Source organism: Arsukibacterium sp. (assembly GCF_041616895.1).
In the GTDB taxonomy this organism is placed as follows: Bacteria; Pseudomonadota; Gammaproteobacteria; order Enterobacterales; family Alteromonadaceae; genus Alishewanella.
This window is the reverse complement of record NZ_JBFJPY010000007.1, coordinates 1-57671: the sequence shown is the minus strand read 5'-3', so window position 1 is coordinate 57671 and position 57671 is coordinate 1. Positions and strand designations below refer to the sequence as shown.

General features: G+C 50.3%; 47 protein-coding genes (1 of these 47 running past the window's edge). 22 read left to right on the top strand and 25 right to left on the bottom strand.

Features of this window, described 5'->3' with window-relative positions; genetic code table 11:
• From ABY802_RS02680 to ABY802_RS02665, 4 genes are all read right to left on the bottom strand, one after another.
• Positions 1–2032, bottom strand: the 5' portion of a protein-coding gene (locus tag ABY802_RS02680) for an amino acid permease (RefSeq protein WP_372625463.1). Its footprint begins 233 nt before the window's first position; 2032 of the gene's 2265 nt are visible here — the first part of the coding sequence; the start codon lies at positions 2030–2032; the stop codon falls past the left edge of the window.
• Positions 2033–2133: 101 nt separating this feature from the next.
• Positions 2134–3138, bottom strand: a complete 1005-nt coding sequence (locus ABY802_RS02675; protein ID WP_372625462.1) for a cytochrome d ubiquinol oxidase subunit II — start codon at positions 3136–3138, stop codon at positions 2134–2136.
• Positions 3135–4529 (bottom strand): cytochrome ubiquinol oxidase subunit I, encoded by a 1395-nt coding sequence (locus tag ABY802_RS02670; RefSeq protein WP_372625461.1) that lies wholly within the window; start codon positions 4527–4529, stop codon positions 3135–3137. Before ABY802_RS02670 ends, ABY802_RS02675 begins: the two co-directional genes overlap by 4 nt.
• Before the next feature lie 23 nt (positions 4530–4552).
• Complete coding sequence (locus tag ABY802_RS02665; RefSeq protein WP_372625460.1) at positions 4553–5104, bottom strand: GbsR/MarR family transcriptional regulator; 552 nt, start codon at positions 5102–5104, stop codon at positions 4553–4555.
• 177 nt (positions 5105–5281) lie between these two features.
• On the opposite strand from ABY802_RS02665, the gene umuD reads away from it, so the two are divergent.
• Genes umuD through ABY802_RS02650 form a run of 3 tightly spaced genes read left to right on the top strand, consistent with a single transcriptional unit; the run spans position 5282 to position 7273 of the window.
• Positions 5282–5713, top strand: coding sequence for a translesion error-prone DNA polymerase V autoproteolytic subunit (gene umuD / locus ABY802_RS02660; protein ID WP_372625459.1), 432 nt, complete (start codon positions 5282–5284; stop codon positions 5711–5713).
• On the top strand, positions 5710–7014 hold the full coding sequence (umuC, locus tag ABY802_RS02655; protein WP_372625458.1) for a translesion error-prone DNA polymerase V subunit UmuC: 1305 nt from the start codon (positions 5710–5712) through the stop codon (positions 7012–7014). The genes umuD and umuC overlap by 4 nt, the downstream gene beginning before the upstream one ends.
• Positions 7015–7054: 40 nt before the next feature.
• Positions 7055–7273 (top strand): hypothetical protein, encoded by a 219-nt coding sequence (locus ABY802_RS02650; protein WP_372625457.1) that lies wholly within the window; start codon positions 7055–7057, stop codon positions 7271–7273.
• Between the two features lie 128 nt (positions 7274–7401).
• Here ABY802_RS02650 and ABY802_RS02645 read toward each other — a convergent pair whose 3' ends face one another.
• From ABY802_RS02645 to ABY802_RS02630, 4 genes are all read right to left on the bottom strand, one after another.
• Positions 7402–8346, bottom strand: a complete 945-nt coding sequence (locus tag ABY802_RS02645) for a PA2778 family cysteine peptidase (protein WP_372625456.1) — start codon at positions 8344–8346, stop codon at positions 7402–7404.
• A gap of 39 nt (positions 8347–8385) precedes the next feature.
• Positions 8386–8775, bottom strand: coding sequence for a PA2779 family protein (locus tag ABY802_RS02640; RefSeq protein WP_372625455.1), 390 nt, complete (start codon positions 8773–8775; stop codon positions 8386–8388).
• Between the two features lie 161 nt (positions 8776–8936).
• Positions 8937–10298, bottom strand: a complete 1362-nt coding sequence (locus tag ABY802_RS02635) for a M24 family metallopeptidase (protein WP_372625454.1) — start codon at positions 10296–10298, stop codon at positions 8937–8939.
• Between the two features lie 93 nt (positions 10299–10391).
• On the bottom strand, positions 10392–11813 hold the full coding sequence (locus ABY802_RS02630; RefSeq protein ID WP_372625453.1) for a diguanylate cyclase domain-containing protein: 1422 nt from the start codon (positions 11811–11813) through the stop codon (positions 10392–10394).
• A gap of 187 nt (positions 11814–12000) precedes the next feature.
• Between ABY802_RS02630 and ABY802_RS02625 the strand changes: the two genes are divergently transcribed.
• From ABY802_RS02625 to ABY802_RS02595, 7 genes are all read left to right on the top strand, one after another.
• Positions 12001–13227, top strand: coding sequence for an adenosine deaminase (locus tag ABY802_RS02625; protein WP_372625452.1), 1227 nt, complete (start codon positions 12001–12003; stop codon positions 13225–13227).
• A 224-nt stretch (positions 13228–13451) separates the two neighbouring features.
• A complete protein-coding gene (locus tag ABY802_RS02620) occupies positions 13452–13640 on the top strand; it encodes a hypothetical protein (RefSeq protein WP_372625451.1) in 189 nt (62 codons plus the stop codon).
• Between the two features lie 139 nt (positions 13641–13779).
• On the top strand, positions 13780–15180 hold the full coding sequence (locus ABY802_RS02615) for a sensor histidine kinase (RefSeq protein ID WP_372625450.1): 1401 nt from the start codon (positions 13780–13782) through the stop codon (positions 15178–15180).
• Between the two features lies 1 nt (position 15181).
• Complete coding sequence (locus ABY802_RS02610; RefSeq protein WP_372625449.1) at positions 15182–15766, top strand: hypothetical protein; 585 nt, start codon at positions 15182–15184, stop codon at positions 15764–15766.
• Positions 15766–17115: a sigma 54-interacting transcriptional regulator gene (locus ABY802_RS02605; RefSeq protein WP_372625448.1), complete on the top strand. Its 1350-nt coding sequence runs from the start codon at positions 15766–15768 to the stop codon at positions 17113–17115. Before ABY802_RS02610 ends, ABY802_RS02605 begins: the two co-directional genes overlap by 1 nt.
• 48 nt (positions 17116–17163) lie before the next feature.
• The gene (locus ABY802_RS02600; protein ID WP_372625447.1) at positions 17164–17514 is read left to right on the top strand and encodes a DUF2288 domain-containing protein; all 351 of its coding nucleotides are present in this window, start codon (positions 17164–17166) and stop codon (positions 17512–17514) included.
• A gap of 22 nt (positions 17515–17536) precedes the next feature.
• Complete coding sequence (locus ABY802_RS02595; protein ID WP_372625446.1) at positions 17537–18091, top strand: acyl-CoA thioesterase; 555 nt, start codon at positions 17537–17539, stop codon at positions 18089–18091.
• Between the two features lie 15 nt (positions 18092–18106).
• On the opposite strand, the gene ABY802_RS02590 is transcribed toward ABY802_RS02595, so the two are convergent.
• The 3 genes from ABY802_RS02590 to ABY802_RS02580 form a co-directional block, all read right to left on the bottom strand.
• Positions 18107–19150 (bottom strand): cupin-like domain-containing protein, encoded by a 1044-nt coding sequence (locus ABY802_RS02590; RefSeq protein WP_372625445.1) that lies wholly within the window; start codon positions 19148–19150, stop codon positions 18107–18109.
• A gap of 12 nt (positions 19151–19162) precedes the next feature.
• Positions 19163–20893 carry a gamma-glutamyltransferase gene (gene ggt, locus ABY802_RS02585; protein ID WP_372625444.1) on the bottom strand — a complete coding sequence of 577 codons (1731 nt, stop codon included), beginning with the start codon at positions 20891–20893 and terminating at the stop codon, positions 19163–19165.
• Between the two features lie 79 nt (positions 20894–20972).
• Positions 20973–21377: an acyl-CoA thioesterase gene (locus ABY802_RS02580; protein WP_372625443.1), complete on the bottom strand. Its 405-nt coding sequence runs from the start codon at positions 21375–21377 to the stop codon at positions 20973–20975.
• A 14-nt stretch (positions 21378–21391) separates the two neighbouring features.
• On the opposite strand from ABY802_RS02580, the gene ABY802_RS02575 reads away from it, so the two are divergent.
• Positions 21392–22096 carry a 2OG-Fe(II) oxygenase gene (locus ABY802_RS02575; RefSeq protein ID WP_372625442.1) on the top strand — a complete coding sequence of 235 codons (705 nt, stop codon included), beginning with the start codon at positions 21392–21394 and terminating at the stop codon, positions 22094–22096.
• A gap of 38 nt (positions 22097–22134) precedes the next feature.
• Here ABY802_RS02575 and ABY802_RS02570 read toward each other — a convergent pair whose 3' ends face one another.
• The gene (locus ABY802_RS02570; RefSeq protein WP_372625441.1) at positions 22135–22593 is read right to left on the bottom strand and encodes a GNAT family N-acetyltransferase; all 459 of its coding nucleotides are present in this window, start codon (positions 22591–22593) and stop codon (positions 22135–22137) included.
• A gap of 219 nt (positions 22594–22812) precedes the next feature.
• Between ABY802_RS02570 and ABY802_RS02565 the strand changes: the two genes are divergently transcribed.
• Positions 22813–24843, top strand: a complete 2031-nt coding sequence (locus ABY802_RS02565) for a PhoX family phosphatase (protein WP_372625440.1) — start codon at positions 22813–22815, stop codon at positions 24841–24843.
• A gap of 71 nt (positions 24844–24914) precedes the next feature.
• On the opposite strand, the gene ABY802_RS02560 is transcribed toward ABY802_RS02565, so the two are convergent.
• From ABY802_RS02560 to ABY802_RS02530, 7 genes are all read right to left on the bottom strand, one after another.
• Complete coding sequence (locus ABY802_RS02560; protein ID WP_372625439.1) at positions 24915–25436, bottom strand: DUF4442 domain-containing protein; 522 nt, start codon at positions 25434–25436, stop codon at positions 24915–24917.
• A gap of 100 nt (positions 25437–25536) precedes the next feature.
• Positions 25537–26280, bottom strand: coding sequence for a 3'-5' exonuclease (locus ABY802_RS02555; protein WP_372625438.1), 744 nt, complete (start codon positions 26278–26280; stop codon positions 25537–25539).
• Positions 26281–26287: 7 nt separating this feature from the next.
• Positions 26288–28135, bottom strand: a complete 1848-nt coding sequence (locus tag ABY802_RS02550) for a putative nucleotidyltransferase substrate binding domain-containing protein (RefSeq protein ID WP_372625437.1) — start codon at positions 28133–28135, stop codon at positions 26288–26290.
• A 26-nt stretch (positions 28136–28161) separates the two neighbouring features.
• Complete coding sequence (locus tag ABY802_RS02545; protein ID WP_372625436.1) at positions 28162–29793, bottom strand: BCCT family transporter; 1632 nt, start codon at positions 29791–29793, stop codon at positions 28162–28164.
• 21 nt (positions 29794–29814) lie between these two features.
• On the bottom strand, positions 29815–31113 hold the full coding sequence (locus ABY802_RS02540) for a porin (protein WP_372625435.1): 1299 nt from the start codon (positions 31111–31113) through the stop codon (positions 29815–29817).
• Between the two features lie 145 nt (positions 31114–31258).
• Positions 31259–32143, bottom strand: a complete 885-nt coding sequence (cysM, locus tag ABY802_RS02535) for a cysteine synthase CysM (protein WP_372625434.1) — start codon at positions 32141–32143, stop codon at positions 31259–31261.
• 62 nt (positions 32144–32205) lie between these two features.
• On the bottom strand, positions 32206–32949 hold the full coding sequence (locus ABY802_RS02530; RefSeq protein WP_372625433.1) for a TrmH family RNA methyltransferase: 744 nt from the start codon (positions 32947–32949) through the stop codon (positions 32206–32208).
• Between the two features lie 204 nt (positions 32950–33153).
• Between ABY802_RS02530 and ABY802_RS02525 the strand changes: the two genes are divergently transcribed.
• Entirely contained in the window at positions 33154–33537 is a 384-nt protein-coding gene (locus ABY802_RS02525) for an HPF/RaiA family ribosome-associated protein (RefSeq protein WP_372625432.1), read from the top strand.
• A 105-nt stretch (positions 33538–33642) separates the two neighbouring features.
• On the opposite strand, the gene ABY802_RS02520 is transcribed toward ABY802_RS02525, so the two are convergent.
• Positions 33643–34758: an alkane 1-monooxygenase gene (locus tag ABY802_RS02520; RefSeq protein ID WP_372625431.1), complete on the bottom strand. Its 1116-nt coding sequence runs from the start codon at positions 34756–34758 to the stop codon at positions 33643–33645.
• Positions 34759–34944: 186 nt separating this feature from the next.
• Here ABY802_RS02520 and ABY802_RS02515 point away from each other — a divergent pair, with 186 nt between their 5' ends.
• Entirely contained in the window at positions 34945–36000 is a 1056-nt protein-coding gene (locus tag ABY802_RS02515) for an AraC family transcriptional regulator (protein WP_372625430.1), read from the top strand.
• On the opposite strand, the gene ABY802_RS02510 is transcribed toward ABY802_RS02515, so the two are convergent.
• From ABY802_RS02510 to ABY802_RS02500, 3 genes are all read right to left on the bottom strand, one after another.
• Positions 35982–37646, bottom strand: coding sequence for an amidohydrolase (locus ABY802_RS02510; RefSeq protein ID WP_372625429.1), 1665 nt, complete (start codon positions 37644–37646; stop codon positions 35982–35984). The two genes, ABY802_RS02515 and ABY802_RS02510, sit on opposite strands and share 19 nt — an antisense overlap.
• A gap of 149 nt (positions 37647–37795) precedes the next feature.
• A complete protein-coding gene (locus tag ABY802_RS02505) occupies positions 37796–39166 on the bottom strand; it encodes a class II fumarate hydratase (protein ID WP_372625428.1) in 1371 nt (456 codons plus the stop codon).
• Positions 39167–39279: 113 nt separating this feature from the next.
• A complete protein-coding gene (locus ABY802_RS02500) occupies positions 39280–40803 on the bottom strand; it encodes a S10 family peptidase (RefSeq protein ID WP_372625427.1) in 1524 nt (507 codons plus the stop codon).
• Between the two features lie 225 nt (positions 40804–41028).
• Here ABY802_RS02500 and bfr (ABY802_RS02495) point away from each other — a divergent pair, with 225 nt between their 5' ends.
• The 8 genes from bfr (ABY802_RS02495) to ABY802_RS02460 all read left to right on the top strand — a co-directional run bounded on the left by bfr (ABY802_RS02495) (position 41029) and on the right by ABY802_RS02460 (position 53477).
• Positions 41029–41502, top strand: a complete 474-nt coding sequence (gene bfr, locus ABY802_RS02495) for a bacterioferritin (RefSeq protein ID WP_372625426.1) — start codon at positions 41029–41031, stop codon at positions 41500–41502.
• 2 nt (positions 41503–41504) lie between these two features.
• The gene (bfr, locus tag ABY802_RS02490; protein ID WP_372625425.1) at positions 41505–41972 is read left to right on the top strand and encodes a bacterioferritin; all 468 of its coding nucleotides are present in this window, start codon (positions 41505–41507) and stop codon (positions 41970–41972) included.
• Positions 41973–42117: 145 nt separating this feature from the next.
• Positions 42118–44250 carry a S9 family peptidase gene (locus ABY802_RS02485; protein ID WP_372625424.1) on the top strand — a complete coding sequence of 711 codons (2133 nt, stop codon included), beginning with the start codon at positions 42118–42120 and terminating at the stop codon, positions 44248–44250.
• Positions 44251–44368: 118 nt separating this feature from the next.
• Positions 44369–45259, top strand: coding sequence for a ZIP family metal transporter (locus tag ABY802_RS02480; protein WP_372625423.1), 891 nt, complete (start codon positions 44369–44371; stop codon positions 45257–45259).
• A gap of 159 nt (positions 45260–45418) precedes the next feature.
• The gene (locus ABY802_RS02475; RefSeq protein WP_372625422.1) at positions 45419–48295 is read left to right on the top strand and encodes an insulinase family protein; all 2877 of its coding nucleotides are present in this window, start codon (positions 45419–45421) and stop codon (positions 48293–48295) included.
• 344 nt (positions 48296–48639) lie between these two features.
• Positions 48640–49707: a hypothetical protein gene (locus ABY802_RS02470; protein WP_372625421.1), complete on the top strand. Its 1068-nt coding sequence runs from the start codon at positions 48640–48642 to the stop codon at positions 49705–49707.
• 17 nt (positions 49708–49724) lie between these two features.
• The gene (locus tag ABY802_RS02465; protein ID WP_372625420.1) at positions 49725–50807 is read left to right on the top strand and encodes a hypothetical protein; all 1083 of its coding nucleotides are present in this window, start codon (positions 49725–49727) and stop codon (positions 50805–50807) included.
• Between the two features lie 231 nt (positions 50808–51038).
• Positions 51039–53477: a TonB-dependent receptor gene (locus ABY802_RS02460; protein WP_372625419.1), complete on the top strand. Its 2439-nt coding sequence runs from the start codon at positions 51039–51041 to the stop codon at positions 53475–53477.
• Positions 53478–53581: 104 nt separating this feature from the next.
• Here the strand turns inward: ABY802_RS02460 and katG are convergent, their stop codons facing one another.
• Positions 53582–55810 (bottom strand): catalase/peroxidase HPI, encoded by a 2229-nt coding sequence (gene katG, locus ABY802_RS02455; protein ID WP_372625418.1) that lies wholly within the window; start codon positions 55808–55810, stop codon positions 53582–53584.
• 200 nt (positions 55811–56010) lie between these two features.
• A complete protein-coding gene (gorA, locus tag ABY802_RS02450; RefSeq protein WP_372625417.1) occupies positions 56011–57366 on the bottom strand; it encodes a glutathione-disulfide reductase in 1356 nt (451 codons plus the stop codon).
• Positions 57367–57671 lie beyond the last annotated feature (305 nt).

Genomic DNA, 57671 nt, shown 5'->3' with positions numbered 1-57671 from the left:
CTTCAGACTCAATCCGCACATTATCCAGATAAGTTGCGAAAATATCCTGCACTTGCTGCTTAGAGTAGCGCTCTGCCTCAGTAAGAATACGCAGCGTGGTGTTCTGCCAGCCCTCGGAGCGGGTACAAAGGTAAGCAAACATTAACATAAGTCTGGCGCTTGGACCGCCGCGCCACCAGATATCAATTCTTCTGCCTTTTGCGGGGGCTTCTTTAGCAAATAAAGGGTCGCGGGCAGAGGCAAGTGCAACCAGGTTAATATCGGCTTTGATCATTTCCAGAAAGTTGGTGGCGTAATCATCAGGGGAATGATCTTGCTTTGAGTCATCCGACGATGATGTCCAGTTAAGTAACGCTGTGTTGGGGGTTAGCGGGCCAATACCGTAGGCAGACAGAATATGGCGTAAGCCACTTTGAAAGTCTGAGGCCTGCATCACCAGGGTAAACGCCCTGATATTGGTGTCATCAATAGCCTGCTGATACTGCTTAAGAATTTGCTGCTGGTCGGGTTCATCAGTGTGCTGCGGGTTAACAATTCGGGTCAGGGTAATCAGGCCGCTTTGTCCTTCCAGTACCTCAGAAAAGGTTAATAGCTGCTTATGCCGCTCCGGGGTTTTTGAAAATACCAGCATATGCGGGCGCCAGTCTCCGGGGTGTGGCGCCATACTATTTAGCTCAAACAGTAACTCGCGGATCCGCTTAAACAACGCTCCACGTTGATGATCAGTAAAGCTGCGGTGTTGATGACTGCGTGCCAGGTACTGGTGCAAACCAAACAATACTGCGATAGCGATTACACAGGCGATCAGATTAATGGCCAGCATGGCGGCAACACAGCCGATACCGCCAATCAGGCTGACAATTTTATGTGACCATTTAAAGCGTGGCCGAAAAAAAGGATTATCTGAGTGCAGCGCAAAAAAGGTCGCATAATTTAACAAGGCGTAGGCCGCCAGGAAAAACATACTGATAACCGGCGCCAGCAGGTTTAAATCGCCAATAATCACACACAGCAGGGCGATGGCCGTTGATGCCATCACGGCGCGGCGTGGATTATTATCCTGGCCTTCGCCTTTGGCAAATGGCACCAGAAAAGGGATCAGTTTATCGCCGCCCATCGCTTGCAGCACCCGTGGTGCGCCCAGCATGGATGCCATGCCTGACGATAATGTTGCCGCCATGACTGCCGCTGTAATCAGTACGGCCCACATTGCCACGTCGGCCATAATGTAATAGTTATCAGTAAGTTCAGAGATACTGGCAGTGCCGGCCAGTACCAGCGCCACCAGCACATACAGCACGGCTGACAGACCAATAGCTGCAAAGGTTCCTACTGGAATAGCGCGGTGCGGCGCCCGTAAATCGCCTGACATATTCAGGCCCTGGGTAAAGCCGGTTATCGCCGGGAAAAATAAGGCAAAGGCCAGCCAGAATTGCTCGGCACTGGCATCGGTTTGCCAATTAGCCGCCAGTGTTTGCTGGCTGAACGTGCCAGCACCACCAATAAAAAATGACAATAAGCCAGCGGCGACCAGCGCCATGATTAAAAACTGTAATTTGGTGGTCCAGTCGGCGCCCAGCCAGGCAAAAATAAATAACACCACGGTAATAGCAGTGGCCAGCATTCGCACGCTGAGCCAGTCAGGCAATGCTACCAGATGGTTAAGCACTTCCACCAAACCCATCACATAAAACGCTACCGAGATAGAGATCGACAGAAACAAGGTAAGGCCTAAAGCACCGCCAAATGCTGGCCCCAGCGTGCGGGAGATAACATAGTAGAAACCGCCTTCTTTCACTCTGATATCGGTCGCGATAACCGCCAGTGATAAACCGGTTAACAAGCACAGGGTGAAGGCCGCTGTCATAATCAGCAAGGTGCTGGCTAACCCTACCTGACCAATAACATAGCCGGTACGTAAAAACAGAATAATACCGACGATGGTCAGAATACTGGGCGTAAACACCCCGGCAAAGGTGCCAAATAAGTGGCGGCGGGAGTCGGTATTGGCAGAGTCGCTGTGTTTATTCAATATAAGGGCCCATGCGAAGCGTTTTGATTAAAACCTAGCACAATGCCGTTGCTGTTGAAAGGTGGCACTGTCACAGCGGGCCCTTATGGTAGTGCGCTTAATCAGTAATACTTTAAACCATCTGCCTTACCCCGAAACGCATAATAAGCCAGCACGGTGTAGCCAATAATCACCGGGATCACCACCACGGCACCCCAAAATATGATCAGTAACGACTCACGCGAGCTGGCCGCCTGATACAGCGTTAACTGATTGGGTACTACAAACGGATAGAAACTGAGCGCCAGGCCCAAAAAGCTACAGATAAAAATAATATTACAGATAGCAAAAGGCAGCCAGGCGCCATGGTCTTTGGGTAGGGGCAGCCGTTTCAGCGCTAAATAGCCAATAATAAACATGGCAAAACACAGTAGCGGGATGGCCGCAAACAAGTACGCCATTGGGGGCTCGGTCCATACCTGCAATGCATTGGCATTAACCAACGGGTTAATGGTACTTACCGCCAGTATGCCGCTAAGCGTTAGCACCCCGGCTATTTTACATTGCCTTATCGCATGTAATTGTAACTCGCCACTGGTTTTGCCAATTAGCCAGGCGTTACCGATCATGGCATAGGCGGCGGTAACGCAAAAGCCGCTAAAACAGGCAAAAACGATACTGCCAGGCGTATACTCCAGCCCCATTACATAAATACCCAGCATAAAGCCCTGACTGAAAGTGGCTAGTATTGAGCCCGCTTTAAAGGTGTAATCCCAGCGGGTTTTGCGGCTAGCTTTTACCTTGGCCCTAAAATCAAAGGCCACGCCGCGCAGAATTAAGCCCAGTAGCAGCAAGGCTGCAGGCAAATACAGCGCATGTAAAATGGCACTATGGGCAGCAGGAAAGGCTACCAATAACAGGCCGACTGCCAATACCAGCCAGGTTTCATTGGCATCCCAGAACGGGCCAATTGAGGCAATGGCGGTGTCGCGCCAGGGCTCGTTCGTCATTGGTAAGGTGATGCCAACGCCCAAATCGTAACCATCTAAAATGGCGTATAACAGAATAGACAGGGCGGTTAAGCCACCGAAAATCAGGGCTAAGTTCTCTGCAGTTAACCAGCTCATAATGCAGCTCCGGTGCGAGTGTCAGGACTGTTTTCAGTCAGCGGCTGACTGCGGTTTTCTGCCAGGCCAGGCCGGGTTAAGTCATATTCTTCCACTTCTACTGCGCGGTTAGCCAGCCAGAACAGGGTTTTAATGTAGGCTACCAGCAGCACCACATACAGCAGCAGATACATGGTCAGCGTCATGGCGACATGCTCACCTGGCACGGTGGTTACCGCGTCACGGGTTTTCAGCACGCCATACACCAGGTAGGGTTGGCGGCCAATTTCGGTGACATACCAGCCGGCCAGTGTCGCCACCCAGCCAGAGAAGGTCATAGCGACCAGAACTTTAAGCTGCAGCGGCTTCAGGCCTTTTTTACGAAGCAGTTGATAGCTGCCCCACCAGGCCATCAGCAACATCAGCATGCCCATACCCACCATCACCCGAAAGCTGTAAAATACCGGCGCTACCGGCGGATGCTCGCCGGCGAATTCATTTAATCCTTTTAGCTCGCCATTAGGATCATGGGTTAAAATCAGGCTGGCCAGTTTTGGAATTTCAATCGCAAAGCGGTTTTGTTGGGTTTCTTCGTCCGGTATGGCAAATAACACCAGCGGCGCGCCTTCTTGTGTGTGCCAGATCCCTTCCATTGCAGCGATTTTTTGTGGTTGATGTTCCAGCGTATTTAAACCATGAAAATCACCGACCAGTACTTGAGTTGGCGCAAGAATAGCGGCGCTCAGTAAGGCCGTTTTCAGGGTCAGTTTCGGCGCTTTCTTATTATCGCCTTTTAGCAGGCGATAGGCTGAAATACCCGCCACCAGAAAACAGACGGTCAGCCCCGAAGCCAGCAGCATATGAGTAAAGCGATATGGGAATGACGGGTTGAAAATAATGGCCCACCAGTCGGTTGCATGGGCAACGCCATCGATCATTTCAAAGCCGGCCGGGGTTTGCATCCAGGAATTAAGCACTAAAATCCAGAACGCTGAGAAGGTGGTGCCAAGCGCCACCAGAAAGGTCGCCAGGGTATGCACCCAGCGCGGCACTTTGTGAAAACCAAACAACATAATGCCGAGCATGGTGGCTTCTAAAAAGAATGCGGTGAGAATTTCATAGGCGAGCAGCGGGCCAGCTATATTACCGATGCTTTCCATAAAGCCGGGCCAGTTGGTGCCAAACTGAAACGACATGGTAATACCGCTGACCACACCCAGCGCAAAGGTCAGCGCGAATACTTTTACCCAGAAGCGATAGGCCCGCATCCAGACCGGATGCTTCGAGATATCAAAGCGTACCTTGAAATAAAATAACAACCAGCCAAGGGCTATGGTGATGGTCGGAAACAGAATATGGAAACTGATATTGGCCGCGAACTGAATGCGCGACAAAATTAACGTATCTAACATAACTACCTCAGCAGTAATACGCGCTAAGCGTCTTTTTTCGCCCGAAACTTATCGGTGAACTCCAGCACCTTACTGACACCTGAACCCAACTTCATCAGCGTGTTCAGCTTTTCGGGTGACAATGATTGTAAGCTTTGCGTCCATTCGGTAATGTTTTCCAGCAAATCGTGAATTTCGGTGATACGCGTCTGCGCATAAGCCTCATCTCTATTGGCGGCTTCATCCATCATAATGTCGCGCAGCAACGACAACGTTGGGTCCATCTCGCGCTTTCGGCGTTCTTCAAATACTTTATTGGCCATGTCCCAGATAGTGCCGCGGCAAAAATAATACTCTTTGCGATCGCCGGCTTTATGTTGCACTTGCACCAGCTGCCAGCTACCCAGTTCTTTTAAACCCATGCTGACATTGCCGCGGGAAATGCCCAGTAGCTCACCGATTTCATTGGCGCAAATAGGCTCTGAACTCACCACCAGCAGGGCGTATATCTGGCCAACGGTACGGTTAAAGCCCCAGCGGCTACCCATTTCGCCGAAGTGACAAACGAAAGACTCGATCATCGGTGTCATTTGCATGAATCAATCCTTACTGAACTTTCAGAAATTTCTGAAACTATTGTACGCTCGATCTTTGATCGGGATCAAGTTTTTAGTGCTAGCGCTATAATTTGTCACCAACGTGGCTGTTTTGCGGTGATTGCCAATTTATCGCGGACTGATATACTGTATGAATAAACAGTATTTGAGGTGTGTATGGCTGCAGTATTTATTGGTAATGTCAGTATCTGGCCCAGGCGGCAGATCCCCTTCTACAGCGACCCGGTGCGGGCCGGGTTTCCGTCGCCGGCGCAGGATTATATTGAGCGCACGCTCGACTTAAATGAGTTGTGCATTCGCCATCCAACAGCCACCTTTTTTGTGCGGGTAGAGGGCGACTCGATGATCGATGCCGGCATTTATGACGGCGATGTGCTGGTGGTGGATCGGGCAATTGATGCAGAGCATGGCGATATTGTGGTGGCCGCGCTGGGCCATGAATTTACGGTGAAGCAGCTTGCTACTCAGCCGCAGCTGCAACTGCTACCGCGCAACCCGGCTTACCAGCCTATTACGCTGACGGAGGGCGACGAGCTGAATATTTTTGGCGTGGTAACCAATGTTATCCGGCAAATGAAACGCAAATGAGCAGCAAAGATAACAGCGTGTTTGCGCTGGTGGACTGCAATAACTTTTATGCCAGCTGTGAAAAACTGTTCCGGCCTGATTTAGCTACGACACCGGTGGTGGTGCTATCAAATAATGACGGCTGTGTGGTAGCACGCTCTAAAGAAGCGAAGCAACTGGGCATAAAAATGGGTGTGCCGGTGTTTCAGGTGCGGGAGCTGATGCGCCAGCATGGCGTGCGGGCATTTTCATCTAATTACGCACTCTATGCCGATATGTCGCAGCGGGTAATGAGTACCTTGGAGGCCATGGCACCAAAGGTTGAGGTGTACAGCATAGATGAAGCGTTTCTCGATTTAGCGGGGTTGCAGCAGCTGCAAAATTTAACGGCGTTTGGCCTGGAAATTCGTCAGCGTATTCAAAAGTGGCAGGGTATTACCGTGTGTGTCGGCATTGCGCCGAGTAAAACGCTGGCAAAGCTGGCTAATCACGCGGCCAAAACCTGGCACAAAACCGGCGGGGTGGTCGATTTAACCGATAAAAGCCGTCAGCGCAAATTACTGGCACTGTTGCCGGTAAATGAGGTGTGGGGTATTGGTGGCAAGCTAAGCAAACGACTGCAGCAGTTGGGGATAAACACCGCGCTGCAACTGGCCGATGCTAACCCTAATTATATCCGGCAGCATTTTTCAGTGGTGGTCGAGCGCACCGTGCGTGAGCTAAATGGTGAATCGTGCATGGTGCTGGAAGATATAGCGCCGACCAAAAAGCAGATTATTTCCAGCCGCTCGTTTGGGCAGCGGATAACGGATAAGCAACTGATGCGCGAAGCGATAAGCGAGTATATCAGCCGGGCGTGCAGTAAACTGCGTCATGAGCAGCAGCAGGCTAAACACCTGACCGTATTTATGCGTACCAGCCCATTCAGCGATCAGGATCCGCCATACAGTGCCAGTAAAAGTGTGGCTCTCGACACGCCCGCCAGCGATACCCGGTTATTTTTAGCTAAAGCCATGCAGCTGCTCGATGCGCTATGGGTAAACGGCCACCGCTACGCCAAAGCCGGCGTAATGCTGACTGATTTTTACGACCCAGGGGTAGTTCAACCCGACTTGTTCACCGAGCAGACCAATGTGGCTGAGCAGCCGGAGCGACAGCAGGCCGATCAGAAACTGATGCAACTTATCGATAAACTTAACGCCAAACAAAGCAAGACTATCTGGTTTGCCAGTCAGGGTAGTAAACAGGAATGGAGCATGAAGCGCGACATGTTGTCGCCTGCTTACACTACTAACTGGCGCGAGTTACCTGCAGTAAAGTAACCGCTTGCGTTAATCATCAGAACCAACTCAGGGAGGCACGATGACTACAGAAAACCCTCATCAGAATGAACAGAGTATTGCAGACTTTGAAGCGCTGAAAACGGCAATAGCCAATAGTGAAACTGCGCTGGTAAAAGATCTCCTGACTGGCCAGACTGTACACAAGCTCGAAATAGACTATTTGCTTGAGTTAGCGCGGCTGGGTAATGACCGCGGTATCATCAAGCTGCTGGAAGATGTACCACAATGGAAAGAATAGCAACGGCATGGCCGGGCCGGCATTCGCTGCTGGCAAGCGGGTTTAACGAAGCAAGGGTTGTCATTGTTTTTTCCGGAATCGGCCAGAATAGTCAAAGAACTCGACTTAACAATCATCGCACAAAAATACTACTCGACCTGACATGACAAGCGATGATTGTCTGCTGAGGTTGCCGCTGCACGAATTTTTTGCTGGCTTTGCTGCAGATTGGTATTTTCTGCTTCGAGTTGCAATGCTGCCCGGATCAGAGAGGTTGCTCTGCTATGACAGCCAAGCTCACTGAGCAGCACGGCATAATTGTTAAGGTAGGCAGCGTGTTGCTGTGCATATGGCAGACCTCGTTCAAACCAATGGGCCGCCAAAACCGTCTCGCTTGCGAAATAATGGTTACCCAGTAAAAAATACGGTAGCCAGTAGTCTGGCCACTGTTTGGTTGCGGTTATCAGTGCCGCAACGCCGGCGGCAGTTTGGCTGGTGTTGATAAGATCCTGGCAGGCTTTGGTATAAATAAAAGGGTCTAGGTGTTCACTGGTTTTGCTGGCAGGTAACATCGCCAGCATCCAGTAGTTAGCGCGCCGCCAGGTGCGCTCGAAGGTTGAGAAGTTAAGGCGGTGCGCTTCGGTTACTCCGCTATGTAAAATGACTTCTTGCGCTTGTATGTTATAACCGATGACCACAGCGTAATGCCATTGTGGTAACCAGCTAATTGAATTATTTTGCAGCACAATCACCGGAATATCATCGGCCACCAGACTGAGTAACTGGCTCATGGTGCCGCGCTGCTGATAGGCCAGCATGCCCAGCTGACGAGTTGCTGCGGCCATTTCAATTTGTAAGGTACCTTCCAGCACTGGCGTAAAGGTGTTAGGCGCAATATGTTCCGGGCTGGTGTTCAAACCATGAAAGTTAGCGACTTCTGCTAAGGTAGTGGGGCCGCAAAAGAACTCCTGCTGCGGATAAAACGGTACCTGGGTAATAACATGCTGACCAGCAATGGCTGGCGGGGAGGCCAACAGTTGTTTAGTTTGTGGCGGAGTCTGACATGCGGTCAGGTTAAGTAGCAGACCAGCCATCAGGCTGGCCTGCACTAAAAAGCGGATAAAAAGCACTGATCAGATAGGGCGGATAAACGGGTACACATCGGTAATGCCCATCAGATCAAGCACTGCCACTACCACCAACACGGTAACGATAGTGTTAACAATACCACCTGCGGGCATATCGTTTAGCTGCGAGTTAAACGCTTCCAGCTCAGCGTTGGTCATGCTGGCAATGCGCTGTTTAGCATCTGCCGGGCTGACACCCAGCGTCTGCAGTTTTTGCTGAACTTCTGCGGTATCGACAAAGGCGAGTACTTGCTGTTTATTGTATTGGAATTGTTGTGTCGCAATAACCTGATCAGAAGTATAAACACCTGCGAAGGCTGGGCTGGTAGTTAAAATGAACCCGCCAAACATTAACATGGCACTGGCGATACTGGCTGTTAGAGATTTATTCATCATATATGCATCCTTAAACTGGCTGTTTTACGGCGAACTTCGTTGTTGAATAAGACTAAGCACATGGAAATTTAACGCTACCCTACGGCTGAATCGTAGTTGATCTGGTAACCCTTTGCAAATACAAAGCGTTACCCGCTAAGTACCGTAACGGTATGAAAAATTTAGCGAATCACATGCCAGCGCGTTTGCCGGCCAGCCAGATAAATCACCTGCTTGCCATCAAAGTAAGCGCTTTGCTCAAGTTTGATATGCACCAGCTGGTTCCACTCTGGCACTACCTGTTTAATATTGCCCTCAATGGCATAAGCGGTATTAGCATACAACGGCCAGTCACCTTGCACTGGCGTATCGCCCTGATTATCCCACATGCCTATGGTTGGCCCCGGCGCATGGCCAACAAAGCCAATGGCGTGAGTATAAGTGCTGCTATTAATACCGGCTCGCTTTGCTGCGTTAATGGTACCGGCCAATATAGTATTGCCAGTGCGGCCGGTTTTAAATTGGCCGGTCAAAATATCCTGCCAGCGATTACCGGTGGCAAGTGCAGCCTTTAAACCTGCGGGTACATCGGTTTCGGTATTATGCAGTACATAGGCCATTTCCTGGGTATCAGTACAGAGCTTAAGGTAGCAAATGCCGACATCGGTATGCAGCACATCACCGCGTTGAATAACGCCAGTAATGCCACAAAACGGGTTGCCTGCCTCGCACGCCAGACTCTGGCGTTGCAGGTTAACGTAAGGCATAAACCAGACAGGTAAATCCAGCTGTGCAAAGCGTTCACGGATATACCAGGCGACATCATCGGTAGTTGTGACGCCCGGCGTAATTACTTTATTACTGAACGCCTCGGCAATAACAGCACGAGCCAGGCTGACGATTTGCGGGTAAATCTCCAGCTCGCTGCTGGTTCGTTGTTCCAGCCAGCGCACTACCAGTTGCTCAGCCGATACCAGCCGGCTGTGATAGTCCGCCGGTAATGCGGCCAGCAGTTGCTGATGCAGCCCGGTAGTTAAGCCATCGGCTACCGGCCAGTGCTCTGAGCTGTTAATACCAATTCTTTTCGGTTGGCGTTTTATAATTTCCTTGGCCAGCGCCTGCCATTGTTCAGTTAAATTACCACCTGCCCAGGCTGATGTATAAGGCTCACCAAGGGGGTAGCGATTAACTGACAGCTTATCAACACTGCCATCGTTATTACGGCTAAACAGCAGCATGGTGGTGCGCCGTGCTGCAAAAGTAGGTTGGGGCACCAGGGTAAAATATACCGGATCTTCGGCATACTCACGGTTAATGACCAGCCACATATCCAGACCCGATTCAGTCATCAGTTGCGGTAACAGCTGTTCGAGACGCTCGTTAAGGATACGGTTTTCTGGTGCCACTCGCTGGCGAGGGCTCAGTACCTGATAGTCGGCAGCAGAAGTCAGCACTCTACCCTGGCTAAACTCAGCGGCAGTGGCCTTAGCCCCACCACAAAAAAACATTGCTAACACTAATGAGGCAGCGGTAAATGCTTTCATTGAAATTCTCTATTGTATTTATAGTTTTAGTAGTATTAAGCCAGAGCCATGTTGAATGCAATAATAAATAACACAGGCTAATAAGGTAGCAAGTTAGGTTTTCAATGTTGGCTGATACAGCAGAAATGGCAGACCGGCGGCTTTTGCCTGATACATCGCCTGATCTGCCAGCTCAAATAACTGTGCCTGCGTCGCACTGTGAAGTGGCGCCAGGGCAATACCAATGCTCATATCCAGTGTTACCATAAGTTGCTTATCAGTGCCGGGCTGCAGCGTAATACTTTGCGGTTGCGCAGTAACCTGATAAATACGTTCGGCAATGCCGATAACCTCATCGGTATGCTGCACGGCTACCAGTACCGCAAATTCATCACCACCTAACCGGGCCAGTATTTCAGTATCGCGAATTGTGTTTTTTAGCCTTTTCGCTAAATCAGTTAATACCTGGTCGCCCGCAGCATGGCCATGGTTGTCGTTAACGGCTTTGAAGCCGTCTAAATCAATAATAAATAATGCCAGAGCACTGTGTTTGGCGGAGTGGTTTGATAGTCTGGCCAGATGTTCGGCAAATTTCGTTTCAAAAAAGCGGCGGTTCGGCAAACCGGTTAACGTGTCCAGATTCGCCAGTCGCTCCATTTCTACTAATTTACCGACCCGGTCGGTAATGTCGGTATTGATTGAAATGTAACCCGTGTATTGCTGCCGTTCATCATATAAGGGTTCAGCATATACGTGTACCCAAAAAGGTTTTTGGTACTTGTTGTAATATAATATATCGATATCGACAGGCTGGTGCTGGCGAACAAGTTGTTGGATTTTCTGGATAGTAACCGGATTGGTTTCAGGTCCGGCAAATAACATTATCGGAGTTTTGCCGGTGATTTCTTGCTGAGAGTAGCCGCTTAATTTACTGAAACCGCTATTGCACCAGACCATTTCGTTGCCAGCGTTGGTGTAAACCACACCATTGGCGGTTTGCTCGGCAATCCAGGCCAGTCTCTGGTTTTCTGCCTGCAATGTTTTTAGGTACAACAACTGAAATTCATTTTCAACGCTTTTTGCTAAATCAAGTAATAAGCCTTGCTCCGCTTCAGTCAACGTTCTTGGTGCGCTATCAATTAAGCAAAGGGTGCCCAGGGCATAACCCGCATAGGTCCGGATCACCGCTCCCGCATAGAAGCGGATAAAAGGCTCTTTTGTTACCAGGGGGTTATCGGCAAAACGCGGGTCTAGCATCGCATCGGGGACGATCAGCAGTTCTTTCTCGGAAATCGCATGGGTGCAAAACGAGATGTCCCGGGCAGTACCTTCAAGGCAGGTACCCAGACGGGCTTTAAAAAACTGGGTTTTTTCGTCCACCAGGGTTAAAAGCACAATATCGGTTTTAAATAATGCTTTGGCAAGGCGAACGATACGATCAAACCGTTCATCGGCTGGCGTATTAATTAGTCCCAACTTATGCAAGGCCGCCACTCGGCTTTCTTCATCCGTCAGTATCGTGTTAGTTTCGATCACGGCATTGCCCCTGTGTATTTAACATCAGCATCAACAGATAAAACGTTAGGCGAACTGAAGTAACGTAGCCAGCTTAACTATACGCTTGCGCTTAGAGAATAGCCTGAACTTTTTGGTTTTGCAGACAACATTAAGCCGCTTCGGCTTATTTACGATACACTATGTTAAGACAAAAAAAGGAGTTGCTATGCCACGTTATTCTGCTGATTTTATTAAAGCCATGCCAAAGTCTGATTTACACCTGCATTTAGACGGCAGTCTGCGGCTGGACAGCCTGATTGAAATGGCAAAACGCACGGATACTAAGCTGCCTTCGCAACATGTTGATGGTTTAAAACAGCTGGTGTTTAAAGATAAATACCAAAACCTGGGTGAATACTTACACTGTTTTCAGTACACCTGTGCAGTATTGCGTGACCCGGAGAATTTAGAGCAGGCCGCGTATGAACTGGCGGTTGATAATCAGCTGGAGGGCGTTAACTATATTGAAGTACGTTTCGCGCCGCAGTTGTTAATCGATTTAAGTCGCGGTATCGATTTTGACCAGGTAATGCATGCGGTGAACAATGGTTTAAAGCGGGCAAAGGAGCAATATAACTTTACAGAAGAAGTGCTTAGCGGCAAAAAACCGCCTTTTGGCTATGGCATTATCAACTGTGCGATGCGGATGTTTGGTGATAAAGGCTTCTCGCCTTATTACACCAATCTGTTTCAGCTAATGCGCGACTTTGCGCCGATGGATGTAATTAAACTGGCTGCAATGGAGCTGGTGCGGGCCAGCGTGCGGCTACGTGATGAAAATGGCATGCCAATAGTGGGCCTCGACTTAGCGGGGCAGGAGTCGGGCTATCCGGCCAGTAAGTTTAAAGAAGTGTACGAATATGCTCACCAGCACTTTATGCTGAAAACCCTGCATGCCGGTGAGGCTTATGGTGCAGAAAGCGTATTTGAAGCCATTACCGAATGCTATGCCGATCGGATTGGTCATGGTTATTCGATGTTTATACCAGAGATGATCCACAGCCCCGAAATTGTGGATAAAGCGGCGTATATTCGTAATCTGGCCAGCTATATCGCCGACAAACGCATTGCCATAGAAGTTTGCCTGACCAGTAACCTGCAAACCAACCCGCAACTTACCGATATTCGTCAGCATCAGTTTAAAGCCATGCTGGATAACCGGATGGCTACGGTGATTTGTACCGACAACCGCCTGGTCTCCAATACCACGGTGTGTAACGAATACCAACTGGCGCTCGACAACTTTGACATTCCGCTAAAGCGGTTAAAAGATATGGTGGCGTATGGCTTTAAGAAGAGTTTTTTTCCTGGCAGCTATGTCGAAAAGCGTCAGTATGCGAAAAACTGCCTGGATTACTTTGACCGGGTGGCTAAGCAGTATGGCTTTATATAATTAAAACAATGAAATATTAATTTTGTCGCAAAAAGCATACAGCTTATGTCATTGATTAATAACATATAAATATTAAGGCGGATAATAGTGTCTCTAATAGCAGACACTATTAACTAAAAGATAATTTTTTAGAGTCTGAAAATGGCATAATCAATTGATATTAAAGGTAAATAAAAACTTGGCACAACACTTGATATACCTAAGGTAATTACCGGAGGTGTGTTATGGATTTATTCTTAGTATTTATCACGATGTTTCTGGTTGCCAATATGATGCTAGTGGTGACAATGTTACGTCGGGTTGATTTAAACAATCCCAGTGTTCAGGCCTGGGAAGCGCAAAATGCACCTGCACTGTTGCAACCTGCCACCGCGGTAAATTATGTGCCAGCTTACGTGCCTGAAGCGCAGTAAGCCCACCGATATTCCCATGAGTTCAGCTTCTTGCTGAATGCTTGTTCAGGCCAGCCCTCCTTGCTGGCCTGTTTTTTTTAGTTAAACAGGTTATGCTAACGCTAACTTTTTCTGAGTTTAACTGCCTATGCGCTTCCCTTTGCAAACCGCTTCGCTGCGTCAACTGGTTATTCTGAGCTTTTTGCTGGCTATGATCCCGGTTGGGGTGCTGATGTGGCAAAGCCATAAAGCCTTGTCAGGCTTAAGCCGGTTTGCGACCAGTGAGGCAGAGCGTGCCGTGATCAGCGTACGCCGGGCTGAAAATATGCAAAACCTGGTGGTGGATATCGAACGGGCGGTCCGCCAGTATGCGGTAGTGAAAACCGACGCACTGGCCCGGGTGGCGCAAAGCCATATCAGCAATCAGCAGGCCAGCCTCAGCGAGCTCTGTAACGATTTACCGGAACTCAGTGATTGCTTGCAACAGCAGACAGATTTACAGCAGTTAGCCGCTCAGTTTACAGAGCTTAGTGGCCCCCCGCTGGAACTGCAGTTGCAGCAGATCAGGTTGCGCCAACAGCGGATCAGCCAGCAGATATGGGATTTGCTGGAGCAGCGGTTGCAAAACCAGCAACAGCTGGTGCAAAACGCGCAGCAGCGTCAGGCTTGGCAAACGGTAGCATTGGTGTTGCTGACCTTGTTGCTGGTGCTGTGGGCGTCGGGTCGGGTAGCAGCGCCCGTGCAAAAACTGGATAAAATGATCCGGGCCATTGGCCAACAGCAGCATTTTCCCGACGGTAAGCTCGAAGGGCCCCGCGAGTTATCGGAGCTGGGAGAGCAATTGCGTTGGCTCAGCTCACGCTTACAGCAACTGGAGGCGCTGCGACTTATTTTACTGCGCCATGCTTCTCATGAATTAAAAACGCCGTTATCCAGTATCCGGGAAGGTTGCGCGCTTCTTACTGAACAATTACTAGGCCCACTAAACCCCCAGCAACTGGAGGTAGTCATGCTGCTTAATGGCAGCGCTGACCGCTTAAGTCAGTTAACCGAGCAGTTACTGGATTACAACCGGCTGTTGCAGCAAGCGAAACCCGAGTTAAGTCGACAAGTACCGCAGCAACTGTTACAAACGTGTTTTGCCGACCACGCATTATCGTTGCAGCAGCGTCAGCAGCAAATTAAGTTGGATTGTCAGCTAAGCAGTATCTACACCGATGACACGTTATTTCGGCGCATTCTGGATAATCTAATCAATAATGCGCAGGCTTATGGTGCAGAAAGTAGTCCGGTTTGGGTTAAACTTTATAAAAAAGACGATATGTTGGTGCTGGATGTCGCTAACAATGGCGCCCCTATTCCAACCGCGTTGCGTGAAAAACTATTTGAACCCTTTCAGCGTGGTACGACCCCAAGGTTTGATGCAATCCAGGGCTCAGGCCTTGGGTTGTCGATTGTGGCTGACTGTGCCCGCCTGCTCGGTGGCCATGCTGATATTGTTGATGTGGTATATGCGGATGTGTGTATCAGAGTGCGCTTACCACTGTTAGAGGAAAAGTAACATGAGAATTATGCTGATCATACTGCTGGTTACGCTGTCAGGCTGCCAGCTGTTAAAGCAGCAGCCGCCTGCAACAGAACCCGAAGCAGAGCCGGAAGTAGCCGAACAACCTGCCTTAGCACAACCGAGCGAACCGGTCAGTGAAGGTGCGTTAAGCCTCAGTGATGATGCGGCTACTTTACAAGCCTGGGTGAATTACCGAGCCAGCATATTGCATAACCTGACAGCATGGCGCGAAGCGTTAACGGAACTGGCCGAACCCGACCAGGTACAGACGCTGCAGCGGATTATGGTGCAACTGCATCCCGACATCCCGTATCTAACCCGGCTGCGGGTGCAAATGCAGTTAGCGGAGCAAATTGCCATACTGCCACCGGGGCTGGCAGCGCTTTTTAGCTGGGATTTAACCTTGAATCAAAAATTGCTGGAAACGGAGTCGGCAGTCAGTGCCCTGACCCGACTCAATGCCCAGCAGCATGAAAATATTGAGCGGCTGCAGAAAAAGAACAAAGATTTGCAGAAAAAAATTGATGCGCTTACCCAGATTGAAGCGCAACTTAATCAAAGTATCAACGGGGGCATATAGTGGCCGACCCTAAACCGCGTTTATTGTTGGTGGATGACGACCCAAGCTTATTGCGGCTGCTGACCTTAAGGCTGGAAGGTGAGGGGTATCAGGTAGTAAATGCTGATTGCGCAGAAACAGCGTTGACTATTCTGAATAAACAGAGCTTTGATGTAGTGCTAAGCGATTTGCGGATGCCTGGTCTGGATGGCATGAGTCTTTTCGATGAAATTGCAAAGCGTTACAAGGGCCTACCGGTAGTCCTGATGACTGCCCATGGTTCAATCCCGGAAGCGGTAGCGGCTACCCAGCGTGGCGTATTCGGGTTTTTAACCAAACCACTCAACAATGCAGAGCTGCGCGAAATCCTGCAACAGGCAGTTCATCAGTCGGTGCCTGAACAGGCCGACTGGCGCGAGGAAATCGTCAGCCGCAGCCCGCTAATGGCAGCTTTGCTGGAGCAAGCCTATCGGGTGGCGCAGCGCGATGTCAGCATACTGATTACCGGTGCTAGTGGTACTGGCAAGGAGTTGCTGGCCAAAGCGATCCATAAAGCCAGCCCACGAGCCAAGCAGCATTTTGTGGCAATAAACTGCGGTGCGCTGCCAGAGCATCTGCTGGAATCTGAATTGTTTGGCCATAGCAAAGGTGCTTTTACCGGGGCGGTGTCAGAGCATGGCGGGCTGTTTCGCGAGGCTGACGGCGGTACACTGTTTTTAGATGAAATTGGCGATATGCCGGTGGCTCTGCAGGTAAAATTATTGCGCGCCCTGCAGGAGCGACAGATCCGGCCGGTAGGCAGCAGTAAAAGTATTCCGATAAATGTCAGAGTGCTATCGGCTACTCATCGTGATTTACAACAGGCAATGGCTGAGGGCAGTTTTCGGGAAGACTTATACTACCGGTTAAATGTGGTTAACCTGCAATTGCCTGGCCTGGAGCAGCGTCCAGAAGATATTCCGTTACTGGCGCGCCATGTGTTGGCGCAAAGCGCCGAGCGACATAATGTTAAAGTCACCCGGTTTGCTGACGATGCACTGCAAACCCTGGCAACAGCCAAATGGCCTGGCAATGTGCGGCAGTTGGTCAATGTGGTTGAGCAATGTGTTGCACTTACTCATAGCCCGGTGATTGGCCAGAGCCTGGTTGAGCAGGCGTTGTCGCAAAACAGCAGCTACTGGCCAACGTTAACTGATGCACGTGACCAGTTTGAACGTCAGTATTTAGTTCGGGTGCTGAAAATGACTGAGGGCAATGTCACCCGCGCTGCGGACCTGGCAGGGCGCAATCGTACTGACTTTTATAAATTATTAAAAAAACACGATCTTAGTGCGGCTCAGGTCGCTGCTGAAGACGAAGAGCTGGAGTAAGGCTACCGCCTGTTTTACACTTAGCACTTTTTGACAGAGGAAACGGTAATGAGTGCCATAACGCCCCCCGATGCCCAATTGGCAGAAGATGCCGAAAACCCGGAGTTGCGAAAAGCGAAAATTATCAGTGAGACAGCCAGGATCAACTGGCCGCAATTGCAGAAATTTTATGCCGCAGGCTCGGTAGTGACGGTCAGTGCCGAACATGACCTGGTAAACGTGGCGTTTGCCTTTAGTGCCGACGATAAAGCGCAGGTAGCCGACTGGCTGGCACAGGGTACAGTAGAGCGGACAACTGAGCAGCAGGCGCAGCAATGGTTCGATAATAACACTGAGCTGTGGGCTGTGGTCATTTCGCCTTGGGTTCTGGTCCAGGACAAACCCGTGCAGGTTAATTAACAACGAAGACGTGGGGTTGTCTATGGCAACGTATAAAACGATCGAGAGTTCAGAAATCACCTTATCGCAATTGATGCTGCCGTCTCATTCTAATTTCAGCGGCAAAATTCATGGTGGTTATTTACTGTCGTTAATGGATCAGATTGCGTTTGCCAGTGCCTCAAAATTCAGCGGCAGCTATTGTGTCACAGCCTCGGTCGATCGGGTGGACTTTCTAAACCCGATTGAAGTGGGTGAATTAGTCACCTTAAAAGCCTCGGTAAATTTTGTGGGCACTACCTCAATGATGGTAGGGATCCGGGTCGACGCTCAGAACATTCAAACGGGCATTATCAAGCACTGCAACTCATCATACTTTACGATGATCGCTAAAGATGAAGGTGGCGCTACTTTACCAGTACCAAGATTACGCTTAACCAGTCGGGAACAGGTAATGCGCTATTTAAAAGCGGCCGAGCGGATCAGCGCACGTAAACAGCGGATTGCCAGTGAGCCATTTAACGGTGATCTAGCTGCCGCGCTGGCTTTTATGGCCAGCGACCACGCTGATGTTGACGTCAAGGCGCTTAGTGCTTAAGTCATGACGGCCAGGTTAACGGTTTAACTGCGCTGCCAGCCATTGGTGCAGGCCTTGGGCCAGTTGTGGTGTCAGCTTACCTTGTACCCCTCTGGCCTCTGGGGGTATATGAGCCAACGGATCTGCCGGATTACATAAATAATGCTGCAACATGCTTTGCCAGGCTTCTTGCTCACCCGGCGCCATATGATTAAACGCCTGTATCGCATGCAATAGCATCGGCAAGGGCAGGGCGCTGGCAACATAGGCATTGCTCCACCAGTAATTTACCAGCACATTAAAATCACTGAGCGAGGTGACGCTATGCCACCATGGACTTGGGATATAAATGGCATCGCCTGCATCTAATTCAACCGATAAGCCGGCCTGATAGGCGTTGGCGTACAGCGGATGTGTCTGTAAATCAGGCTGTTGTAAATTAACCATACTAATTGGCTGGCCGGCCGGAGTGAGATCAAGCGGGCCAACGTATAAATTGGCGACCTGCTCAGGCGGAAACAGGGTAAAACGCCGTTTGCCTGCTGCCACCACGGCAATATTACTGGCTTCGTCAAAGTGAGCCGGCACGGTTACCCGGGTGCCCAGCCAGATAAAGGGCTTAGGGCTGGGGTTTAGCAGGGGGTTGGTTAATTCAGGCAACAAAGCGCTGAAGTTATCTGCCACCGGCACACATTGCACACAATAATGCGGGCTGTCTGCAGCACCAGCTTTTAGCATGGTATCAATCGCCGTGTTAAGCGGCCGCTGACTGGCACTAAAGTTCATGCCATTGATGTCCGTGTTGTAGAACAACCGACCGCCAGTATCGGCAGGCAGGCTGACCAGCTTTTGTGGCTTATTGTTACTGCGTGCTGTCAGGTAAGCCGCGGCCTCTGGCAGCGATTGCTTGGCCACTTGCACCAGCGGCCAGTGTGCTGCAAAACCACGCAGTACCACCGGCCGGTAATGATCCGTCACCTTTTCGGCAAAATTGGCCGCAGTTACGCCGCTGACTTCTTTGGGCGCCGGTAAATTTTCCAGCGCGAAACGCGGCTGCCTGTTTGGTTGGTTATTAGCCATTTATTCCCTGCATTAGTAACCTGCTGCCTGGCCATCTTTGCGTGACTCTGATGCGCCAATATAGGTGCCATTTTCGTGATCTTTCATAATGGCCTGATAACCACCATAACCGCCTAAGCCATAACGCACGTCGTGGCCTTTTAACATCAAATCACGCACTGTGCTGTAAGGTACACCACGCTCTACCTCAATATAACCACCATTAGTCAGGTACGTATCCTGGCCGTCGGTAGGTTCGGTATTGCCTAAATGTTGCCAGCGCGCAGCATCGCCAGCTTCTTGCAGGTTCATACCGTAATCAACCATATTGATCAGAATTTGCACATGCCCTTGTGGTTGCATGGCGCCGCCCATTACGCCATAGCTGACCAGCGGTTTGCCGTCTTTGGTAATAAAGGCCGGGATAATAGTATTAAATGGTCGTTTGCCGGGTTGGTAAACGTTAGCGTGGTTTTTATCCATCGAGAACAACTGGCCGCGGTCCTGAAATACGAAGCCCAGTCCAGGCACTACCACGCCTGAGCCCATGCCACGATAGTTGCTCTGAATTAACGACACCATATTGCCGTCTTTATCGGCAGTGGTCATGTAAATAGTGTCGCCTTCATATAAATTTGGATTACCGGCGTCAACGCGTTTTGCTGCCCGATCGCCAATCAGTTTCGCCCGTTCGCGACCATACTCTGCAGAGATTAAACCTTGCAGTGGTGTTTTATGAAAATCCTGATCGGCATAAAATTTGGCGCGGTCTTCAAACGCCAGTTTCTTGGCTTCAACCAGGGTATGAATGCTTTGCGGAGTATTAAACCCCATAGCTTTCAAATCAAAATTTTTAAGAATTTGCAGCATTTGTAAGGCGGCGATGCCCTGGCCATTTGGCGGCAGTTCCCACAGGGTATACCCTTTGTAATCTACCCCTACCGGCTCTACCCAGGTAGAACGATGGTTAGCGAAATCGGCAAAGCGCAGATAACCGCCGTTGGCTCGCATAAAACGGTCAATCTGTACCGCGATCTCGCCGTTGTAAAAGGCGTCGCGGCCGTCTTTGGCCAGCGCTTTGTAGGTATTGGCCAGCGCCGGATTTTTAAAGATCTGGCCTTTCGCCGGCGCCTTACCATCAATGGTAAAGGTGCCTTTAAAATCACCCGGCTGCGGGCTTAATACTGGAACTGAACGGTTCCAGTAATAGGCAATAAGCTCAGTTACCGGAAAGCCCTGTTCGGCATAGTTGATGGCGGGTTGCAGGATGCTGGCCATCTTCAGTTTGCCAAATTTTTTATGCAGTTCAAACCAGCCATCCACCGCGCCTGGCACGCTGATTGGCAGCATACCATGTGGTGGTAAGTCGGTGCGGCCAAGCTGTTCCAGCTCATGGGCCAGCATGTCATAACTTAAACTCAGCGGCGAACGGCCGGAGGCGTTTAACCCATGCAGTTTGCCCGTTTTAGCATCCCAGACTATGGCATATAAATCACCACCGATGCCATTGCCAGTAGGCTCCATTAAGCCGAGCGCGGCGTTTGCAGCTATGGCTGCATCAATAGCGTTACCGCCTTTTTTCATGGTATCCAGGGCAATTTGGGTGGCCAGCGGGTGGCTGGTGGCGGCCATTGCGTGTTGGGCAATCACTTCTGAACGGCTGGCAAAATCATGGCCGGTAATGCGGTCATAAGCGTTGGCAGCAACGCTGGCGAGTAAAGTGGCACTGGCCAGCAGGCTAACTGATAGGCGTAATTTCATCATAGTTACCTTTGTTATGGTTTATGCCACGCTAGCTGTTGCAGAGTTGAATAGCCAGTGGCTTTCGACCAACGACCCCTGGTTAACGGTCAGCTGGCTCGAATAAATGTTCACCAAGCGCTTTTTTCTGCTGCGCAGTTAAGGGTTGGGCTTGCTGTTGCTGATAATCAAACTGTACCATTACCGTGGTGCCAGTGGCGCATTTAATCCCGTTTTGCCATGCTTGCTGATACACGTCAAAGGAGCTACCGCCAAGGCGGCTGATAAAGGTACGAATTTCTACTGGCTCCCCATACTGAGTTTGGGCATGATAGTCGATAGTGACTCTGGCAATGATTAGTGGCCATTGTTTCAGATTAAGCTCTGGGGTAAAAATACGAAAAAGCGCCGTACGGGCCCCTTCGAACCACACGGCAAAAACGGTGTTATTAATATGCCCCAAAGCGTCGGTTTCAGAAAAGCGGGGCTGGATAATTTCACTAAACATAACCAGGAATTCTCATGACAGATTTTATAGAGGTGTACGATAATGCGTTAAGCCCGGACTTTTGCCAACAGCTAATCACGCATTTTGACAACAGTCCGCATGTGGTGGCAGGACGCACAGGCGCCGGGGTAGATACCAGTAAAAAAATAAGTACTGACTTATATTTAAATCAGCATCCTGAGTATCAGGCAGCCTTACAACACATTGTTGATGTCACCAGCCGTTATGCCGCTGAATATTTTGCCAAGTATCATTTTGCTTTAATCGCACCGGTCGGTTTAACCATAAGCCATCCAAAAACGGGCCAGCCGCTGCCGATTACCCATGATAACTATGCTGAATTTGGCGCCCCTAAAGCCAGTGATTTTATGCGAACCTTATATCGGTTGGGGCCGATACAGGCGCAGAAATACCAGGCAGGCAAGGGCAATTATAATTACTGGCACTGTGAGGTGTATCCGCAGTTACCTGACAATGAGCCACTGCACCGTACCTTGTTATTTATGTTCTATTTAAATGATGTGGCAGAGGGCGGCCAGACCGAGTTTTACTATCAGAATAAAGCGATCAGCCCGAAAACCGGCCGGATGGTTATCGCGCCAGCCTACTTTACCCATACCCACCGCGGCTGCACGCCGGTTTCAAACGACAAGTACATCTTAACCAGCTGGATTTTATTTAACCGTGCAGAGCAGTTATATGGGCAACCAAAACGTTGAAAAAAGCCGCATATTCTGCGGCTTTTATGAATGTTGCTTTACTGTGCTGTCCGCTTAATCATTTTTAAATGCGGAATATCATCTTCCAGATAAGGTTCGCTGGCACTTTCAAAGCCCGATTCCTGATAAAACTGTTGTAAGTAGCACTGAGCAGAGATATGAATATCCATATCCGGCCAGTATTGCTCGGTGACTTCCAGGGTTTTGTCCATTAACACCCGGCCCAGGCCAAGCCTGCGGGCCGTTTGTGACACACACACCCGGCCAATGCCAGGAAAGCCTGGGAAACTGACGTCCGGTGCTAATACTCGTGAGTAGGCGATAACTTTGTCGCCCTTCTTTAAAATAATATGGCGGGTTTGCGGGTGCAGATCCTTATCGTCCAGTTCAGGATAAGGGCAATTTTGTTCTACCACGAATACATCCACCCGCAACTGCAACATTGAGTACAGTGTTAAGGTGTCCAGATCGGCAAAAGTCTGTACTTGCCATTGCATACACTAAGTTCCCTTATTTCCTGCGCTAACGCACTGTTAAAGAACTATATCAGAGGCAACCCTTGCTGCGCCAGTAGCCTGTAGCAAACAACAAGGCGCTGTCGCAGCAAATATCACAAAAATGCTATTTTACTGTAACGGTTTTGCCATTTATTGCCGGTTAAATAGAGCGGCCTAATCATCCGTACTAATCATCCGTACCAAGCCGGAGCAATAATAATGACCGCCAGCAAAAGCAACCAGAATGTAGTGTCCATCAGTATCGATAACTCGGGCGTTGACCCGCAAACCAATTTTTCGTTAAACCCCACCTTCGCCGCAATAGTTGACAGCCGAATGGCCAGGCGCAATTTTATCAAGGGCAGCATGGGCGCGGCGATGGCAGCCTTTCTGGGCAGCACCCTCGCTGGCTGCAACAGCAATAGCGATGACACTTCGTCGGCCGGGCCAACCGTTCCGCCGGTTACCAGCGCGCCGCTATTGGGCTTTGCTGCTATTGCCACCAACCGTGCCGATACCATTACCGTGCCAGCGGGCTATACAGCCAGGCCGTTTCTGCCCTGGGGCACGCCGCTTAGTGGTAGTTACCCGGCCTATCTGGCCGATGGCAGCAACAGTGGCAGCGAGCAGGAGCAACAGGTAGGCATGCACCACGACGGCATGCATTTTTTCCCTATCGACAGCAGAACCAGCGCAGAAAATTCAGCAGAAGGCCTGCTGGTGTTTAACCACGAATATATCGATAACAACCTGATCCACCCCAACGGTATTACCACGGTACCGCGCCTGGCTGACGAAGTGCGAAAAGAAGTAGCAGCACATGGCGTAACGGTGGCTCACATTCAAAAACAAGCCGATGGCAGCTGGGCGCTGGTCAATAACAGTCCTTTTAATCGCCGTATTACTGGCGCCACACCAATGGAGCTGGCTGGTCCGGTGCGCGGCAGCGCGAAAGTGGTTACTAAATACAGCCCGGATGGCCATCGCACTCGCGGCACTTTAAATAACTGCGGTAACGGCTATACGCCCTGGGGCACGTATTTAACCTGCGAAGAGAACTGGGCGGGTTATTTTGTTAATACCGATGCGGAGCAACCGCGTGAGCACCGGCGCTACGGCGTACCGGCCAATAATGGCCGATACTTATGGGAAACGGCCACTCCGGCCGCTGATCAGTATCAACGTTTTAACGCCAGCACCCTGGCGGCAGATGCCAGTGCGGATTATCGTAACGAACCCAACACCTTTGGCTGGATTGTCGAAATTGACCCGTTTAACCCCGACAGCGTGCCGCAAAAACGCACTGCACTTGGGCGCTTTGGTCACGAAGGCATTATTTTCGGTAAGCTGGAAGAGGGCAAACCGTTGGTGTTTTATTCCGGTGATGATTCACGTTTTGAATATATCTATAAATTTGTCTCGGCTGCACCGTATTTTCAGAACACGGCCGGTGGCCATTTACTGAACGACGGCATTTTGTATGTTGCGCGCTTTAACGATGATGGCAGCGGTGAATGGTTGCCGCTGGATCTGAATAATCCGGATTTTGTAGCGAAGGTCGCTACTGCAGGGGGGGTATTTGCTGATCAGGCGGATGTGCTGATTAATACCCGATTAGCAGCTGATATTGTCGGTGCCACCAAGATGGACCGGCCAGAATGGGGCGCGGTACACCCTGAAACCGGTGAAGTTTATTTTACCCTGACAAATAACAGCCGGCGCACTGAAGATCAATTGGATGCGGCTAATCCCAGAGCAAATAACACTACTGGCCATATTATTCGCTGGCACGAGCGCAACAGCCAGGAAGCCACGGCCTTTGACTGGGATATTTTTCTGCTGGCGGGTGATGTTGGTACCGCAACGCCAGACAGTGAGCTGACCTTAACCGCAGACAACCACCTGGCCAGCCCCGATGGGTTATGGTTTGATAAAAATGGCTTACTTTGGATCCAGACCGATATGAGCGGCAGCCAGCAAGGGGAGGGCCCCTATGGTAATAACCAGATGTTGGTGGCCGATCCGGTAACCCGCCAGATAAAACGGTTTTTAGTGGGGCCAACCGACTGTGAAGTCACCGGCATTAGCGCCACCCCGGATATGAAAACCCTGTTTGTAAATATCCAGCACCCGGGCGATCGCTCCGCACCCGATAACTTTACCAGCAACTGGCCAGATGGCGGCAATAGCCGGCCCCGCTCGGCTACGGTGGTGATTACCAAAGACGACGGCGGCGTGATAGGAAGTTAGGTTACTTGTGATGCGTTACCGATAAACCGGCAGACACGCTGCCGGTTTGTTGTGTGTCGCTGTAGCGTTGCTCAGCGCTTTTTCGGGATCCAGGCCCAGGTCATTTTGGCGTGAACCGGCTCTACGCCGACGCTGTCAGTGATGGTTACCGCCACCGTCACTTCGCCTTTTTCATCGTTATGCATCGCGGCAATTTGCTCTGCTGTAAGGCTTGCTACCGCGGTTAAGTCGCCGGTTGAGCGTTTTATATAATCAACTTGCATTTGCTTTAGCAGCGGTAATTTGCTGTCGGGCAGATGAATGCCGACTAAAAAGCCAGTGGCTGATTCAGCCAGCAAGCCTGTGGCGGCGGCATGCACCGAACCAATGTGGTTTTGCGCCTTTTTGCGATTTTTTAAGCGCAGCACTGAGCGAGTGCCTTTCAGTTCTAACACTTCGACCCCGGCAGTACCGGCGAATTTAATTACCCGGCCAAATACCGTCGTTAAGGCAAAAGCCTGCAGTGCTTGTGGCAGCTGGTAGCATTTGCTGACAATACGTTGCAGCTTGTTAGGTTTAGTGGTCGCGGGCATGGCAGAATCGGCTTGGCTCATTGTGGTCTGACCTGATAATAATTTCGGTTACTATGCCTTTGGCCAACGTGATTTGCAAGCGGCCACGGCTAACACCTTAAACCGCGAGCAGCTGAAATCGCTAACACCATAGCTCACTAACCGGGGTATCGGGGCTGAAGCGATGACAAATTTGTGCTTGCAACAATTCGGCACTGGCAATGGCATCAGTTACCGCATGATGTGGCCGGTAAGGCGGCAGGTTGTAACGGTTGCGACTGGCATCCAGCCGGATGGAAACCGGCTGGCGTTTGCGTATTTTATCCCACCAGCTGAGCGGTTTTGTCCGGTATAGGCGGGCTTCCAGCTCCAGGGTATCAATCACCGGAAATAAGATACTCTCACCTAACCGCACCTTAACACTGGCAGCGAGAAAATCGCGTTCTATCTGTCGGTAATGAACTACTGCGATCTTGCCGGCGAGTAGGGGTAGCAGCTCTGGCAATACCGCGCTAAGATCGGGCGCGCTGCTGATTTCTGAATGAGTGATCCGGTGCACGGTAACTGAGTCGTCACTAAGTGCAAAACGGGGTTTTAACAACCATTGCCGTGCCTGAGAGCTGAATATAACCTGCAGATTAAACGGCACCATGCCAATACTGACAATGCCGTTATTATCGGCACTAAGGCCAGTGGTTTCAAAATCAATAGCGACCAGTGGTACCTGGCTGATTGGCGTGCTGGCAGCTACCATGCCTGTGCCGTAAAATTGTTGCAGAAGTGGGTGCGTAACGATCGCTGCCTGTTGCTGGTAATAAAGCTGCCAGTCGGGGCTATTGGCGGAGGGTACGCGCGCGCTTTGCTGGTTTGGACCCAGATAAATCATCGTTGGCTTAGGCCTTTAAATGAAACTTCATAAACTTTTGGGCGTTGCTCAGTACCTGAAATGCTTCTTTTAAATGCTTGCGTTCAAATTCTGATAGTTGCTCTGGCAGCACATTATTATCAGGCTCTTTACCCTGGCTTAGCGCTGCCGCCTGATGGCGAATGCGGGTCATGGCAATGACCTCAAAGGCGTCACGCAAGTCTTCGGCCCGCCCCTTAGGCATAACTGCTGCGGCGGTAATGTCCTGAAGCCGGCTGTAAGAGTTACTCTCTGTAGAGCCAATAGCCAGTGCATGCACTCTGATTAAATCGACAAAGGGCGCAGTGCCCCGCCTTTTAATATTTAAGCTGTTGTTTTGTTTGCCATCTTGCTCCATCACAAAGTCTTTAAAAAAGCCCAGTGGTGGCGTGCGGCTCAGCGCATTGCGGGCCATGCTGGCCAGAAAAAGTGGTTTTTTTCGGGCCAGATTACTGACTAACCGTTGCAATTGTTCGGCCCACTGAGTTTGGCCCCAGACGCCATCGATATCAAAAAAAATCGAACTTTGCAGCAGCCGTTCAGCAGTTGGCTGCTCTATCCAGCTTTGAAAATACTGCTGCCATACTTTTAGCGGCTGGCGCCATTCTTTATTCGTCGCCATCACGTTACCTGTACAATAGGTATAACCGCAGGCCGCCAGACCATCAGAAACAAAGGTTGCCAGCTGCTTAAAGTAGCTGCCATGTAACTTGGCATCAAAGCGATTATCCAGCACCAGCGCGTTGTCTTGATCGGTCAGAACCAATTGCTCATCACGGGCCATCGATCCCAGCGCTAAAAAGCAGTAGGGCACTGGCGGAGGCCCCAGCTCAGCCTCGGCCAGTTCCAGCAGCCGCTGCTTAAAGCTGCGGCCAATAGCGGCCATGGCGCTGCCAATCATTTGCGAATTGGCATCTTCGTTTACCATCCGCACGAAACAGGCGTGCACATCGGGTACCAGTGTCTGCAGCTCTGCAATCGTTTGCTTTCGAAAAATACGGCTTACCACGTACAGGCTGTTTTGTGATTCAAAGCGGATAATATCGGAAATGGCGATAACGCCAACCGCCCTCTGCTGTTTTACTACCGGTAAGTGGTGTAGATTATGGCGCAGCATCAGCATCATTGCTTCAAAAATATACTGTTGTTGCTCGATGGTAATGGGGTTAGCCGACATAATTTCGGTAACGGGCGTTTCAGATTTTAAACCCGGTGCCACCAGACGGGCACGGATGTCCTTGTCAGTGATGATACCGGTGAGATGCTGATCTTGATCCAGGATCAGCAGCGATGACACACTTTGCTCGGTCATCAATTGAGCGGCTTGCCAGACGTTAGCATCAGAGCTTATCGATACAGGGTCCCTGCTTAACAGCGTACCGACCGTAGCACCGAGCAAATCGGCGCGCGCCTGGCTGCTGGCTGTACTGGTCTTACGCCGCTCACTATCACCCACCTGGACATAGTCAGCAAAAAACTCATTTTCATCAAACAGCTGCTGAAATACCTTATCCGGAATAAAGTAAATCAGGGTGTCTTCTAACGCGGTAGCCGGGAAACGCACTTTGCCACCACGCAACAGACCTTGCTCTGCAAAAATACCTCCCTCGCTTAGTCGGTTGTATAAATCACCATTGCGGCGAAACGTTTCAACTGCGCCACTTCGCACCATGTGCAGTGCGTGCAACGGCTCGTTAAAACGCAGGATATCACTACCCGCCTTGAAATATCCGATATCAATACTCAATGCCACTTGCTGTATTTGGTCAGCTGGCAGCTCTTGAAACGGCGAATACCGTTTCAAAAACTCCAGTATTTCAATCTGCTCTATTTCCACGGGGCGTGTTCCATTGATAGGCCCGCTTAATTGCCGCGTGGTTCAGACATCAGGCCTTTTACTACCGCTACGCAGGACGCTAACAGTACTAAGGTAAACGGGAAGCCGGTTGAAACCGCCATGGCTTGCAACGCTACCAGACCACCACCCAGAATTAAGGCAATAGCGACCAGGCCCTCGAAGGTACACCAGAACACCCGTTGCGGGGTTGGCGCGTCCACTTTACCGCCAGCGGCAATGGTATCAATAACCAGAGAGCCCGAGTCTGAGGAAGTAACAAAAAACACCACCACCAGAATAATAGCGATAAAAGAGGTGATGCCAGCCAGCGGCAGCGCATCCAGCATGCTGAATAGCTGCAATGGCAGGGCCGCTTCAACTGCTGCCATATAGCCGTCCTGCACAACCTGGCTAATCGCCGTGCCGCCGAAAACGGTCATCCAAAGTACACAGGCCAGTGATGGAATAAGTAGTACTGATACTAAAAACTCACGTACGGTGCGACCGCGTGACACCCGGGCGATAAACATACCAACAAAAGGCGACCAGCTAATCCACCAGGCCCAGTAAAAGGCGGTCCAGCCCTGGGAAAAGTTAGCATCTTCCCGGCCCACCGGATTAGCAAGTTCTGGTAAATATTGAAAATAAGCGCCTAAATTGCTGACGAAGCCAGTTAAAATAGCTAAGGTCGGGCCAACAATAATAACAAACAGCAACAGCAAGGCCGCCAGCGTCATATTAATTTCAGATAATCGTTTTACTCCAGCTTCCAGGCCCGCCAGTACAGATACCAGGGCTATCATGGTAATACCAATAACCAGTAATACCTCAGTGGTTATGCCTTGCGGCCAATTGAACAGATAATTTAAGCCAGCACTCGCCTGCGAAGCACCCAGGCCTAAGGATGTCGCCAAACCAAACAAGGTGGCAAATACCGCCAGAATGTCAATAATATGTCCCGGCCAGCCCCATACCCGCTCGCCGAGCAAAGGGTAAAATACGGAGCGAATTGTCAGTGGCAAACCTTTATTAAACGAAAATAACGCCAGACCTAACGCCAGAATGGCGTAGATGGCCCAGGGGTGCAGCGCCCAGTGGTAAATAGTGGCGGCCATGCCAAGCCGCTCAGCCGCCAGGGCATCACCGGCGGCACCGGCCAGTGGCGCCCAGTCGGTACGCACGCCATCTTCCATCGTGGTGCCGGCCAGGGCACTGTTAAAATGCGATAGCGGCTCGGACACACCGTAGAACATCAGACCGATACCCATACCTGCAGCAAACAGCATCGAAAACCAGCCTATATAGCTGAAATCAGGGGTGGCTTCAGTGCCCCCTAACCGCACTTTTCCCAAAGGTGAAATAATTAAGCCCAGACACAACAGCACAAAAATATTTGCGGCGCTGATAAAAAACCAGTCGAGATTGCTGGTAAGCCAGCCGCGCATGTCGCTGAACAGGCTTGCTGCCTGCACATGAAAAATAAGGGTAAGCAGCACAAAAACAACAATGCTTAGCCCGGAGATCAGGAACACTCGGTTGTGAATATCCAGACCAAAGGGTCCGAGCTTCACCACGATATTGTCCTGGCCTACCTGATAATCGGTATCAATCGGATTAACTTTGCCATCTGGGATCATCGGATCCTTTTCAGTTGTCATTATTAGGTCCTTGTTTTTATTTTAAAAATAATAGCCGATGTTAATGTTGAAACGGCGCTCGGTTTCGCTACTGTCGCCAATGGCACTGCCGCCGACAAAGGGTTGGTTTTTGGCATGCACCAAATCGAAATAGGTGAACAAACCGCCTGCAGCAACTGAGAAGCCGGTTATGTTCATCATGGTGTCGCGGCTGCCATCAGACTTGTCGTATACCAGGCCATAGTTATTGTAAAACTGCAGACCGGTTACCGGACCCCACTCAACGGGGACACTGTAAGCCAGGTTTACTGTGGCCGAGGTGGCTTCGGCGGCAATAGAATCATAAAAAGCATAGGCGCCAACGGCCATTTGTTCTACACCGTCAATATCGTACTGATACTGGGTGTATTGCAGTTGCAGATTCCAGTTATGGTAGTAGCTGTTGCTGTGCAGCGCCCAGGCGTTATAATCTCCGGCCCGGGTCTGGCCGTTATGCAGGCCACCTGCCAGCGCGGACACGCCAAGTTCGGTTTTCAACTCGCCATGGCTAACGTGATAGCCAAAACGGCCACTTAAGGTATTGTACTCACCCAGCGGCTGGGCCGGATCATCGTATATGCCGTCACCGGGCAGGCGGGCACCGACAATATCATAGGAGTAGCGGTCGGCTCTGCTGCTGACATAGCCATCTACGCCACCTAATTCATCATTTTTAAAAAAGCCTAAATCCAGTTGCCAGTTATCACTAAGTTGACGTTTAAATAAAATCCCTAAATCGTGATCATCTTCCAGCCCGAGGTAATAGTTGGTACTGAAAAACCAATTGTGAGAATTGTAAGGCCAGTTACCAAACGGCACCTGAGTAATGCCGGCCTGCACTTGCCAGTCGTCAGTAAACTGATAACCAACATAGGCATATTTGACGGCGGTCATATAATCAAAAAAGCGAATTTCGGCGTTTAGCAACACATCGCCAATACTGCCTTTTAAATTCAGCCGGAAAATATCAAAATCAAAATCGCCGCCGCGGTCTTTGTTGCCATCACTGTAGGAGGTATGGCTGTAATTGGTGCGAATAGCCCCGCCAAGTTTAATGCCGTCTTCTTTTTTACTGGCAGCTGGCTCGGCCTCGGCTACCGCCAGACCACGGGATTGTTGCTCAGCAAGCTCTGTTTGTTGTTCTTGCTCCACCAGACGTGCTTCCAGCGCGGAAATTTGAGCTTTTAACAGTTCAAGTTGTTGCTTTATTTCGTCTGTTTCGGCAGGAGTGGCGGCAAGCGCGGCTGGTGATACAAAGCAACCAGCGGCAGCGATCAGGGCGATTCTGCAGTGGGTTTTCATAAACGGACCTTTTAGTTAGAGGAACAACGGATGACGCAGAGGCTATAAGGATAGACTAATGAGCAAGTTATGCCAAACCGGTCTAGATCGGAATGGCTGGTTTAGCGACTCGATAACACTGGATTGTGACGTTTCACAGCATAAATTAAAAGATATTGGCAGACAAATAGCGATCGCCCCGGTCGCAGATAATCGCGACTATTACCGCATTATCATGTTGCTCAGCCAGCTGAATGGCGGCATGCACTGAACCGCCGGAACTGACCCCGGCAAAAATGCCTTCCTCTTTTGCTAAACGACGCATGGCGGTTAGCGCATCATCCTGACTGATATCAATAACTTGATCGACCCGGCTTTTTTCAAAAAAGCCAGGCAGATAAGCCTCAGGCCAGCGCCGAATGCCGGGAATACTGGCCCCTTCAGCTGGTTGTAAGCCGATGATCTGTATCTCGGGGTTTTGTTCTTTTAAATAACGCGACACCCCCATAATGGTGCCGGTGGTGCCCATACTGCTGACAAAATGGGTTACCTGCTGCTGGCTTTGCTGCCAGATCTCCGGTCCGGTGCTGGCATAATGTGCCGCCGGGTTATCCGGGTTATTAAACTGATCCAGCACAATGCCCAAGCCTTGTGCCTGCATCTGCAAGGCTAAATCGCGGGCGCCTTCCATGCCTTGCTCTTTGGTTACCAAAATAAGCTCTGCACCATAAGCCCGCATACTGCTTTTGCGCTCTTCAGTGGCGTTATCCGGCATAATCAGCGTCATGGCGTAGCCTTTAATGGCGGCCGCCATCGCCAGGGCAATGCCAGTATTACCACTGGTGGCTTCAATTATCCTATCCCCAGGCTTAATATCGCCACGCAACTCGGCCTGCACTATCATATTTAGCGCCGGCCGGTCTTTTACCGAGCCCGCTGGGTTATCACCTTCCAGTTTTAGTAAAACGGTGCTGTTGGTGTGCGCGGCCATTCGCTGTAATTTAACCAGCCGGGTATTGCCAACTTCATGCTCAATTGTAGGAAACATCATGGTAAAACCGCCAAGGAACGAATAACAGAATGGCGTCAGTTTAACGCAAAGCGGCTTGGCTGTTAATGGCTTAGCCTACGCAGGTTGTCGCAAATAACCGCTGCGGCAATGCCAACATTTAACGATTCAGCGTCGCCAAAGGCCGGAATGGTAATTTTACGGCTGACATGCTGGCCGACATCGCTACTGATGCCGTTGGCTTCATTGCCCAGCACAATATAGCCACCAGCTGTCTCAAGCTTTAGCTGATGCACATTGTCACCGCCCAGGTAGGCGCCGTATACCGGCATATTGGCATGAGCCAATGCCTCTGCCAGCGGCAGGTAATGCAGCTGCACCCGTAAAAACGAGCCTTTGGCAGCGGCAATCACTTTCGGGTTGTAGCAATCTGCGGTGTCGGGCGAGCATAGAATATGTTTAATGCCATACCAGTCGGCAATACGAATAATAGTGCCCAGATTCCCCGGGTCGTTAATATTATCCAGCACCAAAGTCCAGCTGGCAGGGCTTGCGCTAAATAGCGGCCAGTGTGGTATTTCCACGACGGCCAGTGCCGCGTCGTTACTGCTGAACGTGCCTACTTTAACCAACTCGTCGCTGCTGCATGTTTGCATCAAAGCGGCGTTAACAGCTTGCGGATGCTGCTGCGCAAACGCTTGCGTAGCAAACAGCGCGCGTATCGGCCAGCCTGAGGCGAGTACCTCTAACACCGCTTTTTCACCTTCAACAAAAAAAAGCTGCTCGGCTTTGCGGTACTTTTTCAGGTGAAGCGATTTAATCAGCTTGGCCCATTTATTACTTATCATATTTCTGGCTTTTTTCGCGATAAATTAAGGCTATTTTAACCAGTCTTTCTGGTGCTGTCTGATTTTATCAGCGATAAATTAGTAAGTCTGACCTTGACTGTGCTCCCGGGCGTCTCCAGATAAGGGGTAGTAGTATGCAACCTTTCGACGCGGGTAGGGTCTGTAAAAAGAGTCCCGACTCAGTGTCATTATCAGGAGTAGTCTATGCAAATTCAAATTAACAGTGATCGTAATATTCAAGCCGATGAGCGGCTGGCCGAGTTTGTGCGCGAAACATTGCAGAATAAATTAAGTCGGTTTGCCGACCATGTTACCCGGATTGAGGTGCATTTAAGTGACGAAAATGGCCATACCAAACACGATGGCAACGATAAACGTTGCCTGTTAGAAGCCAGACCGGAAGGAATGGAGCCTATTGCCATTACTGAGCATGCGGCAACCGTTGGCCAGGCTGTCAGTGGCGCTGCCGACAAAATGCAGCGTAAATTAAGTTCGGCCATTGGCAAGTTACGGGACAAACATACCCGGGCTGGTAGTCCGGATTTCTCTGAACCCGAGCCGGCAGATCCGGTAGATGAAGTAAGCTAATTACAAACGTCAGATTTTCGATTTTTAAAAAGCCGCAGGTTAGGTTTAGCCTCTGCGGCTTTTTTTTAGATTAACGCGCATTTTGCGCCAGTTAGTATTGACCCGCTACAGCTTTGCCGGGGTATTGTCGGTATTGGGCCGATATTGTAAATCCCATTGCTGCAGTTTCGGCGTCATTAAACGAAACCACAGCGGTGGCAGTAATGCCAGTAACATTGAACCGAGATAACCGGTGGGCAGATCTGGCGCCTCAGGAAAGGCTTTTAACTGATAAAATGGCAGCTGCGCCTTGGCATGATGGTGTGAATGCCGTGTCAGGTTAAAGCTGGCCCAACTGCTAATCCGTTTTGTGCTGTTCCAGCTATGGTGAGGCCTTACCGGCTGATTAACGGCTCTTTCAATACCATAATGTTCAATATAATTGACCACCTCCAGTACTGCTTTAGCAAGTAATGCGCTGGCCGTAAACAGCAGTAAACCAAGCCAGCCGGCCAGACTGAAGGCCGCTATCCCCAAAAGCACTGACATCGCGGTACCCCGTAAAAAACGGTTGTAAATACTGAATACAGGTTTGTTTTGCCGGGTCAGCCGCTGTGTTTCAATACGCCAGGCACTGCAGTTGCCATAAAAAGTAGAGTGCAAAATGTGGTGGTACACATTGCGACCCCTTGGTGCTGTCGCCGGATCCTGGCAGGTTCCTACATACCGGTGATGGCCATACACATGCTCAATAGCAAATGAGCAATCAAAGCTGAATGCCAGTAGCCAGCGGCCGGTCAGCATTGCCAGCGGATCAGCGGTACGGTGGGTCAGTTCATGGGCCGGCACGGTGCCGACCATTGCAACTAACAAACCTGCCCCCAGCCACACCGGGATAAAATGCCACCAATGGCTGGCGTTGCGGGCAGCAAGGGCGTCATAACCGGTTAACTGCTGGATTAGCTGGCCATAACCAAACAGGTCGCCGGCAGCCACACTCCAGAGCAGGGCAAAAAATATCAGTAAAATAAACAGCAACGAGCTATACACTAAACTGTTCAGCAGCCAGGGATGAGCGTAGTCAGGTTCGGTCGCATCACTGCCAAACAGCAGATCGCCACCCACCACCAGCAATAATATTACCAGTAACCCCAGTGCCATCCAGTTGCCACCGAGGGTAATGCCAATAACAAACGGCAGGGTTAGCAAATGAAACAAACTGAATTTCAGGTAGTGAAACATGTAAACTCGCTTAGAAATGACCATGTTGTAAGCTTATGCCTGCAGAAGAATGGATGGCAGGGCAGTAGCAGCCAACTTCTGGTCATTTGCGGCCACATTGCAGCAGCCGTGCAGAATGAGCAGGCGGGCTGGGTTACACTAAGCGCATCAGGATGGGCTGAAAAGACCATGGAGTAGCCGCACATAATGGATAATAAAAATATCGCTGCCACCACAGCTAAAGCCGGTAATCAGGTGGCGTTACCTGGCCATTATTTGCGTAACCTGCTCGATCTGACGCAAAGCCGCGGCGCAAACCCACAGCTTATATTGTCAGATGCCGGTGTATCAGCGGCGCTGCCAGACCAGTTTGATGCCAGCCTGACCTGGCAACAATTTCATGATGTGATCACACTCTGTAGTGCCAGGACAAATGAACCGGCGCTGGGGTTATACCTTGGTAGCCAGCTGACCATCACTACCCATGGGCTGCTGGGGCTTGCAACGATGAGCAGTGGTAACTTGCAGCAAGCATTGCTGTTAATTTGTAAATATACCTCTACCCGCAGCCCGCTGTTAAACCTGACAATGCAACAACAGCAGCAACAGGTGGTGCTTACGCTAAGTGAGTTACAACCTTTAGCGGATATTCGCCAGTTTGTGGTCGACACCTTTGCGGTTGCCTTACATGCCATTCTGGATTTTATCTCCGGCCATCGCTATCGGTTAAAGCAGGTGCAGTTTGCGTTTGCCAAGCCAGGCTACAGCGCCCTGTATCAGGCGTTTTTCCCATGCCCGGTGATTTTTGCGGCAAATGAGCATCGCTTTATTCTGGAGGCAACCGATCTGACGATTGTCTCGCCCTGGGCCGACCGTCAGGTACAAAGCCAGCTGACAGCGCAATGTGAACAGGAATTACAACGTTGGCAACCGCGGCAGAGTCTCGCCGGGTTAATCCGGCTTATGCTGGGCCGGACCAAGGGCCGGATCCCGGGAATTGAGCAGGTCGCGGCTGAATTTGCGTTGTCCAGCCGCACGCTGCGTCGCCGCTTGATGCAGGAAGATACCTGTTACCATCAACTGGTGGCAGATTGGCGCAGAGAAATGGCCCGGCAGTATCTACAAACCACCGCCCTGCCAGTGCAGCAGATTGGTTATTTACTTGGCTATGCGGATCCTGCTAATTTTGGCCGGGCCTTCCGGCGAGAGCATGGACTCTCGCCAAGTCAGTTCCGGCAACAACATTATTGTGCTGCTTGTTGATACCTGAGTTCGCCATTTACCCAGGTTTGCTCCGCTGCTACCTGCCATAACTGACTGGGATCGATAGTGAAGATATCCTGGTCAACCAGAATAAAATCTGCCCAGCTACCGGGGCTCAGGGTACCCATGCTGTCTTCCTGAAATGCGCCATACGCAGCGTCTACAGTGAATGAGCGTAGCGCTTCAGTCAGGGTCAGGCGTTGCTCTGGCAGCCAGCCACCGGGCGGCTGGTTTTGCTGATCCTGCCGGGTTACTGAGGCATGCAGCCCATGAAACGGATTGGCCAGCTCTACCGGAAAGTCAGAACCGCCAACAATAATGCTGCCCTGATCAATAAAACTGCGCCAGGCATAGGCACCGCGCAAGCGCGCTACGCCGAGGCGATCGCCAGCCATATTTTTATCTGAAGTAGCATGCACCGCCTGCATTGAAGGCAGTACATGCAACGTTTTAAAACGCGGAATATCTTTGGGCGCCACAATTTGCGCATGTTCAATGCGGTGGCGGCCGGCAGCGCGCTGTTCTGGCGTGGCCAGTTGCTCAAAGCGATCTAACGCCAGCCGGTTGGCCCGATCACCTATGGCATGCACGTTGGCCTGAAAGCCGGCATCCATAGTAAGTTTCATAATTTGGGTTAACGCGTCCGGTTGGGTAACCAGCAAGCCGGTCTGGCCAGGCTGATCACTATAATCTGCCAGTAGCGCGGCTCCGCGACTGCCCAGGGCGCCATCGCCGTATATTTTGACCGAGCGTATATCCAGGTAATCTTTCGGGTCGTCGACAATACCCTGGGCCAGCCATTTTGGCAGCTGCGGATCCTTTGCCGATAACATGGCGTACAGGCGCAAGGGCAGCTGGTTATTATCTGCCATTTCCTGATATATATCGGCCAGTTCAGTATCTACACCGGCATCGTGCATGCTGGTAATTCCCAGTGCCAGCAAGTGGCCAAATGCCAGCTTAAGCGCCGCAATTTTATCATCACTGGTTGGCGCCGGAATCTGTTGTTGCACCAGTTGCATAGCGTTATCAATTAACACCCCGGTTGGGTTGCCGTTGGCATCTCGGATAATTTCACCACCTGGCGGGTCCAGGGTATCTTTGCTAATACCGGCAGCTGCCAGTGCTTTGCTGTTAGCCCAGCCAGCATGGGCATCTATCCGCACCAGCCAGACTGGCCGGTCGCTGACGGCTTCATCCAGCAGACTTTTGCCGGGAAACGCTTTGTCGTCCCACAATACCTGATTCCAGCCACGGCCAATTACCCAGGGCGCCTGCGGCTGTGTGGCAGCAAAGCGGGCAACTTCAGCCACGGTAGCCTGCTCACTGCCGATACCCCGTAAATCGGCCTGGTTTAAGTACTCACCCAGGCCCAGCATATGGCCATGACCATCTATTAGGCCGGGCAGCATGGTTTTGCCTGCGCCATCAATTTTCCGGGCTGTCGCGTACTGCTGTAATAGCGCTTTATCGCCCCGGGCCAATACTTTGCCGCTGGCATCATCAAAAGCTAATGCACTGAATGACACCAACTCACGGTCTGCATTAAAGCCGTATCCCTTGATATTATGTACCAGCACCGGTTCCGCTGAGGTCGTGCTGCATGCCAGCACGGCGGCGAGCATAAAAAGTTTGCTGTGTTTCATCGATACCCTTTTTAGTTATCAGTAAGCTTAGGCTGACTATAGCAGCAATATCAGCGGCTTGACATCAGGCGCGGCTGTTGCGCTATTGCCTGCGACCAAAAGCAGCCCGCCAGCTCTTGCAGTGCCTTTACCTGCGCATTCTCAGGCCTTTATTCGTTTCGGGTCAATTTGGCCGGGTTTAGCAACTCTTGCAGTTTCGCTTTACTTAACTCAGTTTGCTCCAACGCGATGTCCAGCACCGGGCGCTGTTCTTTATAGGCTTGCTTGGCAATTTGCGCTGCTTTGTCATAACCAATAACCGGGTTTAAGGCGGTCACCAGTATCGGATTTTTATCCAGTGATTTAGCAATGTTAGGCTCGTTGACTTTAAATTCGCTAATGGCCTTATCGGCCAGCTCTGTGCAGCCATTGCTCAGTAATTCAATACTCTGCAACAGGTTATAACCAACCAGCGGCAGCATAACATTCAGTTCAAAGTTACCGGACTGGCCAGCAACGGTAATGGTGGTATCGTTGCCAATTACCTGAGCAGACAGCATAGCGACCGCTTCAGGGATAACCGGGTTTACTTTACCTGGCATAATAGAGGAACCCGGTTGTAAAGCGGCAAGTTCTATTTCAGCCAGCCCGGCCAGTGGCCCGGAGTTCATCCAGCGTAAATCGTTGCTGATTTTCATCAGTGCCACTGCCAGGGTTTTCAGGGCTCCCGAGCAGGAGACTGCTAGATCCTGCGAACCAATATTAAAGAAAAAGTTGTCACTGGCGCTAAGCTCAAGGCCAGTATCTTTGCTAAGTTCAGCGGCAAAGCTGGATGCGAAGTCGGTGTGGGTATTTACCCCGGTACCTACGGCAGTGCCACCCTGTGCTAATTGTTGCAAGCGCGGCAGTTGCTGCTGCAATAGTTGCTCGGCGTGCGCCAGCTGGCTTTGCCAGGCGCCCAGCACCTGCTCAAAGCGCACCGGCATCGCATCCATTAAATGGGTGCGCCCGGTTTTAACCACATGGCCAACCTGCTGGCTTTTTACTACCAACACCGCCTGAATATGGCGCAGAGCGGGTATAAGCTGGTTATGAATAGCCAGGGCACTGCTTAGCTGAATGGCAGTCGGGATCACATCATTACTGCTCTGGCCGGCGTTAACATGGTCGTTCGGGTGTACTTGCCGGCCCAGTTGCTTAGTGGCCAGGGTAGCCAGCACTTCATTCACATTCATATTAGTGCTGGTGCCGGAGCCGGTTTGAAATACATCTACCGGATAGTGTGCCAGATCAGTGTTGGCTAGCTGCTGTTCTGCTGCATCAATAATGGCACTGGCAATCTCTGGCTGCAGCACACCGAGTTTACTGTTAGCTGCCGCCGCTGCTTTTTTTATATGCAACACTGCCTGAATAAACGCCCGCGGCAGGGTAAGCGGGCTTAGGGTAAAGTTGTTAATGGCGCGCTGAGTCTGGGCCTGATAAAGCGCTTCTGCGGGTACCTGTAATTCGCCCATGCTGTCATGTTCAATCCGGGTGGCCATGGCGAGCTCCTTTTGCTGATCAATGTTTAGGCCTAACGTATAGCATGGGATCCTTTTTACGACATCTCAAGGCCCGCCCCCTTAAGATGTCGCTCGCTATGCTAGGTACTTGCTTAGTAGTTAGCAGGGTACTTGGCCGGCTCACCGGCTTTGGGCAGGGCATTTAAGATAAAGTCACGCAAGTCATCGTTCGATTTTTTTAAATCCTCGGCGCGTAAATACATCATATGACCACTGCGATAGCCTTTGAAACTCATGCGGTGTTTCATTTTGCCACTGGGATCCAGCTGCCACATATTGTATTTGGCATCAAAATAATTGGTGGCACCATCAAAGTATCCTGACTGGGTCAGCACCTGCAAATAGGGGTTCTGGGCCATGGCCTGGCGCAGGTTTTCGCCGGTATTATCATTGGTTCTGTCCCAGGGATGAACCGGGCCGAACATGTTGTATTTAATATCGGTTTTGTAGTTTAGTTCGGTACGCAGGTAATGATTAATCGCCGGGGTAAACGAATGCAGCCACGAGGTCAGTTCTGCCCAGTAGTCAGGCCGTTCACCCACATCGTTTTTATCGATACCCAAATAGCGTGAATCCAGCCGGCCTACGGTCTGGCCTCTGTCGCGCAGCAGCTCTTTCCAGTAATAACTGGTGCTGATATCGAGGTTGCTGCGCAGCACATTTTGCACGCTAATGCCGGAGTAACGGCTTACCTGTTCAGCAATTCGTTGCTTCTCCTCGGTAGTAATCATATTGCCTTTGGCCAGTGCCGGCAGGTACTGGTTAATCGTGAATGCTTCCACTTCTGGCAGAATGTCATACAAATCTTTTTGCTGTAAATCGGCCGCCAGTTTCTGATGGTACCAGGCAGTTGCGGCAAAATACGGCAAGCGGTTGGCGGCTTTAACCGGGCCATCACGGCTGATGCCAATATCGGTAGGAGATACCAGCACCACGCCATTTAAATACATCCACTGCTGATTCTGCAGTGCCAGCGCCAGGCCGGACACGCGAGTGGTACCGTAGCTTTCACCAATTAAAAACTTCGGCGAACTCCAGCGCTGATAACGGCTGACAAAGCTGTTAATCCATTCTGCCAGATAGGTTACATCAGCATTGGTGCCAAAGAACATTTTCTGTTGCTGATCTTTACTGGGCATTTTACCGTCTTTATCCGGTAACACCCGCGAATAGCCGGTATTAACCGGATTAACAAACACAATATCAGCGACATCAAGTACCGAGTGCGGATTGGTTTTTACGCCATAAGGCTGCACCGGGTAGCCTTCGTCATCAACATTCAGGGTTTTAGGACCAGTATAGGCCACATGCATCCACACTGAGGCAGAGCCCGGGCCACCGTTAAATGAAATCAGCAGCGGCCGCTTAGCGGTATCTTTAATGTCCGTGCGCTGATAATAGGTATAGAACAACGTCGCCGTCGGGTTGCCTTCACTGTCCCACACTGGTTGGGTACCGGTATGGGCTTTATAGTTAACTTTTTTGCCATTTATTTCGGTACGATGCTCTGTAACAACCACCGAATCGGCTTCAATCTGAATTTGTTCTGCACTAAGCTGCCAGCTGGCAGTCAGCAGGGCGGCAATCAAGCCACTGAGTTTAATGAAACGCCACATAAAATACTCTCTTGTTTGCAATGTCTTTGATTAATGTAACGTATAACAACCCCGGTCGCGATGCTGGATGCGACTGACAACCGTTTTACAAGATAATCTGGTGATAAACGAGATGAAAATACGAATACTTATTAATTGTATAGTCATGATTTTAAAAGTAATTTTGCTTAAATGTGGCTGATAGCCTAAGCTGTTAGCCATGTTACTGCAAACCGGAGCCCTATTATGCAAGGTAATCCCAAAGTACTTAGTAAGCTAAATGAAGTACTTACCTTTGAACTCACCTCAATTAATCAATATTTTCTGCATGCCCGCATCTACAAAAACTGGGGCCTGAAAGCACTGAATGACGTCTGCTATAAAAAATCGATTAAAGATATGAAGCAGGCTGATGAATTAATTGAACGGATTTTAATGCTGGAAGGCTTACCGAATTTGCAGGCGCTGGGCAAATTGCGGATTGGTGAAGACACCGAGGAAATGCTGCAGTGCGATATGGATTTTCAGCTTGAGCAACTGCCATTGCTACGGCAAGCCATTGCCCTGTGCGAAACCGAACAAGACTATGTTAGCCGCGATATGCTGACTGAGTTACTGGAATATGAAGAAGAACATCTGGACTGGTTGGAAACTCAGCAGCACCAGATTAGTGTAATGGGGCTGGCTAATTATCTGCAAGCTCAGGTAGGAGGCGAGTAATTATGAAAGGTAATCAACAGATCATCGCTGGCTTAAACGAGTTACTTGCTAATGAACTGGCGGCAATGGATCAGTATTTTATTCACTCGCGGATGTACCATGACTGGGGCCTGCATAAATTATTTGAACGAATTGATCATGAATTCGATGATGAAAAAGGCCATGCGTCAAAATTAATTGAACGGATTTTATTTTTGGAAGGGACCCCGGATTTAAAAAACCGTGATGCCATCCATGTTGGTAAAGACGTGCCAACCATGCTGCAGAACGACTTGAACGTGGAATACACGGTGGCCAAACTGCTGAAAAAAACCATGGCGTTGTGCGAAAAAGAGCAGGATTACGTTAGCCGCGACATGTTGCAGCAATTGTTGGACGATACCGAAAATGATCATGCCCACTGGCTGGAGCAGCAGTTAAGGCTAATTAAGCTGCTGGGTCTGGAAAATTATTTGCAATCGCAGATGTAGCGTCGGAACAGACCCGTTTCAGGAAAGCCGGTTACAATAGCCGGCTTTTTTATTACACTCGCTTACACTTTTTGCCGCCGTATCCTTTAGCCCGAGCTGCGGCTTTATGTTAATTTCTTGTCAGAACTTCTAATGAGTATCCACCATGCATAAAAAAGTCATATATTTGCTGCTTAGCGCCAGTGTTATCAGCAGTTTCTGGTTAAGTGCTGCCGATCAATACCATAGTGAGCCGCCGGTTGCTGTGCAACAGCCATATACCATTAGTTCACCCCACGGTGACCGGCAAGACCCCTACTACTGGCTACGCGATGACAGTCGCACGTCGCCGACGGTGCTGGACTATCTGCATCGGGAAAACGACTATTTTGCAAGTTATGCTAAAGCCTATCAGCCATTAATCGACCAGCTTACTGATGAAATTATTGGCCGGATTAAGCAAGACGACAGCTCTGTGCCTTATAGCAAAGGCGATTACAGCTATTACAGCCGTTATGAAACGGGCAAAGAATATCCTGTTTATGCCCGCAAGTCGTTAAAGGACGGCGTTGAGCAAGTCATGCTGGATCTGAACAAGCTGGCGGCGGGCAAAGATTATTACCGGGTAGCAAACTGGCAGGTTAGTCCGGATCAAAATCTGCTGGCCTATCTGGAGGATACCAGCGGTCGGCGCCAGTATACCCTGCAAGTGCGTGATCTACGCACGGGCAAGAATTTGTCTGACGAGCTAACTGGTCTCTCTGGCGGCCTGGCCTGGGCAGCCGATAACCAAACCTTATATGTAATTCAGAATGACCCGGTCACCCTGTTAAGTACCACTGTGCTGCAGCACAAGCTGGGTAACACACCAGCACAGGCTAAAGCTGTCTACCAGGAGCCTGACAACAGCTTTTATTTAAGTCTGGATAACAGCCGCGATGACAGCTATGTGGTTATTACGTCTGAAAGCACCGTATCCACTGAGATCAGAGTGCAGCCGAGCAATCAGCCACAAACGGCGTTTAAGGTACTGGCACCACGGCAACGCGATCTGCAGTATGATGCAGAGCATTATCAGGGCCGCTGGCTGATAAAAACCGACTGGCAGGCTCCCAATTTCCGGCTAATGACCGTGGCTGCTGATAAAATTGGCGACCGTCAGCACTGGCAGCCGTTACTGGCGCATGATGAACAAGTATTTATCGAGGATTTTATTGCTTTTGACAACTATCTGGCCATCAGCGAACGCAGCGATGGTTTGCGCCGGATCAGAGTTATGCCTTGGCAAGCGCCGGATAAAGCGTTCTATGTGGCGTCAGATGAGTCAGCCTATGTTACCCGTTTTGAGATAAATCCAGAGCAAAGTACCGACTGGCTGCGTTACAGCTATACCTCGCTGACCACACCTGACACCGTGTACAAATTGAATATGAAAACCGGTGAAAAGCAGCTATTAAAGCAAACTGAGGTACTGGGTGGCTTTGAGCAAAATAATTATGTTACTAAGCGGGTCTGGGCTACCACCGCTGACGGCGTTAAAGTGCCGGTGTCATTACTGTATCGCAAAGGCTTACCGCTGGATGGTACGGCACCGTTGTACCAGTATGCCTACGGCTCCTATGGCAGCTCGTCTGATCCGTCATTTCGCTCAACCGTATTCTCCCTGGTAGATCGCGGTTTTGTTTACGCCATCGCCCATATCCGCGGTGGTCAGGAGATGGGCCGGCACTGGTATGAAGACGGCAAACTGCTGAACAAGGTCAATACCTTTACCGACTATATCGCCGTTACCGACCATCTGGTCGCCAATAACTATGTGGCAAAAGACAAAGTATTTGGCATGGGAGGCAGTGCCGGTGGCCTGCTGATGGGGGCGGTTGCCAATATGGCACCACAGAAATACCGGGCGCTGGTAGCTCATGTGCCGTTTGTGGATGTGGTGACCACCATGCTGGACGAGAGTATTCCGCTTACCACCAATGAATTTGACGAATGGGGCAATCCGAAACAAAAAGCATATTATGATTATATGCTGGCTTACTCGCCCTATGATCAAGTAAGCAAACAAGCGTATCCGGCTTTGTATGTCACCACCGGCTTATTTGACTCGCAAGTCCAGTATTTTGAGCCGGCGAAGTGGGTGGCAAAATTACGCACTCACAAAACTGATCAGAACCCGTTATTGTTTAAAACCAATATGGAGGCTGGTCACGGTGGTAAGTCGGGGCGGTTCTCCCGCCTGGCAGAATACGCCCAGGAATACGCATTTATTCTGAATTTGTTGGGTATGAAAGAGTAACCACCTGTGGGCAATAAAAAAACCGGGTGCTGCCCGGTTTTTTTGTTGCAAAGCCGCTGAAGCTAGGGGGTTTAGCCAAACCGCCTATACTGACTAAATTGACTACGTGGGAGCAGGTATGAAGCAATTTTTAGTGCAACCACCCTGGTTAACTGGCCGTAAAATATTAGGTAGCTTAATTATTTTAGTGGGTACCGGCTATGCGTTGCAGCAGCTGGTGCTATTGATGCAGCAACAACAAAGCGTCCGGTTTGCGTTCTATGGCGGTATGGTAGCGGCGGCTGCTACTACAGCAGGGGCGTTACCCGCATTATTTTTACAGCGGTTATCCCAAAAGGTGCACGACATTATGCTTGGGTTCGGCGCCGGGGTGATGCTGGCCGCCTGTATGTTTTCATTAATTGTACCGGCGTTAGCCATTCTTGAACAAAGCGGCGCCAGCCAATGGTACAGCTCAGGTAGTGTAGCGTTAGCAATATTACTGGGTGCTGCACTGATGCTGCTGGTAGAACGGCTGGTACCCCATCAGCATTTTATTAAAGAAGAGGCGCGCCTGCGCGGTCTGAAGTTGCGCCGCAGTTGGTTGTTTGTGTTTGCCATAGTGCTGCATAACATGCCTGAGGGGCTGGCCATTGGTGCCTCTTTCGCCAGCGGCGATTTAGCAGCAGCAAAAGCACTGACTACCGGGATCTCCGTACAGGATATTCCGGAAGGTCTGGTGGTGGCGATGGCTTTACTTGCCGTAGGTTACAGCCGCACTATCGCGGTGGCGATGGCCGTGTTATCGGGTTTAACCGAGCCGGTTATGGCAGTTGTTGGCGCCGCGGTCTTGGGTGATTCCAGCGTATTATTGCCATGGGGGTTGGCGTTAGCAGCGGGGGCCATGTTATTTGTTATCAGCCATGAAATGATCCCGGAGTCACATCGGCAGGGTCATGAACTACCGGCTACCACCGGGCTGATGCTTGGATTTGTACTAATGATGCTGCTTGATACCGCTTTGGGCTGAGCAGGGATCTTTGTATGCCAGCTAAAACCGACACATTTTATTACAATCGGCTGGCACGCCATGCCGGCCCTTTACTTGCCTATTGATAATGTTTTTTATTACATTGGGTATCATAAAATTTCACAACTACCTTTACAAAATAAGAATACAGGTATCCTAATGAAAAAATTATTTGTTATCAGTGCTGTAGCACTGGCCGTACTGACGGGCTGCGCCACAGAGCGCAGTGCAGTAACGGCAGAACAACGTATCCAGCAGCAGCTGCCCGGAACGGTAGTGGTCAGCCCGAATGATGAGCGGCAATACAAAACCCTGGTATTGCCAAATAAACTGGAAGTGATTCTGGTGTCCGATCCCACTACCGAAAAATCCGCGGCGTCACTCAGTGTTGGAGTTGGCTTATTGCAAGATCCGATGACCCAGCAGGGGATGGCGCATTACTTAGAACATTTGTTGTTTATGGGAACGGAACGTTACCCTGATCCTGCCTCATACAATGGTTTTATGTCGCAAAATGGCGGTGCTGCCAATGCTTATACCTGGCTGGATATTACCAACTACATGTTTGAAATAAATAATCCATCTTATGATGAAGCGTTGGATCGTTTCTCTGATTTTTTCAAAGCACCATTACTATTGCCAGAATATACCGAGAAAGAACGTAATGCCGTTAATGCAGAGTGGTCGATGCGTCGGGAAATGGACTTTTTTGGCCAGTTTAAGCTAGCTCGCAGTATGTTTGGCGCACACCCGGCCAACCGGTTTTTAATCGGTAACCTGGAAACGCTAAGCGATAAAGAAAACAGTAACCTGCATGCAGAAACCGTCCGCTTTTATCAGCAGTATTATTCCGCCAATACCATGAAACTGTCGTTGCTAAGCAATTTACCACTGGCGGAAATGGAACTGTTAGCCCGCAAACACTTTGCTGGCATTGAAAACAAAGAAATTGCCAAACCGGCGGTAAAAGATGAGCTTAATTATGACAATTTTGGGGCGAAACGCATTCACTATGTGCCAAATGAAGATGTAAAGCAGCTGAGACTAGACTTTACCATCACCAATAATAGCGACGAGTTTGCGGTGAAACCTAATGAGTATATTACCTACCTGCTGGGTTCGGAAATGCCCGGTTCACCTGCTCAGCAGCTAAAAGCCCTTGGCTTAATTTCGTCGTTATCAGCCAGTGCTAATCCAGGTGCTTACGGCAACTATGGCAACCTGACCATTGATATTAGTTTAACCGATGCGGGTATGGCACAGCGTGAAGCCATTATTGCCACCGTAATGCAGTATCTGGAGTTGGTTAAACGAGAAGGGGTGGACAGTAAGTATTTCAGCGAGATCCAAACCAGTCTGGCAAACCGTTTTCGTTTTCTGGAAAAAACCGATGGTTTCGGTTATGTCTCTAATCTGGCCCATGCCATGCAGTTTGTACCGGCTGAACATGCCGTAAATTCCGCGTATCATTACGAGAAGTTTGACGCCGCAGCAATTAACCGGGTGCTGCAGCAGCTAAAACCTGAAAGCCTGAGAGTATGGTATATCAGTCAGCAGGAAGCCTCTGACAGCGAGTTGTACTTCTATGATGGCCGTTACAAAATTACCGACATCAGCTCAGAGGAAATAGCCAGCTGGCAGCAAAGCCCGGTTGCGACCAACTTACCGGCGGTGAACCGCTTGTTGCCTGAAAACTTTGACTTACGCAAGCCGGTACAGGCTGAAAAACCAGAACTGGTGGTGGAAGATAAAGGAATTAAGGCCTGGTTATATCCCAGCCAGGAGTTTGCCAGCCAGCCCCGTGGCCGCTTAACTATCTTTTTGAACAGCCCCGCTGCGCAACAGGATATTAAGGCCAAAGTAATGTTTGCGCTGTGGCAGGATCTCTATAATTTAGAGCAAAGCGTACTGGCAACGGAAGCGTCAGTGGCAGGTATGGATTTAAGCCTGACTGACACCAATGGCTTGCTACTGAATATTGGTGGCTTTACCGACAAGCAACCCCAATTGCTGCAACAGGCGTTGGCAGGATTAACGCCAGATGTCACAGCCGAGCGCTTTAGCCAGGCAGTTGACCGCTATGTGCGCGGTATTCGCAATTTAGAACGGCGTTTCCCATTTCAACAGGCGTTTATGGCATTCAACGGTCTGTATCGCGGCGGTAATTATAATAACGAGCAGTTAATTGCCAGTGCAGAGCAATTAACGGCAGCAGACTTACAGCAGTTTATGCAGCAAATACTGGCTAAGCATCAGGCACGGATTTTTGCCTTTGGCAATTATAACCAGGACGATGTCAGAACCTTGGTCAACACTGTTGCTGCCGCGTTGCCGGCAGAGCGGGCTACAGTGCCTTATACCCGCAGTCCGGTATGGCAGCCAGCACCAGGCCAGGTTATCAGCGTGCAGCAGGATTTAGTGGTGGCTGATGTCGCTATTGTTGATATGCATATCCATCCTGATCCGTCAGTTAAACAACTGGCGCGTGGCCAGCTGTTGCAATCACACTTTTCAAATCAGGCATTTGACATCTTGCGTACTGAAGAGCAGTTGGCTTATGCCGTTGGCGGCGCTGCGGTCAGCATTGAAGACTACACCGGCTTTGGTTTGTATATTCAAACTCCGGTCAAGTCGGTGGTGGATATGCAGCAGCGGTTTGACGCGTTTAAACAACAATATTGGCAAACGCTGCAGCAACTGGATAACGAGGGGTTTGAGCAGTTGAAACAAAGCCTGCTGGTCAGTTTAAAAGAGCCGCCGAAAAATTTGCAGGAAGAAGTGGCGCCGCTGATTAGCGACTGGTATCAGGAGAAGTTTGCCTTTGACAGTAAGCAAAAGCTAATTTCTGAAGTAGAAAAACTGACCCTGGATGACATAAAGGCGTTTTATCAACAGACGTTGCTGAGCAAAGATACCGCCCGTATTTCAGTGCAACTGCGCGGTACTGGTTTTAGTCAGCAGCCTTTTGCAACACTCGAGGGCCAGCAGGTGATTACCGATCTGGCTGAGTTTCATCGGCAAATGAAAACACAGTAGTCCTGGTTTAAGGTAAAAAGCGCAGCTTCGGCTGCGTTTTTTTATTGGTACAGAAAAATAGTTTGAGTAATCACTTTAAACACCTGTTGGTTGTAACCTGTGCTGCTCAGATCCTTTAGCACCTGATATCTGTGCGGCACTGAGCCGCTGTTGTTGAGCACTGCCCGGTATTTAAACAGCGTTGCGTTAACACAGCCGTCTGGCTTACTAAATCCTCAAAAGTACTGCTTGCAATCAGTGACAGCTGTTCTATTTTTGTTCACTGAGTCTGGACAGCATTACCAGTCTGACGAGGGCACTTAAAGCCTTCGCTAATAAAAATAAGATAACGACGAGGATCTGTGATGAAAAAATTAAGCGGGCTGCTTAGTGCAGCGTTACTGGGCGGTTTAGCCGTCAGTTTTAATCTTGCTGCCGCTGTAGGCGGCTATCCGGTAGTGCTGGTGCATGGTTTACAGCCTGACCAGCTGGCCAGCCGGCCCAACGCCACTGAAGTAGTCAGCGACGGTGCCGCATACTGGCAGGCCTATTGGCGCGATCGTGCTGATGTGCGGATTGACTGGCCAGCCCATGAGCGGGTTGCCGGTAAAATTGCCAGTGACTATGTCTGGCCGAAACTACAACAAATGTCACGCAATGGTACCTGTGCTAATGGTTGTATTTTTGTGTCTCATTCCACCGGTGACTTAGTAACCCGTTACCTGATTGATAACCAGGCGCTGTGGCTGCAAAATGCCGGTCTGCAACCCTTAAATATTGTCGCTACCTTTGATTTCGCCGGTGCCGGCGGTGGCTCCGAACTTGCCGATTTAGCCGTTAATGTCGCCAGTGGTTCCGGTTTAATCGACTTCACTTTACGGCTGGCTCTGGCTGCCTGGTTGGGCGAAATACCCAATGCCAGCACAGTTGGTGTGCTGAACGATTTACGGGTAAACAGCGCCCGCCAATTGGCCGCATTTCCTGATAGCCGGGTACCCCGTTTACGCTTTGTTGGTGCTGGCTCAGATTTCCTGGGGACTACCGGTGCATTTTTACCGGGTGAGGATGACGGTGTTGTTGCCAGCCACTCTGCTTGTGGTGCCTCAACAGCCGGTAGTTTTAACAGTTGCTCGCGCAGTGTCGCGTTCGATGGCAAGCTGGCCAGTCAAAGCTATGGGGTGCGTAACTTTATGCCATACCATTATCCATTGCTGATGAGCGAAGGTTACAGCCATGGTGGCTTAATTGAAAACCGGGTACAGGATGAAGTCACTGCGGCGAGCAGCAGCGCCACTTATACCAATAATGACCGCTTGCAGTTTAATACCTATGATGAAACTCGGGGCTGGTGGATTTTCAGTTCACGTTACCGGGTAGTGCGTAACTCAAACAATACCAGTATGTCGGCACTGGTATATCAGGCGGCAAACTAACAGGTATGGTTTAAGCAGTGAAAAAAATCGTCTCTGTAGTACTGGGCCTGGCAGCATTGCTGTCAGGCCTGTGGTTTTTCTGGCCAGCGCCAGTGAAACAAGTGGCGCCGGCGGTTGCTCCGGCAGAATTTACTGAGTCAGTCCAGCCAGCTTCAACGGGCAACACAGCACCCGGCAATGCCCCGACCATTACGGTTACCGAACGGGTACCGGAACCAATCGCAGAAAGCTTTAAGCTGATGGCCAGTGCATATGCCAGTGAGCTTGAGTACCCTGGCTATTCGCGGCCGCTGAGTCCGGATGACAGTCACTTATTAAACCCTAACAACTATGTGCCACAACAGGTACCGCTTGAGGGCGGTGCCAGTGCGGCCATCGTTTTGCCAAAGTATCGCTTCAGCTATCCGGAGCCGATACCGGTAGCTCTGCAGGTTAGTGGCTTAGCCATCCATAGCGTTAGCGTGCAGCTACGCAGTGAGCAAAATGATAAATTGCTTAGCACTGACGCGATGCAAAACACCGCTGGTGCCAGCTCTGGACAAGGGATCCCTGAGCAAAACTGGCAAGTAGAGCTGGACCCGGAAGATAACTGGGATGGACCGCTGGAAGTCAGTGTTACCTTTAGTGCTAATGGCCGTGAGCAAACCCTGAAAACCGGTTTTGTCTATAGCCATCCGGTCGCGACCATTACCGGTGTTGATTCCAGCCGCGGGGCGGGCAGTGATATGCTTATTCCGGTGCAACTTAACGTAGAGCAAGCGGGCTATTACCGGCTGCGTGCTAATTTATTTACCGAAAAGCGTCAACCACTGGCGCTACTGACGACCACCGCAAAGCTCAGTGAAGGTGATACTGAGTTGGTACTTCGCGCCTACAAACCCGTACTGCGTCAACAGGAAGGCCCCTATATTCTCAGTAGCTTTGTGCTGGAGCGCCGGCCCGCAGTACCCGGCGAGCTTACCCGCTATGGCGACAGTGAGCAAAGTGAATATCCGCTTGAGTTCTTTTCGCTCAGCCAGCTCACCGATGAACCGTTTCAGGCCAGCGCTGAAGAGCTGCAACGGCTGCAGTTTTTACAGCAAATGGCTGAACAAAAATAACGTTATTTTGCAGCGCCCATCCGGGCGTTTGCAGTTCAATCTCGCTCTCGTTCTCGTTTAAACCCTCTATTAGTCTATTACGGCGATAAATTTCTACCGAAAATATTTTGTTATACTATAACAAAACAATCAAAAATGTTATAACATAGCAATTTCTCGGTGAGAATAACTCAGGCAGCCGAAAGTGTTGCCAGCGATTGGAATAAAACCGCTACTTTTATGGGGAACAACATGTATAGAAAAACCATTATCGCCAGTGTGGTTGCCGCCAGTTTTTTTGCCAGCCAGGCCATGGCTGAATCTATTTCCGGTGTTATTACTGACGAAAACGGCAAACCAGTGGCCAGGGCCGAAGTGACCGTTGTCGGCGAAAATCAGCGGGTAGTAACCGATGAGCAAGGGCGCTTTACTGTATCCAGCTTACGACCCGGCGAAGCCGAACTGCATGTTGAGGCTCGACGTTTTGGGCATCGGAATTTTCATTTTTCTGTGCCAGAGCAGGGCTTAACTGACGTTAGTCTGACCCTGCTTAGTAGCACTATAGAAGTTATCGATGTTACCGCCAGCCCATTCCATGCCTCGGCTACTGAGTCGTCGTTGCCGGTTAGTGTCTTGGCTGGTGATGCGTTAAAAATGCGTCAGGCATCGACGCTGGGCGATACTCTGAAAAATGAAGTCGGGGTGCATTCTAATTTTTATGGCAATGTGGCCAGCAGTCCGATTATCCGTGGCCTGGATGGCCCAAGGGTATTAATTACCCAAAATGGTTTAGACGCCGGTGATGCGTCTCGGATTGGTCCTGACCACAGTGTTGCGAGCGAGACCAGCACCGCTACCCAGATTGAAGTGTTGCGTGGCCCGGCTACCCTGTTTTACGGTAGCGGCGCTATTGGCGGTGTGGTGAACGTAGTGGATGAGCGCATTCCTACTAATAACACCACCCGTGCTGAGTGGATGCTGCAAGGCGACTCTGTAAGCGATGAGCGACTGGCTTCAGGTTCACTGGTAACTGGTGTTGATAACCTTGCGGTATATGTGGATGGTTTCTGGCGTGACAATGACAGCTACAACATCCCCGGTTTTGCAGAAGCGCAGCCGGATGAAGATGCGGTAAAAGGTCGGGTTGATAATACAGCAGCCACCGCTAAAGGTTTTACTGTTGGCGGTAGCTTGCTACTTGATGATGGTTTTATCGGCGTGTCTTATGGTCGGTTGGATCGCGAATATGGTATCCCGGGCCATTCGCATGGTGGTCATGATGAGCATGCAGGCCATGATCATGGCGACCATGATGAACACGAAGAGCACGGTGCAGAAGAAGAGGTGTACGCCGATTTAAGCCAAAACCGACTGCAGCTACTAAGTGAGCTGAATTCCGCCACTGGTTTTATTCGCTCGGTGAACACCAAACTGGCTTTTACCGATTATCAGCATAGCGAAATTGAAGGCGGTGAAATAGGTACCACTTTTAAAAACCGCAGTCACGAAGCCAGGCTTGAAATATTGCACCGTACTGTTCTTGACTGGCGCGGTGGCTTTAGCCTGCATTATAAATTTAGCGATTTTGAAGCCTTAGGTGAGGAGGCGTTTACCCCACCATCAGAGACCGAAATGCTGGCGCTGGGCTGGGTGGAAGAGCGCCATATTGACAACTGGTTACTGCAACTGGGTGCCCGGATAGAGCGGGTAAGCCTGAATGCGTCAAACCTGACATTACCTGAGATCACTTTGCATGGTCATACTGAACATGAAGAAGCGCACGGTCATGAAGATGAAGCCGGCCATGGTGCATTATTTGATATAAAACAGAATTTTACGCCTTATAGTTTATCGGCGGGTGCGGTATGGGATTTTACCGAGGGCTATAACCTCGGCGTGTCGGTATCGCATTCCCAGCGGGCGCCGTCTGCAGCAGAGTTATTATCATTTGGTCCGCATATCAGCACCGCTTCTTATGAGGTTGGCGCGTTATTCGTACTGGAAGATAACGAATTTGCAATCAGCAATCGGTCGATAAAACTGGAAAAGTCCAACAACCTGGACCTTACCCTGCGCAAGTTCAGTGGTAATACCGGCTTTGTGCTAAATGCGTTTTACAATCGGATAGATAATTACTATTACCTGCAAAATACCGGCTTGTTTGCCGAAGCGCATCATGAAGAGGAACATGAGGAAGCGCCTGCTAATCCGGCAGAGCCAATGGACGAGCATGCTGATGAGTTACCGGTATATTTGTTCGGTGCTGCTGATGTCACGCTGCATGGCTTGGAGGCGCAATATGTCTGGCAGGTTAATGACCCGTTTAAACTGACCTTGCAGGGTGATTATGTGCGTGCCCGCTTGCAAGGCGGCGGTGATTTACCGCGTACGCCGCCACTGCGAATGGCTGCAGAACTGGCTTATGAGCAGGACGCAATCAGTGCCGATATCCGGACAACTCGCTATTTCAAGCAGGATAAAGTTGCCGAAATGGAGCAGGCAACAGCAGGTTATACCTTAATCGATGCCAGTGTCAGTTACCGCTTTGATGTCGGTATGCAGGAGCTGACGGTTTACCTGAAAGGTCAGAACCTGACCGACGAAGAAGCGCGGGTTCATACCTCATTTTTAAAGGATAAAGCACCGCTACCAGGCCGTTCGCTGGCACTGGGTGTACGTGGCCGCTTCTGATACTGATGATATAAATAACTTATATTGACCACGAAAAAAAACCGCTGCCGGCTAAACCCTGCAGCGGTTTTTAATTACGCTAAAAACTCAATTGTTCGCTTATATCAGCGTAAGTCAAAGCGGTCGGCATTCATCACTTTATTCCAGGCGCTGACAAAGTCACTAATAAACTTCTGGTTATTGTCATCCTGCGCATACACTTCAGATAAGGCCCGCAGCTGCGAGTTAGAGCCAAATACCAGATCAACCCGGCTTGCTGTCCACTTCTGCTGACCAGTTTTGCGGTCAAAGCCGTTAAAGCTGTCTGACTTACTGTTAGCTGGCTCCCAGCGGGTTCTCATATCCAGCAAATTAACAAAGAAATCATTGGTCAGCTGGCCCGGCCTGTCGGTCAGAACACCCATTTTGCTGTTGTTGTAGTTGGCATTTAATGCCCGCATGCCGCCAATTAACACGGTCATCTCGGGCGCGCTCAGGTTCAGTAACTGGGCTTTATCCAACAATAACTCTTCAGCGGTAACCGTATATTCCTTCGACAGATAATTCCGAAAACCATCTGCCACCGGCTCCAGTACATCAAAAGAGTCGGCATCAGTTTGCTCGTCACTGGCGTCGGTCCGGCCCGGGCTAAACGGCACGCTAATGTTATTACCAGCCGCTGCTGCTGCCTTTTCTATGGCTGCCGCACCACCGAGCACGATTAAATCGGCCAGTGATACTTTTTTATTACCGCTCTGGCTAGCGTTGAAATCCTGCTGAATGTTCCCGAGCGCCGTCAGCACCTTTTTCAGCTGCTCGGGCTGGTTAGCCTGCCAGTTATTCTGGGGTGCCAGTCGGATGCGGGCACCATTGGCGCCGCCGCGACAGTCTGAGTTGCGATAAGTCGACGCCGATGACCAGGCCGTGTATACCAATTCCTCATTTGATAAACCGGATGCCAGCAACTTGTCTTTTAACTGACGGATATCAGCATCATTTACCAGTTCATAATCTACTGCCGGTACCGGATCCTGCCAGATTAAATCTTCCTCAGGCACTTCCGGCCCCAGATAACGGGATTTTGGCCCCATATCGCGATGAGTTAATTTAAACCAGGCGCGGGCAAAGGCGTCAGCAAACTCCCCGGGGTTCTTGTGAAAATGCTCCGATATCTTGCGATAGGCCGGATCTTCTTTCATCGCGATATCCGCGGTGGTCATCATCAATTTCGCTTTATCGCTGGCATCTTCGGCATCGGGCGCGTGGTCTTTGTCGGCTAGATTGACCGCTTCCCATTGATGGGCACCGGCCGGGCTTTTGGTCAGCTGCCAGTCGTAACCAAATAACACATCAAAATAGCTGTTATCCCACTTGGTCGGGGTTGGGGTCCAGGCGCCTTCAATACCACTGGTAATGGTGTAGCGGCCCATACCGGTTTTAAACTTGCTCTTCCAGCCAAAACCCATATCTTCAAGCGCACCGCCTTCGGGCTCAACACCTACCAGCGCAGCATCTCCGGCGCCGTGAGCTTTACCAAAGGTGTGGCCACCGGCAGTCAGTGCTACCGTTTCATAATCGTTCATGGCCATCCGTTCAAAGGTGTCGCGAATGTCGCGACCCGAAGCGAGTGGATCCGGCTTGCCGTCCGGCCCTTCCGGGTTTACGTAAATCAGGCCCATTTGTACTGCGGCCAGCGGATTGGCTAACTCACGATCGCCTGAGTAACGGCTGTCGGGTTTATCACTGGTTGCCAGCCATTCTTTTTCTGCACCCCAGTAAATATCTTCTTCCGGTTCCCAGATATCGACCCGGCCACCACCAAAACCAAAGGTTTTAAAGCCCATGGACTCCAGCGCCACATTGCCGGCCAGAATAAATAAATCGGCCCATGACAATTTATTGCCATATTTCTGCTTTACCGGCCACAACAGGCGGCGGGCTTTATCCAGATTTCCATTATCGGGCCAGCTATTTAACGGTGCAAAGCGCTGGTTGCCGGTACTGGCGCCGCCCCGGCCGTCAGCGGTACGGTAGGTGCCGGCAGCATGCCAGGCCATCCGGATCATAAAGGGGCCATAATGGCCATAATCTGCCGGCCACCAATCCTGAGAATCAGTCATTAAAGCAGTTAAATCTTGTTTTACTGCTGCTAAGTCAAGTTTTTTAAATTCAGCAGCATAGTCAAAATCTTCCCCGAGCGGGTTCGACTTTTTATCGTTCTGATGAAGAATTTTAATGTCCAGCTGGTTCGGCCACCAGTCCTTATTACGGGTACCGCCACCGCTGCCAGAGCGGGTATTGCTGCCATGCATAACCGGGCATTTTCCACCGCTGCTTGCTTTATCACTGCTCATGTCTTGCTCCTTGTCCTGTGTTTATAAGAAGGGCGTATTGCTAGCCCAAAACATTACCAATGACTATAGACCTGATTATTAAACAATTAAAGCCAGTTTTTACGGCCAGATCAATCGGTTTTATCGATTGAGCTGGCTCGGTTAAACTAATAAAAGGCGGGAAAAACAACAGCAGCAGGCTTGGCATGCGCCATAGCTGATTATCTTAGCGTCACAAACTCCTCGGCACTGGTCGGGTGCAGTGCTACGGTGGCATCAAAGTCTGCTTTGGTCGCCCCCATTTTCATTGCCACTGCAAAGCCTTGCAGAATTTCATCCATCCCTTCACCAATGCCATGTAAGCCGACTACTTTCTCATCTTTGCCTGCGCAAATCAGCTTAAAGCGGCTAAGCGCCCGGTGGCTGGTAATGGCGTTGTACATCGCGGCAAAGCCGGAGCGATAGACTTTAATATCCGCATCACCATATTGTTCGCGTGCCTCGGCTTCGGTTAGCCCTATGGTACCTATGGGCGGATGGCTAAATACCACTGTTGGTATAAGCGAATAATCCATATGGGCATCGGGCAGTGCCGGGTTAAATAAACGCTCTGCCAGTTGCCGGCCGGCTTTAATCGCGACCGGGGTCAGCTGCGCTTCACCGGTAATATCACCGACCGCATAAATGCCTTTAACATTGGTATTCTGATACTTGTCAGTACGAATAAAGCCTTGTTTATCTGATGTTACCCCTGCCGCCTGCAAATTAAGGTTGGCGGTGGCCGGCGCGCGGCCAATGGCCCAGATCAGACAGTCTACCCCGGTAAACGTAATATCATTATCGCAGTACACCGTTAGCGTGCCATCGCTATCTTTTTCGATATTCAGGACATTGGTGTGTTTGTGCAGTTGCAGTTTATCCTGCGACATCCGTTCCAGCAGCATGTCGGTAATATCAGGATCAAAATCGCGCAGTGGCCGGTCATGGCGGATCAGCAAATGGCTGTCGCTACCAAGGGCGTGTAATACCCCGGCAATTTCTACTGCAATATAACCGGCTCCCACCACCAGGGCTTTTTCCGGCCGGCTAGTTAATGCAAAAAAGCCATCAGAGTCGATACCATGCTCCGCACCCGGCACATTAGGAATTAACGGCTGACCACCCGTAGCGATGGTGATATGGTCGGCGGTGATCTGCTCACCGTTTACTTCTACCGTGTTAGCATTAACAAAGCGGGCGAAACCCTCGATATACTCGACGCCATTATTTGCAAAACCACGCTGATAACCGGCATGAATACGCTCAATATAGGCTTCACGGTTTTTCACTAAGGTGGCCCAGTCAAAACCGTTTTCTGTCAGGTTAAAGCCGTAGTCGGCGCTATATTTAATCGCTTCAGCAATATGGGCACCGTACCACATCACTTTTTTAGGTACGCAACCCACATTAACGCAGGTACCGCCAATCGCTTTTGCTTCGATCACTGCGGCACTGGCGCCCCGCATAGCGGCTCGGTTTGCTGAGGCAATACCGCCACTGCCGGCGCCAATTGCCAGATAATTAAAATGCCGTGCCATAAACCTGCCCTTATTTTTTTCAGATTTTAATACTATGCCAGATATAAGACTGTCCCGGGCTAAAAACAAGCTTGGTTATGGGGTAAAGCACGACGAGCGGCTGCAAAGTACCTTGACAAATGGCCGTTACAGCCCAACATAAACAACATTAATTAAAGTCATCCGCAGGACCTTTTATGTCAGATTCTATGTCGCAGCAGCAAACCGTAGCAGCAAGTAGTAACCCGTTACTTACTTTCACCGATTTACCGCCATTTTCACAGATTAAACCTGAGCAGGTAAAACCGGCAGTAGAAGCCGCCATT

Coding starts and splice junctions, on each gene's coding strand:
- bfr (WP_372625426.1), top strand. CDS start 41,029: ATGCAAGGTAATCCCAAAGTACTTAGTAAGCTAAATGAAGTACTTACC.
- ABY802_RS02545 (WP_372625436.1), bottom strand. CDS start 29,793: ATGACAACTGAAAAGGATCCGATGATCCCAGATGGCAAAGTTAATCCG.
- umuC (WP_372625458.1), top strand. CDS start 5,710: ATGAGCAGCAAAGATAACAGCGTGTTTGCGCTGGTGGACTGCAATAAC.
- ABY802_RS02480 (WP_372625423.1), top strand. CDS start 44,369: ATGAAGCAATTTTTAGTGCAACCACCCTGGTTAACTGGCCGTAAAATA.
- ABY802_RS02560 (WP_372625439.1), bottom strand. CDS start 25,436: ATGAGCCAAGCCGATTCTGCCATGCCCGCGACCACTAAACCTAACAAG.
- gorA (WP_372625417.1), bottom strand. CDS start 57,366: ATGGCACGGCATTTTAATTATCTGGCAATTGGCGCCGGCAGTGGCGGT.
- ABY802_RS02600 (WP_372625447.1), top strand. CDS start 17,164: ATGAGTGCCATAACGCCCCCCGATGCCCAATTGGCAGAAGATGCCGAA.
- ABY802_RS02575 (WP_372625442.1), top strand. CDS start 21,392: ATGACAGATTTTATAGAGGTGTACGATAATGCGTTAAGCCCGGACTTT.
- ABY802_RS02525 (WP_372625432.1), top strand. CDS start 33,154: ATGCAAATTCAAATTAACAGTGATCGTAATATTCAAGCCGATGAGCGG.
- ABY802_RS02595 (WP_372625446.1), top strand. CDS start 17,537: ATGGCAACGTATAAAACGATCGAGAGTTCAGAAATCACCTTATCGCAA.
- ABY802_RS02590 (WP_372625445.1), bottom strand. CDS start 19,150: ATGGCTAATAACCAACCAAACAGGCAGCCGCGTTTCGCGCTGGAAAAT.
- ABY802_RS02530 (WP_372625433.1), bottom strand. CDS start 32,949: ATGATAAGTAATAAATGGGCCAAGCTGATTAAATCGCTTCACCTGAAA.
- ABY802_RS02540 (WP_372625435.1), bottom strand. CDS start 31,113: ATGAAAACCCACTGCAGAATCGCCCTGATCGCTGCCGCTGGTTGCTTT.
- cysM (WP_372625434.1), bottom strand. CDS start 32,143: ATGATGTTTCCTACAATTGAGCATGAAGTTGGCAATACCCGGCTGGTT.
- ABY802_RS02520 (WP_372625431.1), bottom strand. CDS start 34,758: ATGTTTCACTACCTGAAATTCAGTTTGTTTCATTTGCTAACCCTGCCG.
- ABY802_RS02670 (WP_372625461.1), bottom strand. CDS start 4,529: ATGTTAGATACGTTAATTTTGTCGCGCATTCAGTTCGCGGCCAATATC.
- ABY802_RS02580 (WP_372625443.1), bottom strand. CDS start 21,377: ATGTTTAGTGAAATTATCCAGCCCCGCTTTTCTGAAACCGACGCTTTG.
- ABY802_RS02470 (WP_372625421.1), top strand. CDS start 48,640: ATGAAAAAATTAAGCGGGCTGCTTAGTGCAGCGTTACTGGGCGGTTTA.
- ABY802_RS02565 (WP_372625440.1), top strand. CDS start 22,813: ATGACCGCCAGCAAAAGCAACCAGAATGTAGTGTCCATCAGTATCGAT.
- ABY802_RS02510 (WP_372625429.1), bottom strand. CDS start 37,646: ATGAAACACAGCAAACTTTTTATGCTCGCCGCCGTGCTGGCATGCAGC.
- ABY802_RS02675 (WP_372625462.1), bottom strand. CDS start 3,138: ATGAGCTGGTTAACTGCAGAGAACTTAGCCCTGATTTTCGGTGGCTTA.
- umuD (WP_372625459.1), top strand. CDS start 5,282: ATGGCTGCAGTATTTATTGGTAATGTCAGTATCTGGCCCAGGCGGCAG.
- ABY802_RS02645 (WP_372625456.1), bottom strand. CDS start 8,346: ATGGCTGGTCTGCTACTTAACCTGACCGCATGTCAGACTCCGCCACAA.
- katG (WP_372625418.1), bottom strand. CDS start 55,810: ATGAGCAGTGATAAAGCAAGCAGCGGTGGAAAATGCCCGGTTATGCAT.
- ABY802_RS02515 (WP_372625430.1), top strand. CDS start 34,945: ATGGATAATAAAAATATCGCTGCCACCACAGCTAAAGCCGGTAATCAG.
- ABY802_RS02620 (WP_372625451.1), top strand. CDS start 13,452: ATGGATTTATTCTTAGTATTTATCACGATGTTTCTGGTTGCCAATATG.
- ggt (WP_372625444.1), bottom strand. CDS start 20,893: ATGATGAAATTACGCCTATCAGTTAGCCTGCTGGCCAGTGCCACTTTA.
- ABY802_RS02650 (WP_372625457.1), top strand. CDS start 7,055: ATGACTACAGAAAACCCTCATCAGAATGAACAGAGTATTGCAGACTTT.
- ABY802_RS02570 (WP_372625441.1), bottom strand. CDS start 22,593: ATGCAATGGCAAGTACAGACTTTTGCCGATCTGGACACCTTAACACTG.
- ABY802_RS02555 (WP_372625438.1), bottom strand. CDS start 26,280: ATGATTTATCTGGGTCCAAACCAGCAAAGCGCGCGCGTACCCTCCGCC.
- bfr (WP_372625425.1), top strand. CDS start 41,505: ATGAAAGGTAATCAACAGATCATCGCTGGCTTAAACGAGTTACTTGCT.
- ABY802_RS02610 (WP_372625449.1), top strand. CDS start 15,182: ATGAGAATTATGCTGATCATACTGCTGGTTACGCTGTCAGGCTGCCAG.
- ABY802_RS02485 (WP_372625424.1), top strand. CDS start 42,118: ATGCATAAAAAAGTCATATATTTGCTGCTTAGCGCCAGTGTTATCAGC.
- ABY802_RS02500 (WP_372625427.1), bottom strand. CDS start 40,803: ATGTGGCGTTTCATTAAACTCAGTGGCTTGATTGCCGCCCTGCTGACT.
- ABY802_RS02635 (WP_372625454.1), bottom strand. CDS start 10,298: ATGAAAGCATTTACCGCTGCCTCATTAGTGTTAGCAATGTTTTTTTGT.
- ABY802_RS02505 (WP_372625428.1), bottom strand. CDS start 39,166: ATGGCCACCCGGATTGAACATGACAGCATGGGCGAATTACAGGTACCC.
- ABY802_RS02640 (WP_372625455.1), bottom strand. CDS start 8,775: ATGATGAATAAATCTCTAACAGCCAGTATCGCCAGTGCCATGTTAATG.
- ABY802_RS02460 (WP_372625419.1), top strand. CDS start 51,039: ATGTATAGAAAAACCATTATCGCCAGTGTGGTTGCCGCCAGTTTTTTT.
- ABY802_RS02475 (WP_372625422.1), top strand. CDS start 45,419: ATGAAAAAATTATTTGTTATCAGTGCTGTAGCACTGGCCGTACTGACG.
- ABY802_RS02665 (WP_372625460.1), bottom strand. CDS start 5,104: ATGCAAATGACACCGATGATCGAGTCTTTCGTTTGTCACTTCGGCGAA.
- ABY802_RS02625 (WP_372625452.1), top strand. CDS start 12,001: ATGCCACGTTATTCTGCTGATTTTATTAAAGCCATGCCAAAGTCTGAT.